Annotated in this window: 51 protein-coding genes (2 of these 51 cut by a window edge); 32 read left to right on the forward strand and 19 right to left on the reverse strand. The window is 67.1% G+C overall.

The genetic code is table 11. The features are described from left to right. The 5 genes from recJ to C1877_RS08795 all read left to right on the forward strand — a co-directional run. Positions 1 to 1,774, forward strand: partial view of a single-stranded-DNA-specific exonuclease RecJ gene (gene recJ / locus C1877_RS08775; RefSeq protein ID WP_114569065.1) — the 3' portion only. Its footprint begins 1,601 nt before the window's first position; the window shows 1,774 of its 3,375 coding nt (coding positions 1,602-3,375); its start codon lies off the left edge, out of view; the stop codon is at positions 1,772 to 1,774. A gap of 24 nt (positions 1,775 to 1,798) precedes the next feature. Then, entirely contained in the window at positions 1,799 to 4,204 is a 2,406-nt protein-coding gene (locus C1877_RS08780) for a RelA/SpoT family protein (protein ID WP_114568967.1), read from the forward strand. Between the two features lie 14 nt (positions 4,205 to 4,218). Beyond that, positions 4,219 to 4,878 carry an MBL fold metallo-hydrolase gene (locus tag C1877_RS08785; protein ID WP_114568968.1) on the forward strand — a complete coding sequence of 220 codons (660 nt, stop codon included), beginning with the start codon at positions 4,219 to 4,221 and terminating at the stop codon, positions 4,876 to 4,878. A 535-nt stretch (positions 4,879 to 5,413) separates the two neighbouring features. Further along, a complete protein-coding gene (locus C1877_RS08790) occupies positions 5,414 to 6,382 on the forward strand; it encodes a hypothetical protein (protein ID WP_114568969.1) in 969 nt (322 codons plus the stop codon). 87 nt (positions 6,383 to 6,469) lie between these two features. Then, positions 6,470 to 6,802, forward strand: a complete 333-nt coding sequence (locus C1877_RS08795) for a hypothetical protein (protein ID WP_114568970.1) — start codon at positions 6,470 to 6,472, stop codon at positions 6,800 to 6,802. Here the strand turns inward: C1877_RS08795 and C1877_RS08800 are convergent. After that, the gene (locus C1877_RS08800; RefSeq protein WP_114568971.1) at positions 6,793 to 7,935 is read right to left on the reverse strand and encodes an MFS transporter; all 1,143 of its coding nucleotides are present in this window, start codon (positions 7,933 to 7,935) and stop codon (positions 6,793 to 6,795) included. The genes C1877_RS08795 and C1877_RS08800 overlap by 10 nt on opposite strands. A gap of 291 nt (positions 7,936 to 8,226) precedes the next feature. Here C1877_RS08800 and C1877_RS08805 point away from each other — a divergent pair, with 291 nt between their 5' ends. Continuing rightward, on the forward strand, positions 8,227 to 9,279 hold the full coding sequence (locus C1877_RS08805; protein ID WP_041239058.1) for an inorganic phosphate transporter: 1,053 nt from the start codon (positions 8,227 to 8,229) through the stop codon (positions 9,277 to 9,279). Between the two features lie 12 nt (positions 9,280 to 9,291). After that, positions 9,292 to 9,921, forward strand: a complete 630-nt coding sequence (locus tag C1877_RS08810) for a DUF47 domain-containing protein (RefSeq protein WP_015539036.1) — start codon at positions 9,292 to 9,294, stop codon at positions 9,919 to 9,921. 315 nt (positions 9,922 to 10,236) lie between these two features. Here C1877_RS08810 and C1877_RS08815 read toward each other — a convergent pair whose 3' ends face one another. Next, complete coding sequence (locus C1877_RS08815; protein ID WP_114568972.1) at positions 10,237 to 11,205, reverse strand: trimeric intracellular cation channel family protein; 969 nt, start codon at positions 11,203 to 11,205, stop codon at positions 10,237 to 10,239. Between the two features lie 6 nt (positions 11,206 to 11,211). Then, positions 11,212 to 12,261, reverse strand: a complete 1,050-nt coding sequence (locus tag C1877_RS08820) for a zinc dependent phospholipase C family protein (RefSeq protein ID WP_227155564.1) — start codon at positions 12,259 to 12,261, stop codon at positions 11,212 to 11,214. Positions 12,262 to 12,430: 169 nt separating this feature from the next. Here C1877_RS08820 and C1877_RS08825 point away from each other — a divergent pair, with 169 nt between their 5' ends. Further along, positions 12,431 to 13,657: an MFS transporter gene (locus tag C1877_RS08825; protein ID WP_114568973.1), complete on the forward strand. Its 1,227-nt coding sequence runs from the start codon at positions 12,431 to 12,433 to the stop codon at positions 13,655 to 13,657. A 266-nt stretch (positions 13,658 to 13,923) separates the two neighbouring features. Beyond that, complete coding sequence (locus C1877_RS08830) at positions 13,924 to 14,109, forward strand: hypothetical protein (RefSeq protein WP_015539034.1); 186 nt, start codon at positions 13,924 to 13,926, stop codon at positions 14,107 to 14,109. Positions 14,110 to 14,291: 182 nt separating this feature from the next. Here C1877_RS08830 and C1877_RS15745 read toward each other — a convergent pair whose 3' ends face one another. Further along, positions 14,292 to 14,933: a hypothetical protein gene (locus C1877_RS15745; protein WP_244909834.1), complete on the reverse strand. Its 642-nt coding sequence runs from the start codon at positions 14,931 to 14,933 to the stop codon at positions 14,292 to 14,294. Between the two features lie 151 nt (positions 14,934 to 15,084). Here C1877_RS15745 and C1877_RS15750 point away from each other — a divergent pair, with 151 nt between their 5' ends. From C1877_RS15750 to C1877_RS08860, 6 genes are all read left to right on the forward strand, one after another. Further along, positions 15,085 to 15,471 (forward strand): helix-turn-helix domain-containing protein, encoded by a 387-nt coding sequence (locus tag C1877_RS15750; protein WP_244909835.1) that lies wholly within the window; start codon positions 15,085 to 15,087, stop codon positions 15,469 to 15,471. A gap of 169 nt (positions 15,472 to 15,640) precedes the next feature. After that, on the forward strand, positions 15,641 to 16,921 hold the full coding sequence (locus C1877_RS08840) for an aspartate kinase (protein WP_114568974.1): 1,281 nt from the start codon (positions 15,641 to 15,643) through the stop codon (positions 16,919 to 16,921). A gap of 189 nt (positions 16,922 to 17,110) precedes the next feature. Next, the gene (locus C1877_RS08845; RefSeq protein ID WP_114568975.1) at positions 17,111 to 18,166 is read left to right on the forward strand and encodes an aspartate-semialdehyde dehydrogenase; all 1,056 of its coding nucleotides are present in this window, start codon (positions 17,111 to 17,113) and stop codon (positions 18,164 to 18,166) included. A 95-nt stretch (positions 18,167 to 18,261) separates the two neighbouring features. Then, positions 18,262 to 19,626: an ABC transporter substrate-binding protein gene (locus tag C1877_RS08850; RefSeq protein ID WP_244909836.1), complete on the forward strand. Its 1,365-nt coding sequence runs from the start codon at positions 18,262 to 18,264 to the stop codon at positions 19,624 to 19,626. After that, positions 19,626 to 20,735 (forward strand): PDC sensor domain-containing protein, encoded by a 1,110-nt coding sequence (locus tag C1877_RS08855; RefSeq protein ID WP_114568976.1) that lies wholly within the window; start codon positions 19,626 to 19,628, stop codon positions 20,733 to 20,735. Before C1877_RS08850 ends, C1877_RS08855 begins: the two co-directional genes overlap by 1 nt. Next, the gene (locus C1877_RS08860; protein ID WP_181813826.1) at positions 20,650 to 21,876 is read left to right on the forward strand and encodes a putative bifunctional diguanylate cyclase/phosphodiesterase; all 1,227 of its coding nucleotides are present in this window, start codon (positions 20,650 to 20,652) and stop codon (positions 21,874 to 21,876) included. The genes C1877_RS08855 and C1877_RS08860 overlap by 86 nt, the downstream gene beginning before the upstream one ends. Before the next feature lie 43 nt (positions 21,877 to 21,919). Here C1877_RS08860 and C1877_RS08865 read toward each other — a convergent pair whose 3' ends face one another. The 3 genes from C1877_RS08865 to C1877_RS15930 all read right to left on the reverse strand — a co-directional run bounded on the left by C1877_RS08865 (position 21,920) and on the right by C1877_RS15930 (position 25,746). Further along, entirely contained in the window at positions 21,920 to 22,636 is a 717-nt protein-coding gene (locus C1877_RS08865) for a response regulator (RefSeq protein WP_015539029.1), read from the reverse strand. Further along, positions 22,633 to 25,488: a sensor histidine kinase gene (locus C1877_RS08870; protein ID WP_114568978.1), complete on the reverse strand. Its 2,856-nt coding sequence runs from the start codon at positions 25,486 to 25,488 to the stop codon at positions 22,633 to 22,635. The genes C1877_RS08865 and C1877_RS08870 overlap by 4 nt, the downstream gene beginning before the upstream one ends. Before the next feature lie 129 nt (positions 25,489 to 25,617). Next, a complete protein-coding gene (locus C1877_RS15930) occupies positions 25,618 to 25,746 on the reverse strand; it encodes a hypothetical protein (protein WP_261798093.1) in 129 nt (42 codons plus the stop codon). Between the two features lie 150 nt (positions 25,747 to 25,896). Here C1877_RS15930 and C1877_RS08875 point away from each other — a divergent pair, with 150 nt between their 5' ends. Continuing rightward, a complete protein-coding gene (locus tag C1877_RS08875) occupies positions 25,897 to 26,634 on the forward strand; it encodes a TlyA family RNA methyltransferase (protein WP_114569067.1) in 738 nt (245 codons plus the stop codon). A gap of 152 nt (positions 26,635 to 26,786) precedes the next feature. Continuing rightward, on the forward strand, positions 26,787 to 27,152 hold the full coding sequence (locus tag C1877_RS08880; RefSeq protein WP_015539027.1) for a YccF domain-containing protein: 366 nt from the start codon (positions 26,787 to 26,789) through the stop codon (positions 27,150 to 27,152). A gap of 11 nt (positions 27,153 to 27,163) precedes the next feature. Here the strand turns inward: C1877_RS08880 and C1877_RS16060 are convergent, their stop codons facing one another. The 3 genes from C1877_RS16060 to C1877_RS08895 all read right to left on the reverse strand — a co-directional run bounded on the left by C1877_RS16060 (position 27,164) and on the right by C1877_RS08895 (position 30,276). After that, positions 27,164 to 27,586: a hypothetical protein gene (locus C1877_RS16060; RefSeq protein WP_147274539.1), complete on the reverse strand. Its 423-nt coding sequence runs from the start codon at positions 27,584 to 27,586 to the stop codon at positions 27,164 to 27,166. Positions 27,587 to 27,672: 86 nt separating this feature from the next. Then, the gene (locus C1877_RS08890) at positions 27,673 to 29,037 is read right to left on the reverse strand and encodes a PFL family protein (protein WP_015539026.1); all 1,365 of its coding nucleotides are present in this window, start codon (positions 29,035 to 29,037) and stop codon (positions 27,673 to 27,675) included. A 267-nt stretch (positions 29,038 to 29,304) separates the two neighbouring features. Continuing rightward, positions 29,305 to 30,276 (reverse strand): biotin--[acetyl-CoA-carboxylase] ligase, encoded by a 972-nt coding sequence (locus tag C1877_RS08895; protein WP_227155549.1) that lies wholly within the window; start codon positions 30,274 to 30,276, stop codon positions 29,305 to 29,307. 621 nt (positions 30,277 to 30,897) lie between these two features. On the opposite strand from C1877_RS08895, the gene C1877_RS08900 reads away from it, so the two are divergent. The 3 genes from C1877_RS08900 (at position 30,898) to C1877_RS08910 (ending at position 36,940) form a co-directional block, all read left to right on the forward strand. Next, the gene (locus C1877_RS08900; protein ID WP_181813829.1) at positions 30,898 to 31,533 is read left to right on the forward strand and encodes a TetR/AcrR family transcriptional regulator; all 636 of its coding nucleotides are present in this window, start codon (positions 30,898 to 30,900) and stop codon (positions 31,531 to 31,533) included. A gap of 33 nt (positions 31,534 to 31,566) precedes the next feature. Continuing rightward, the gene (locus C1877_RS08905) at positions 31,567 to 36,324 is read left to right on the forward strand and encodes a 2-hydroxyacyl-CoA dehydratase (protein WP_244909837.1); all 4,758 of its coding nucleotides are present in this window, start codon (positions 31,567 to 31,569) and stop codon (positions 36,322 to 36,324) included. 115 nt (positions 36,325 to 36,439) lie between these two features. Beyond that, positions 36,440 to 36,940 (forward strand): LytR C-terminal domain-containing protein, encoded by a 501-nt coding sequence (locus C1877_RS08910; RefSeq protein WP_015539023.1) that lies wholly within the window; start codon positions 36,440 to 36,442, stop codon positions 36,938 to 36,940. Here C1877_RS08910 and C1877_RS08915 read toward each other — a convergent pair. After that, positions 36,914 to 37,447: a TetR/AcrR family transcriptional regulator gene (locus tag C1877_RS08915; RefSeq protein WP_015539022.1), complete on the reverse strand. Its 534-nt coding sequence runs from the start codon at positions 37,445 to 37,447 to the stop codon at positions 36,914 to 36,916. The genes C1877_RS08910 and C1877_RS08915 overlap by 27 nt on opposite strands. Before the next feature lie 216 nt (positions 37,448 to 37,663). Between C1877_RS08915 and C1877_RS08920 the strand changes: the two genes are divergently transcribed. From C1877_RS08920 to C1877_RS08935, 4 genes are all read left to right on the forward strand, one after another. Beyond that, positions 37,664 to 38,425 (forward strand): EFR1 family ferrodoxin, encoded by a 762-nt coding sequence (locus C1877_RS08920; protein WP_015539021.1) that lies wholly within the window; start codon positions 37,664 to 37,666, stop codon positions 38,423 to 38,425. A 26-nt stretch (positions 38,426 to 38,451) separates the two neighbouring features. Next, positions 38,452 to 39,228, forward strand: a complete 777-nt coding sequence (locus C1877_RS08925; RefSeq protein WP_114568981.1) for a nitroreductase family protein — start codon at positions 38,452 to 38,454, stop codon at positions 39,226 to 39,228. 493 nt (positions 39,229 to 39,721) lie between these two features. Next, positions 39,722 to 40,144: a helix-turn-helix domain-containing protein gene (locus tag C1877_RS08930; protein WP_015539020.1), complete on the forward strand. Its 423-nt coding sequence runs from the start codon at positions 39,722 to 39,724 to the stop codon at positions 40,142 to 40,144. 69 nt (positions 40,145 to 40,213) lie between these two features. Further along, a complete protein-coding gene (locus C1877_RS08935; RefSeq protein WP_041239043.1) occupies positions 40,214 to 41,290 on the forward strand; it encodes an alpha/beta fold hydrolase in 1,077 nt (358 codons plus the stop codon). Positions 41,291 to 41,332: 42 nt separating this feature from the next. On the opposite strand, the gene C1877_RS08940 is transcribed toward C1877_RS08935, so the two are convergent. From C1877_RS08940 to C1877_RS08965, 6 genes are all read right to left on the reverse strand, one after another. Further along, positions 41,333 to 41,788, reverse strand: a complete 456-nt coding sequence (locus tag C1877_RS08940) for a hypothetical protein (protein WP_015539018.1) — start codon at positions 41,786 to 41,788, stop codon at positions 41,333 to 41,335. Then, positions 41,775 to 43,319: a chemotaxis protein CheA gene (locus tag C1877_RS08945; protein WP_244909845.1), complete on the reverse strand. Its 1,545-nt coding sequence runs from the start codon at positions 43,317 to 43,319 to the stop codon at positions 41,775 to 41,777. The genes C1877_RS08940 and C1877_RS08945 overlap by 14 nt, the downstream gene beginning before the upstream one ends. Positions 43,320 to 43,351: 32 nt before the next feature. After that, on the reverse strand, positions 43,352 to 43,957 hold the full coding sequence (locus C1877_RS08950; protein WP_244909838.1) for a GGDEF domain-containing protein: 606 nt from the start codon (positions 43,955 to 43,957) through the stop codon (positions 43,352 to 43,354). Between the two features lie 20 nt (positions 43,958 to 43,977). Beyond that, a complete protein-coding gene (locus tag C1877_RS08955) occupies positions 43,978 to 45,543 on the reverse strand; it encodes a methyl-accepting chemotaxis protein (protein WP_231847560.1) in 1,566 nt (521 codons plus the stop codon). Positions 45,544 to 45,551: 8 nt separating this feature from the next. Beyond that, entirely contained in the window at positions 45,552 to 46,370 is an 819-nt protein-coding gene (locus tag C1877_RS08960) for a CheR family methyltransferase (RefSeq protein WP_041239041.1), read from the reverse strand. Between the two features lie 148 nt (positions 46,371 to 46,518). After that, complete coding sequence (locus C1877_RS08965) at positions 46,519 to 48,018, reverse strand: aldehyde dehydrogenase family protein (protein ID WP_114568983.1); 1,500 nt, start codon at positions 48,016 to 48,018, stop codon at positions 46,519 to 46,521. Between the two features lie 466 nt (positions 48,019 to 48,484). On the opposite strand from C1877_RS08965, the gene C1877_RS15935 reads away from it, so the two are divergent. From C1877_RS15935 to C1877_RS08975, 3 genes are read left to right on the forward strand one after another with little or no spacing between them, the layout of a single operon-like run. After that, positions 48,485 to 48,610 carry a hypothetical protein gene (locus C1877_RS15935; protein ID WP_015539015.1) on the forward strand — a complete coding sequence of 42 codons (126 nt, stop codon included), beginning with the start codon at positions 48,485 to 48,487 and terminating at the stop codon, positions 48,608 to 48,610. An 18-nt stretch (positions 48,611 to 48,628) separates the two neighbouring features. Beyond that, positions 48,629 to 49,483 (forward strand): 16S rRNA (cytidine(1402)-2'-O)-methyltransferase, encoded by an 855-nt coding sequence (rsmI, locus tag C1877_RS08970; RefSeq protein WP_114568984.1) that lies wholly within the window; start codon positions 48,629 to 48,631, stop codon positions 49,481 to 49,483. A 5-nt stretch (positions 49,484 to 49,488) separates the two neighbouring features. Next, positions 49,489 to 50,100, forward strand: coding sequence for a M48 family metallopeptidase (locus C1877_RS08975; protein WP_244909839.1), 612 nt, complete (start codon positions 49,489 to 49,491; stop codon positions 50,098 to 50,100). On the opposite strand, the gene C1877_RS08980 is transcribed toward C1877_RS08975, so the two are convergent. Continuing rightward, the gene (locus tag C1877_RS08980; protein ID WP_114568986.1) at positions 50,097 to 51,473 is read right to left on the reverse strand and encodes a lipase family protein; all 1,377 of its coding nucleotides are present in this window, start codon (positions 51,471 to 51,473) and stop codon (positions 50,097 to 50,099) included. The genes C1877_RS08975 and C1877_RS08980 overlap by 4 nt on opposite strands. 185 nt (positions 51,474 to 51,658) lie before the next feature. Next, a complete protein-coding gene (locus C1877_RS08985; protein ID WP_114568987.1) occupies positions 51,659 to 52,504 on the reverse strand; it encodes an alpha/beta hydrolase in 846 nt (281 codons plus the stop codon). 202 nt (positions 52,505 to 52,706) lie between these two features. Between C1877_RS08985 and C1877_RS08990 the strand changes: the two genes are divergently transcribed. The 5 genes from C1877_RS08990 to metG all read left to right on the forward strand — a co-directional run. Then, a complete protein-coding gene (locus C1877_RS08990) occupies positions 52,707 to 53,021 on the forward strand; it encodes a DUF6442 family protein (RefSeq protein ID WP_015539012.1) in 315 nt (104 codons plus the stop codon). An 8-nt stretch (positions 53,022 to 53,029) separates the two neighbouring features. Continuing rightward, entirely contained in the window at positions 53,030 to 53,281 is a 252-nt protein-coding gene (locus tag C1877_RS08995; RefSeq protein ID WP_114568988.1) for a helix-turn-helix transcriptional regulator, read from the forward strand. 89 nt (positions 53,282 to 53,370) lie between these two features. After that, the gene (locus tag C1877_RS09000) at positions 53,371 to 53,763 is read left to right on the forward strand and encodes a toxin (RefSeq protein WP_114568989.1); all 393 of its coding nucleotides are present in this window, start codon (positions 53,371 to 53,373) and stop codon (positions 53,761 to 53,763) included. Between the two features lie 4 nt (positions 53,764 to 53,767). Then, on the forward strand, positions 53,768 to 54,781 hold the full coding sequence (locus C1877_RS09005; RefSeq protein WP_261798095.1) for a type II TA system antitoxin MqsA family protein: 1,014 nt from the start codon (positions 53,768 to 53,770) through the stop codon (positions 54,779 to 54,781). Between the two features lie 273 nt (positions 54,782 to 55,054). Then, positions 55,055 to 56,608, forward strand: the 5' portion of a protein-coding gene (metG, locus tag C1877_RS09010; RefSeq protein WP_114568990.1) for a methionine--tRNA ligase. Its footprint extends 42 nt past the window's final position; 1,554 of the gene's 1,596 nt are visible here — the first part of the coding sequence; its start codon is at positions 55,055 to 55,057; the stop codon falls past the right edge of the window.

A 56,608-nucleotide genomic window follows, 5' to 3' on the forward strand; every position in this document is an offset into this window, starting at 1 on the left:
GGTCAACGCCGCGTTCGAGGTGCAGATAGACGAATGGCGCGGCCGCCGCTCGGTGAAGGCCATGCTGCAGTCGCTCGCCCCCGCGCGCACGTGCTGTGCGCTCGAGGCGTGCCTCGACCCGGTGGAGCGCTCGTTCGTGGCCGACCTGTACGCCACGAGCGATGCGGAGCTCTGCGCCGACGTGGCCCACAACCCCGAGGACATCGAGGCCTACGAGGCGGCCCGCGCCGCGCGGCGCGCCGAGTGGGAGCGCCGTGCGCACGAGGACCCGGCGGGCCTCGAGGCCGACATCGTGCGGGCCATCATCGGGGACGGCTCACTCCATGCGTCGCAGCGCACCGTGCTCGACTGCCTGGACGCGGGCCGCTCGGTGCTGGCCGTCATGGCCACGGGACGCGGCAAGTCGCTCCTGTTCCAGGTGCATGCTGCCGAGCGCGCCCTGCGCGAGGGCACGGCCAGCCTGTTCGTGTACCCGCTGCGCGCGCTGATCGCCGACCAGGCGTTCCACCTGAACGAGGCGCTGGAGCCCTTCGGCATCGCCGTGGCGGTGCTCACGGGCGAGAGCACGCCCGAAGAGCGCCGCCAGACGTTCGCAGGGCTTGCGGACGGCTCGGTGGACATCGTGCTCACCACGCCCGAGTTCCTGGGCTACCACGCCGGGGAGTTCGCGCGCCCGGGCCGCGTGGGCTTCGTGGTGGTGGACGAGGCGCACCACATCGGCCTGGCCCGCGCGGGACAGCGCCCCGCCTATGCCGCCATCGGGCAGGCCGTGGAGCAGCTGGCCGCCGGCGCCCGCACGGCGGGCCGCCCTGCGCCCACGGTGCTCGCGCTCACCGCCACGGCCGACGACGGCATAGCCGACGCTATCCGAGGCGCCCTGCCGCTCGACGAGCTCGTGCTCGACGAGACGGAACGCGCGAACTTGGGCGTGGACGACCGGCGCAACCTGAAGAACCGCGACGACTACCTGGCGAACCTCGTGGCCGGCGGCGAGAAGACGGTCGTGTACGTGAACTCGCGCGAGCAGTCGGTGGCCGTGGCGCGCACGCTGCGCAAGCGCGTGCCGCAGATGGCGCCGCTCATCGGCTTCTACAACGCGGGCCTCACGCGTGCCGAGCGCGCGCGGGTGGAGCAGCTGTTCCGCACCGACGCGCTCAAGGTGCTCGTGGCCACGTCCGCCTTCGGCGAGGGCGTGAACATACCGAACATCCGGCACGTGGTGCTGTACCACCTGCCGTACAACGAGGTGGAGTTCAACCAGATGAGCGGCCGTGCCGGCCGCGACGGCGCCGCCGCGCAGGTGCACCTGCTGTTCGGTCGCGGCGATGCGTGCGTGAACGAGCAGGTGCTGCGCGACATGACGCCCGACCACGACTGCCTGGCCCAGGTGTACCGCCGCCTGCGCGCGCTGCAGCGCGATCACGGCGACGGGTTCTTCACGCTGGGCAACGTGGATTTGGCCAAGCTCGCCAGCGAGGGCGGGCACGCCGTGAGCTCCCAGTCGGCGGCATGCGGCGTGGCCGTGTTCCGCGAGCTGGGGCTCATCGAAACGCACACGGCCTACGCGTCGGGCGAGATCACCCGCTCCATCCGTGTGGTGGACACCGCAAGCAAGGTGGAGCTCACCGACAGCGTGCGCTACCGCGAGGGCTTGGGCGAGCGCGCTATATTCAGCGCGTTTCGCGACTGGGCGATGGGCACCGACGCAGCGAGCCTGCACGTGCGTGTCTCGCGCCCCATCCTGCCGGGCTCCGCGCCGCGCGGAACGCGCTAGGACGAGGAAAGGAGGCGCACCGTTATGGGCAAAGCCGATCACAAGCGCGAAGAGCTGCTGGGGGAGCCGCTCGAACAGGCGTCGCACAAGCAGACGGTCGAGGACGACCTCTTGGGCCGCCCCCACGTGGCCCAGAAGGCGTTCGCCTCCGAAGGTCGCGCCGACGCGCGCAACCCGCACCGCACGGAGACGCCCGAGGAGCGCTTCGCCGAGCTGCAGCGGCTCACGTCCGCCTACCTCTCCGAGCCCGACCAAGCGCTGCTCGCCAAGGCGTTCCAGTTCGCCAGCGAGGCGCACGAGGGCCAGTGCCGCAAGAGCGGCGAGCCGTTCGTGGCGCACCCCGTGGAGGTGGCCATCATCCTGGCGGACCTGCGCATGGACGTGGAAACACTCTGCGCGGCGCTCTTGCACGACACCGTCGAGGACACGTGCGTCACCACCGAGCAGGTGGCCGTCGAGTTCAACGAGCAGGTGGCCCAGCTGGTGGAGGGCGTGACGAAGATCACGCGCATCGAGGTGGAGAGCCTCTCCGACGAGCAGGCCGCCACCATCCGCAAGATGTTCGTGGCCATGAGCAAGGACATCCGCGTCATCGTCATCAAGCTGGCCGACCGCCTGCACAACATGCGCACCCTGGGCGCCCTGCGCGAGGACCGCCGCATCTTCAAGGCGCGCGAGACGCTGGAGATCTACGCGCCCATCGCGCACCGCCTCGGCATCAACAACATCAAGTGGGAGCTCGAGGACCTGTCGTTCTACTACCTGGAACCGAACAAGTACAAGCAGGTCAGCCGCATGGTCACGGAGAGCCGCGCCGAGCGCGAGGGGTATCTCGACCAGATCATCGGCATCCTGCACGACGAGATGGAGAAGGTGGGCATCACCGCCCAGATCATGGGCCGGCCGAAGCACCTCTACTCCATCTACCAGAAGATGACGCAGAAGGGCAAGGGCTTCTCCGAGATCTACGACCTCATTGCCGTGCGCATCATCGTGCCGTCGGTGAAGGACTGCTACTTGGCGCTCGGCGCGGTGCACACGCTCTGGCACCCGATGCCCGGACGCTTCAAAGACTACATCGCCATGCCGAAGTACAACATGTACCAGAGCCTGCACACCACCGTCATCGGCCCGGCGGGGCGCCCCCTCGAGGTGCAGATCCGCACCGAGGACATGCATCGCCAGAGCGAGTACGGCGTGGCCGCGCACTGGCGCTACAAGGAGAAGGGCGGCAAGAGCGGCGACGCCATCGACCAGCAGCTGGCGTGGCTCCGCCAGATGGTGGACTGGCAGGACGAGACGCAGGACTCGCGCGAGTTCCTGAAGGACCTGAAAGTGGACCTGGCGCCGTCCGAGGTGTTCGTGTTCACGCCGAAGGGCGAGGCCATGAGCCTGCGCGCCGGCTCCACGCCGGTAGACTTCGCCTACGCCATCCACACCGAGGTGGGCAACCACTGCGTGGGCGCGAAGGTGAACGGCGCCATCGTGCCGCTCACCTACGAGCTGCAGCTGGGCGACCGCGTGGAGATCCTCACGCAGAAGAGCGCGAGCCCCTCGCGCGACTGGCTGAACCTGGTGAAGACGCCCAGCGCCCGCAGCAAGATCCGCTCGTACTTCAGCAAGGTGAGCCGCGGCGACGACTTGCAGAACGGCCGCGACAAGCTCACGCGCGAAATGCGCAAGCACGGCCTGGGTATCTCCAGCGCGCAGTCCATGCGCGCGGTGAAGTCGGTGTCGGAGCATCTGGGCTACAACGACCCGGACGACATGCTCGTGAACATCGGCACCGGCAAGGAGAGCGCCCAGCACGTGGCGAACCGCCTGCTCAAGATACTGGTAGACAAGGGCAACGAAGCGGCCGAGACGGTGGGCCTGGGTGCGGGCGACATGTCCACCGGCAAGCTGCCGCCCATGCTCACCAGCGTGAAGCGCCCGAAGAAGCACGAGGCGCACAGCTCCAACGGCGTGGTGGTGAAGGGCATCGACGACGTGCTCGTGCGCCTGTCGCGCTGCTGCAACCCGGTGCCGGGCGACGACATCTTGGGCTTTGTCACGCGCGGGCGCGGCGTGTCGGTGCACCGCGCCGACTGCCCGAACGCGCAGGACCTCATGACGGAACCCGAGCGCATCATCGAGGTGTCGTGGGAGAACGAGCCGTCGAAGAGCACGTCGTACCAGATCGAGGTGTTCGTGGAGGCGCTCGACCGCATGAACCTGCTGCGCGACGTGGCCGTCGTGCTCTCCGAGGTGGGCGCGAACGTGCTGTCGTCGTCCACGACTTCGCACCGCGACGGCATGGCCGAGATGCGCTTTTTGTTCCAAGTGTCGGACATCAAGCACATCGACCTCATCCTTAGCAAGCTGAGGGGCATCGAGGGCGTGTTCGACGCGCGCCGCATGCTCCCCGGCGAGAGCGGCAAGAAGAAATAGGGAAGGAACACCCCATGGCTAACCAGGCAAAAGGAACGTGCGTGTCGGTGGAGTACCTCGTGCTCGGCATGCTGGAGAACAACGTGTACCTCATATCGGACGGCGAGTCCACCATGGTGGTGGACCCCTCCTGCAAGGCGGATGCTATCTTGGAGGCGCTCGGCGGCCGCAAGGTGGACGCCATCGTGCTCACGCACCGGCATTTCGACCATGTGGGCGCGGCGCGCGCGCTGCGCGAGAAGACGGGCGCGCTCGTCATCGCCTCGGCCATCGACGCCCCGGTGATCTCGGGCGACGAGGAGCTGCCGCGGGACGACCGTCCCTTCGAGACATGCCCGGTCGACCGTACCGTGAAGGATGGCGACAAGGTCCAGGTAGGCGGTATGACGTGGAAGGTCATCGCGACGCCCGGCCACACGAAGGGGGGCATCTGCCTGTACCTCGACCCGGAGCGCACCGCGAACCCGGCCGCCGCGCCCGTGCTCGTGTCGGGCGACACGCTGTTCTGCGGCACGGTTGGCCGCACCGACTTCATCGGCGGCAGCATGGACGATATGCGCCGCTCTTTGAAGCGCCTGGCCCAGCTCCCCGACGACACCGTCGTCCTTCCCGGCCACAACGCCCTCACCACCATCGGCGCCGAGCGCGGCCGTGTGTTCAAACTGTACGCGTAGCTCTTTCTTGCGTCCCGAGGGGCGGTTTCTCTCGGAGAGCCCTCCTTCCAGCACGATTCGAGGCGTGCGGCAGAAGGGGCGGGACGAAATCGGAGGCTATGGCATGGTTTCGACGGGGAACCCCTGGGACGTCTTTTCGCCACCAGGGGTTTCTCGGTTTGCACCGGCGGAAGCTCGTCCAAACATGCCATAGGCTCTGGTTTAGTCCATGACCATATTAGTCACAATAAAAAGCCGTTTGCAAATATTGCAGACTTGGCGCTGGGGACGACCGCCGTGCAGCCTTGTTGCAGCCTTGGTGGAGGGCGATGCGGCCCAAGCGCGTCCCTGGCGCATCCCTGGCACGAACCTTGCGCGAATCTTGCGCGGCAGCCGTGCGTGACCGGCGTGCCAGCCGCACGGATATTGCACGGATCTTGCGGGAATCTAGCACGGATCAAGCCGAGATTCCATACGGAAAGAAAATGTATAGTGCCAGATCAAAGTAGCTTTTTACCCCTTCCAAAAGAGGCGAGGGCATGGTAGGCTGCGCCTCATGGGAATCTTGCTTTCGGGCATATCGGCTTGGGAATACTGGTGCTACGCGGCCCATGCGCGCTGCATGCCCCGACCCTCGGCCCGCTGCGCTCGGGAACAGTCCCACGGCAAGCCGAGCGCCAAAGAGGTGCATGCGCTCGGGGAGTGCTTTCCTTTCCTGTCCGCCCCGCTGCATCTGCTCGCGCCGAACCCTCGACTCCGTTGGCGCTGCAAGGGCGTGATGTCCCACGTGGAACCGAGCAAGCTGGGCCAGCAAGGCGTTTACCGGATAGGGGAGGGGCAGTACGTCGTGTCGCCTGCGGAGGTTTTCCTGCAACTGGCCACGGTTCTGCCGTTTCCCAATCTGCTCGAGGTTGGCTTCGAGCTCTGCGGCAGGTACGCGCGGCCGATCGGCGGCTACCTTGAGCTTGGCAGACGCGATCCTCTGGCGAGCGCAGCAGGTCTCGACCGTTTTCTTGAGAGGATGGCGGGTGTGCCGGGGGCGAGCACGGCAAGGCGGGCTGTGTGCTTCATACTCGACGGGTCGTGGTCTCCCATGGAGACCTCCTCGGTCCTGTACCTGTGCCTGCCGTTCCGGCTGGGGGGATACGGGCTACCGGCTCCTCTCATGAATGCCGTCGTTCCCGTGCCCGACAAAGATCGCGCCCATGTGGGGAAGAGCTTCTACCGATGCGACCTTTACTGGCCGGAGGCACGTTTCGCCATCGAGTACGACAGCAACCTGCATCACACGGGGGCCGGGCGCATCGCCGAGGACGCCAGTCGCCGCACGGACTTGGCCTACCTGGGGGTTGAAGTTGCGACGTTGACCCAGGGGCAAGTGCGCGACCGGCGCGAGCTTGACCGAATCGCCCTTCTTCTGGCCAAGCGGTTGGGAAAGCGCCTGCGCATGGAGCGGGTCAACCCCTCGGGCGCACAAGACTACCTGCGCACCTGCCTTTTGGATTCTGCCCGCAAAGGGGCTTAATTCGCACGGGTGTCGAGCAATGGGCGCCGTGCGTTTCTTCTTCCCTTTGAATTATATGTCGAAAGGTAATGGACGAAAAGCGAGGCTATGGTCTTCTGCTTTGCCGAAAACCTCTTGAGCGTAATATGCGACCAGGGGTTTTGCCAGCTCTTCTCGAAACTCGATCGCAAAATCATGCCACAAACCCCGATCTCGTCCAAGGGTGCGCTTCCCGAGCCTTGCCGCACCCGCTATTCGCCCCGCCACCGCCTGCACCGCCGCATCCGCTACTTGTCCCGCCTTGTCTGCGCCGCCGCATCCGCGCTGCACGATGCGGACGCACTGCACGCCGTATCCGCGCTGCACGCTGCGGACGTGCTGTGCGCGCCTGCTTCATCCCATCGGCGCCGACGCGGTCGCGTGTTCGCGCGCTACCGGTAGGCCCGCCCCATCCAGGCCGCCACACCTAGGCACGCGATGCAGAACGCCGCGAACAGGGCCAGCCCCGGCACGTTCGAGCCGAAGGCGGCCGTGCTCGCGGACAGCACGAGCGGGGGGAAGAAGCCGCCTAGGCCGCCCCACATGGACACCAGACCGTTCACCGGGCCGACCTGTCCCAGGAAGTACGTGGGCACCAGCTTGAACACCACGCCGTTGCCGATGCCGCATGCCGCGCTGATCAGATAGATGCCCGCCAGGTACACGGGCAAGCCGGGTGCCAGCGCCAGCACCGCGGCGCCCACCGCAAGCGCGGCGAACACGCCCGCCAGGAGCCGCAGGCAGTCCAGCCGGTCGGCCAGCCAGCCGCCCAAGACGCGCACGGCTGCGGCCGCCACGATGAACGCGCTGGTGAACAGGCCCGCCGTCACGCCGTCCAACCCGTAGTGCGTCGCAAGAAAGTTCGGCAGGTACACGGTCAACGCCACGAAGGCGCCGAATGTCACGAAGTAGAACAGCGACAAGGCCCACAGGCGGCCGTCGCGCCACACGGCCTTGACCTGGGCCACGATGGGTGTCTTTACGCGCGGCTCCGTACGGTCGCCCAGCACGAGGTTCACCGCTATGGCCGCCACGAGCAGCACCAGGTACAGCTTCACGGCCACGCGCCAGTCCCAGGCCGCCGCCGCGAGGGGCGCGAGCCACGTGGTAAGCGCCGTGCCCATGTTACCGAACCCGTACACGCCGTTCACGAAGCCGTGACGCTCGCGCGGGTAGTACTTCGGCAGCGACGTCACGCCAACGGAGAACACGGAGCCGCCTATGCCCAGGAACACCCCGCCGGTGATGAGCGCCTCGTACGTGGTGGCCTCGCTGATGAGCCACACGGGGAGGAGCAGGCAGGCGAAGCTGGCTAGGAACACCGTGCGCGCACCCAGCCGGTTCGTCAGGTAGCCCAACGGCACGCGCAGCACCGAGCCCAGGATCACGGGGACGGCCGTGACGAGCGCCACCCGATCAGGCGGGATGGCGATGTCCTGCAAGATGTACGGCAGCAGCGACGATAGGATCACCCACACCATGAAGCCCACGATGAGGTCGCCCGTCTGCAGCGGCAGCTGTATGCTCTTCTTCATGCGTTTGCTCCCCTCGAGCAAAGATGTCCCCCTCGTGCCGCCGGAGGCATCGGCCTCCCTGTGCGGCCCCCGCCCTCAATCCATAGTGACATGCTTATATATTAGCAGTCGGTGCACGCAGCCCTTTGCCGAATGCCCGGTATTTTCTTTTCGTATGGGCCCCTTTACGCGAATTTTACCAAACGGTACGTCCGCCGACGTAAAAAGCAGGGTCGTTCCCTAGCTCTTTGTCAGATTTGCGTTAAACTGATGAGCTGCTGGCCTTTTTGCTGTTTTGTCGAGAGGGAACCCGTGACCATAGAGTGGGCTACGTTCATCGCCGAGCTCGCCTCCAACCCGGTGCTGGTGGCCGTGACGCTGCTCAATATCGGCGTCATCGTCGTCAACGGCGCCACCGACGCTCCGAACGCCATCGCAACGGTTGTCTCGACGCGGGCCATGAAGCCGAAGTTCGCCATCCTCATGGCGGCGGTCTGCAACTTTCTGGGCCTGCTGCTCGTGTCACTCGTCACGTCCGCCGTCGCTCACACTATCTTCAACATGGTGGATTTCGGCGGCAACTCCCAGCAGGCGCTCATCGCGCTCACGGCTGCCATGATCGCCATTATCGTGTGGGGCGCGGCCGCCTGGTGGTTCGGCATCCCCACGAGCCAGTCGCACTCGCTCATCGCCGGCCTCACGGGCGCGGCCATCGCGCTGCAGGGCGGCTTCGGCGCCATCAACGGCGGCGAGTGGATGAAGGTGGTGTACGGCATCCTGCTGTCCACGCTGCTGGGGTTCTTCCTGGGCTGGGCCAACTCCAAGATCGTCGGCCGCGTGTGCCGCAACATGGATCGCAAGCGCACGACGAAGGTGTTCCGCTGGGCCCAGGTGGCCTCGGGTGCGGGCGTGGCATTCATGCACGGAGCCCAGGACGGCCAGAAGTTCATGAGCATCTTCGTGTTGGCCATCACCCTGGCCACAGGCGTGGGCCAGGCCGACCAGATGGTCCTGCCTATCTGGCTCATGTTCTTCTGCGCTTTGAACATGGGCATCGGCACGGCCGTGGGAGGCGAGCGCATCATCAAGAGCGTCGGCCTCGACATGGTGAAGCTGGAGCCGTTCCAAGGGTTCGCGGCCAGCGCTGCCACGTTCTTCTGCCTTATGCTGTCCACGTTCGCCGGCCTGCCGGTTTCCACGACGCACACGAACACCACGGCCATCATGGGCGTGGGCGCCGCCAAGCGCAAGAGCGCCGTGAAATGGGGCATCGCCGTCGACATGGTGAAGACATGGGTGCTCACGTTCCCCGGATGCGGCCTGCTCGGGTTCGCATTCGCCCATTTGTTCCTGTTCTTCTCGTAAAAGGAGAGTTCAATGTCCAAGAAGCACAAGTTCGACTACTTCGACGCCTTTGAAAAGCAGTCCGCGATGGCGGTGAAAGAGGCCGAGCTGCTCATCGAGGCCATCGAGAACTTCACCGAGGCCGAAGACCTGCGCGGCATTATGGACCGCGCGCACCAGATCGAGCACGAGGGCGACGAGGTCAACCACGCCATCTTCAAGACGGTGGCCACCGATTTCATCACGCCCATCGAGCGCGAGGACATCATCGAGCTGTCGCAGTACCTCGACAATATCATCGACTACATCGAGGACGTCATGCAGCGTTTCTACATGTACGACGTCCACTTCATGCATCACGATGCGGAAGAGTTCGCCTGCCTTATCAAGAAGAGCTGCGTGGCGCTCGACAAGGCCATGGTGGACTTCCGCAACTTCAAGAAGTCGAAGACGTTCAAGCAGCTCATCGTGGACGTGAACACCTACGAGGAGGAGGCCGACCGCCTGTACCTCAAGGTCATCCGCAAGCTGCACACCGAGGACAACGACAACCCCATGCGCGTGCTGGTGTGGTCGCAGATCTTCGACCGCATGGAGAAGTGCTGCGACGCCTGCGAGCACGTGGCCGACACCATGAGCACCATCCTGCTGAAGAACGTATAGCGTTCCGCGGGCCTGCCGGCCCGCGGAACCTGCCGACGCTGCGGAGCCCCCTGGCACCCGATCTTGCCGCGATCGCGGAGGTTCGCGTACCGCAGTACGCTTCACCTCCGCGATCCCGCCAATCTCGGGCACCAGGGGGCTTCTCGCTGACTTACTACGCCAACCTGCGCGGCTGTTATGCGCCCTCCGGGCGCATGGGCGGGTCGCTTCGCTCCCGCCCGCCAACCTGGGCGGTTGTTCTCGCGCTTCGCGCGAGGCGCAGGTCGCTTCGCTCCTGCGCGGAGGCTCCTCGGCTGCCGCTTCCTTCGCCGTCCCTTACGAGCGCGGCTCGAACGGGTCGCGGGGCTCGTCGTCCTCGCCGCCCATGATGCGGCGCAGCTCCTCGCGGTCCACGTGGATGCGGTCGCTCGGGTCGCTGGGCGCGGCGTCGGCCGGGGCGGCCTGCGGGGTTGCGGGCGCGTCGGGCTGCGCGGCCGCCTCGGAGCCGCGCTTCTCCACGGGCGGCAGGGGGGACGTTCCGCCGGGCACGCGCCATAGCCAGCGCAGGCGCTCGTAGGCGCGGCGCCGCTCGCGCTCGCGCTCCACCTTGCCCTTGGGCGGGCGCACGCGCCGCGCCACCGATTTCACCGGGCGGGCCACGGCGCTCGTCACCACGTCCGTGTAGTCCTTGGGCGGCGTGGTCTTCCAGCCGAAGAACAGCGACGCGTAGCGCAGCCCCAGCACGATGGCCACGCAGGCGTAGGGCGCGTACTGGTCCAGCACGTGGTTCTGCGCCATGAGCGCGTACACCGTGGAGCCGATGAGCGCCGCCGAGCCGTACATGGCGCCGGCTTGGAACGCCTCGGGCTCGCGGTTCATGAACACGTCGCGCAGGATGCCGCCGCCCACGGCGGTCACGGTGCCCAGGATGATGGAGGGCACCACGTCGAGCCCGGCCGACAGCCCCTTGCCCACGCTGATCACGGCCCATAGCGCCACCGACAGGTTGTCCAGCAGCGCCACCACCGGGTCCAGGTAGGTGGCCAGCTTGCCGAAGTAGAACACGATGACGCCTGCGCCCGCGCAGGCCAGCAGCAGCTCGGGTTTCTGGAACGCGTAGATGCCGTAGTTCTGCATGAGCAGATCGCGCATGATGCCGCCCGCCAGGCCGGCGGTGAGCGCGATGCACACCACGCCGAAGATGTCGTAGCGCGCCCGCACGGCGCTCATGGCGCCCGACAGGCCGCCTGTCAGCGCGGCGGCCAGCTCCAGCCAGAACGGGATGGTGAGGACGACTTCCAGCATGGTGCGCTAGGCGCCGCTCGGGGCGGGGGAGCTGGCGTCGGAGGCGCCTGCCGGGACGTCGTCGCCGGCGGCACCGTGCCCCGCCGCGGGCGGCGCGCCGTCCTCCACCGACACGAGCGTGGCCACCACGGGCCGGCCCGAGAAGTCCAGCTCGCCGGTCAGGGAGCGGGCGGCCTCCAGGTCGAAGCCGTCGCGTTCGAAGGCGGCGATGTTCTCCTCGGCCCTCTCGAGCGCCTGCCCGTACAGGTCCCAGAAGCTCGCCGTGCTCGCCTCGCCGGTGTACGGGTTCTCCCAGGCCTCGTGGGCGCGGTTGTCGTAGGCGCTCTCGGTGAGCGCCACGGGGCGGTGGCTCATGGACTGGTAGAACGAGTACGGGCGCACCAGCTGCTCGATGCGCCCGAGGGCGGCGCGCTTGGCGCCGGTCTTGGAGTAGAACAGCCGCTGCACGCGGCGGAAGCCGCGCACCGACCGCGCGAACAGGTCGCGCGGGACGATGCGCCCGTACACCGTGAGCGCCACGTAGGAGAACATCTTCGACACCACGCCGAGCACGAAGTCGCTGGCTTGCAGTATCTCGCGCCACGGCTGGAACGTGGCCACCGTCTCGCCGCGCTTCTCGAACAGCACGAGCTCGTCCAGCTCGCTCTCGATGACGGCGTGCACCTCGTGGGCGTCGTCGCGCGAGAGGCCCGGCTCGCCGGCGTCGGTGAGCCGGTACTCGTGGAAGAATACGAGCGGGTGCAGGGTGGAGTCCAGCGTGTAGTGGCACAGGAAGCCGAACGCGTAGGCGCGGCCGACGGGCAGCTCGTCCTCGTCGAGGATGCCGAGCGAATCCTTGAACGCCTTGACGAGCTCGCTCGGCTTCTCGCTGTGCATGACGTTGCCCAGTCGGTTGTGCTCGCGCAGGCGCGGGTCGGTTACCGCGTAGAACAGGGGGTCGGGGCCCTGGTTGCCCAGCAGGAACGCCTCGGCCTCGTCGCGGGTCCCGCCGATATCGCGGAAGAGCCGGTCGTAGACGTCTTGGCCGAAGAAGTCGTGCGTGATGAGTGCGGGCATGGCGCGGTACCCCGTTTCTGACGTGAAATTTACCCGTGTCGCTTAGCGGTATCATATACAATGAGGCGGTGCTTGTTAACCGTCGGTTTCCCAGTTGTGAAGAACGTTTCCGGCTGAACGGCGGTGCGCGAGGCGCGCGGGGGCGCGCGAGACGAGAGGAAGGCGCACCATGGCGCGAGCGAAGTTGACGAGGCAGGAACGCAGCTGGGTTCTGTACGACGTGGGGAACTCGGCCTTCGTGCTGCTGGCCACGGCGCTCATCCCGGTGTACTTCGCCTCCATCGCCGAGGAGGGCTCTTCGGTGGTGGTGGCGTGGGGCTACGCCGAGACGGTGGCCTCGCTTGTGCTGGCGCTGCTCATGCCCGTCCTGGGCAGCCTCGCCGACCTCAAGGGCAACAAGAAGAAGTTCTTCATCGGCACGGTGGGCACCGGCGCCATCGCGCTGGCGGCCCTCGGCATACCCACGGCGGCCATGGCGTTCCTCGTGCTGTACGTGGTCGCATCCATCATGCTGAACGGCTCCATGGTGTTCTACGACGCGTTCCTCGTGGACGCCACCGACGACGAGCGCTACGACGAGGTGTCGTCGCAGGGCTACGCGTGGGGCTGCATCGGCTCGTGCGTGCCGTTCATCGCGTGCCTGGCCGTGGTGCTGGGCGGGCCTTCCATCGGCATCCCCATGGACGTGGGCATGAAGATCGCGTTTTTGATCACGGCCGTGTGGTGGGTGGCGTTCAGCATCCCGCTCATCCGCGACGTGCACCAGACCCACTACAAGGAGCGTGCCGAGCACCTGATCCGCGACACGTTCGGCGGCCTGTGGAAGACGGTGAAGCGCATCTTCAAGGACAAGCGGCTGCGCTACTTCATGCTGGCGTTCTTCTGCTATATCGATGGCGTGCATACCATCATCAAGATGTCCACCAGCTATGGCACCGACCTGGGGATCGACGCGACGCAGCTCGTGCTGGCGCTGCTGGTGACGCAGTTCGTGGCGTTCCCGTCGGCCATCGCCTACGGGCGCCTGTCCACGAGGTTCGGCACGAAGCGCATGCTGCCCGTGGCCGTGTTCGCGTACTTCTGCATCACGCTGTTCGCGGCGTTCTTCCTGCGCGAGGCGCTTGAGTTCTGGATCCTCGCCATCTGCGTGGGGCTGTTCCAAGGCGGCATCCAGGCGCTGTCGCGCAGCGAGTTCGGCAAGCTCATCCCCAAGGAGCACGCCAACGAGTACTACGGTTTCTTCGACATCTTCGGCAAGTACGCCGCCGTCATGGGCACGTTCCTGGTCAGCGTGTTCACGCAGCTCACCGGCAACTCGTCCATGGGCGTGCTGTCCATCGCCGTGCTGCTCGTGGTGGGCTTCGTGCTTTTGTGGCGGATGCCGGAACGGGAATAGGGCGCGGGAAGGGGCACGCCGGTAGGCAGGGTGCGGGCGCGCTGTCGCCCGGCAGGGACGGGGCGCAGCTGCCGCCGGTCGGCAGTGTCGGGACGCGCCTGTCGTCAGTCGGCGGGTTCCGATGCCGTCAACCGGGAAGCGGGGGCTTCCCTTGTTTTGTTCAGTAGCACAAAACGGGGGCTTGCGATTGTCTCGCTTGTCCAAAAGCGGGCAGGGGCGTGCAGGATATCCTCTTGGTACGAGAATTCGACCGAGAGGAGCATCCCATGTTGGAGAAGTTGGACGAGCAGGCCACGTCGGCCCTGCTCTCGCTGGATTCCGGTGACTTGGCGTACTGCCTGAAGCTGACGAAGCGCTTCGAGCAAATGGGCGTAAGCCCCCAGCATGCCAGCAACGCACTCTGCACGCTGGTGGAAAACGGCAACCTGGAGGACCTTTACCAGGCTGGATAGGCAATGCTTTCCCCGGTTAAGCGCAGGTCGGCCTGTAGAATGCCGGCCAGCAACGGTGCCCGCTGGCGCAGGGGCGGCGCGCGGTCCCGCTGCCGTCGGGGTGCCTCGCCCCGCCCGTAGGACGGCGCACCCCGACGGCAGCGACGCATTTGGTGTAGTATGGGCCCATCGTCGAGAGGGGTTCAGGTGTGATAACCGTTGCAGACATCATCGCGTTGCCGGCGTTCGAGCGCATTGAGCTGGCGGCTCCGTGCGCGGGAGCAGGTGCGCGCGAGGTGCGCAACGTGGGTATCCTTGATCTCGCACCCGACGAGCAGGCGTATGCCGATTACCTGCCAGGCGAGTTCATCGCGTCGAACCTCGGTTTCGCGCGCGACGACGCGGCGCTTGCCGAGGCATCGCTCTTGGCGCTCATAAGGAGAAACGTGGCGGCGGTGGCCGTGAAGAACGTGTACCACCCTCATTTGAGCGAAGCGGTGCGCTCGGCCAGCACGGCGCTGGGCGTGCCGCTGTACCTCTACGAAGGCGCCTACCACGAGGTGCTGGCCTATCAAGCGCTCGACCTCATTCGCCGCGACGGCGAGGAGTCGGACAAGGGGCGCATGGTGGATGCGCTTCTGGCAGCTCATGACAGCCAGGGCACCCGCACGAGGCTCTACCAGCTCACCGGGGCCATGGGCGCCACGCTGCAGTGCCTCGCCGTGGCGCCGCGAAATGCCGACGAGTGCTCGCTGTACGCTGCGCTCGATGCGCTTGCGGGGGTGCTGCGCGCGTTCAAGGCCGATTGGGCCAGCGTGGACACGGTGTTCGCCTGCCGCTACCACGACCTCCTGCTCGCATTCGTGTCCTATGCGCAGCCTCCCGCCTCCGTCCGCGCGGCCTCCGAGGCCGACTTGGTGGCGCGCATACAGCGCATCGGTCCTCTGCGGCTCGGGGTGGGGGGAGGAGGGCCCGCTGTCGGACGGCGACCTGAGCGTGCGCGAGGCCCTGGCTGCGCTCAAGACCGCGCGCACCGAGGGCGACGCCGTGGCGTGCTGGGCCGACCTGCACCACGACGCCTTCCGTGCCGCGGCGGCCGCCAGCCGCCTGTTCGGCCGCACCGCCGCCTTTCATCGCGCCCTGCTGGAAGAATACGATGCGGAAAACGACGCCGAACTGGCCCCTACTGCCGAAGCCCTCGCCCGCGCCTACGGCGACGTGCGCGCAGCCGCCGAGGCGCTGCACCAGCATCCCAACACTGTGCGCTACCGCCTGCGCAGGGCGAAGGCGGTGCTCGGCATGCCCGACGCCCCGGACCGCGAGTTCGCCTTCCTGCTGGGCCTCGTCTTCCTCGACCGCACGAATCCGCTGCTCGGGAGCTGACGTCCGGCGTGTCGAGGCGGGAGCGAGCGGAGGCCCGCCGAGTCGCCGTCGCCGCGCCCGTTTCGCTTTCCCCGTGAAAAAACGCCTGCTCGCGGGTGTTCGGCGCGCGTGGGGGCCGGCTCTTTGGTATAGTGGAGAGCCAACTGGGCCAATGACGAGAAAGAACGCCATGTCGCTAATCGTAGCAAAATTCGGGGGAACCTCCGTTGCCTCGCCCGAGCGCATCCAGATGGTGGCGAAGAAGGTCATCGCGAAGAAACAGGCCGGCCACGACGTGGTGGCCGTGGTGTCCGCCATGGGCAAGACCACCGACGAGCTGGTGGGCCTCGCCCGCGCGCTGAACCAGGACCCGCCCGCCCGCGAGATGGACCGGCTGCTGTCCACCGGCGAGCAGGTGTCCATGACGCTTCTGGCCATGGCCATCGAGGCGCGCGGTTACAAGTCCATGAGCTTCACGGGTCGTCAGGCCGGCATCGAGACGGACGGCATGCATGCGAAGGCCAAGATCGTGAAGGTGCACAACGAGCGCATCATGGAGGCCATCGCCGCCGGCGCCATCCCCGTGGTGGCCGGCTTCCAGGGCATCGACGCGAACGGGGACATCACCACGCTCGGCCGCGGCGGCTCCGACACGACGGCCGTGGCCGTGGCCTGGGGCATCGGCGCGGATGTGTGCGAGATCTACTCAGACGTGGACGGCGTGTACACGGCCGACCCGCGCGTGTGCCCGCGCGCCAAGAAGCTCGACGCCGTGTCCTACGACGACATGCTGGAGCTGTCCGGCTCGGGCGCGGGTGTGCTGCAGATGCGCGCCGTGGAGTTCGCGCGCAAGTACGACGTGGTCATCCATTCCCGCTCGGCGTTCTCCGAGGCCGAGGGCACCTATATCAAGGAGGAAACCGACATGATGGAAGAAGCCGTCATCACCGGCATCGCGCACGACACGTCCGAGGTGAAGGTGACCATCCGCGGCGTGCCCGACATGACGGGCGTGGCGGCGAAGGTGTTCAGCGCGCTGGCGGGCAACAACGTGCGCGTGGACATGATCATCCAGAACATCTCCGAGGACGGCTTCACGGATATCAGCTTCACGTGCGCCGGCGCCGACCTGGCCCTCGCGCGCGAGACCATCGAGCGTATCCTGCCCGACATCAACGCCCGCGAGTTCGACGTGGACGCCGACATCGCCAAGGTGAGCCTCGTGGGCACGGGCATGAAGTCGTCGCCCGGCGTGGCGGCGCGCGCGTTCACGACGCTGGGGGAGAACCAGATCAACATCCTGGCCATCTCCACGTCGCCCATCCGCCTGTCCGTGGTGGTGGACGGCTCGCAGGCCGTCGAGGCCGTGCGCTGCCTGCATACCGCATTCGACCTGGACAGCGACAGCGTGTTCGAGGAGACGCAGCTCTCCGCCGAGGAGATCGCCGCGAAGATGAACAAGGGACGTTAAGGTTCCGCCGTTCTGCCGAACGGCGGAACGGCTCGACGCTGCGAGGGGCCGGTGCACGCCGCCTTCGCGCGATCCCGGAGGCTCGCGTACCCAAGGTACGCTTCGCCTCCGCGATCCCACGAATTCGGCGCACCCCGGCCCCTCTCGCTGACTGACTAACGCCAACCTGGGGAAAGGGAGAAACGACCTATGACATGGACGAAGGAGATGCCGGCTCATCCGGTGGTGGCCATTGCGGGCGCCACGGGGGCGGTGGGCAGCGAGTTCCTGAAGGTGCTGCACGACGTGGACTTCCCGGCGAGCGAGGTGCGGGCGCTCGCATCGGCGCGCTCGGCGGGCAGGAAGCTGCCCTTCGCGGGCTGCGGGCAGGTGCCGGCGGGCGAGCTCGTGGTGCAGGAGATGACGCCCGAGTCGTTCGAGGGCGTGGACATCGCGCTCTTCAGCTGCGGCGCGAGCGTGTCGAAGGAGCTGCGCGCGGCCGTGACGGCTGCCGGCGCGGTGATGATCGACAACTCCAGCGCGTTCCGCATGGACGAGGACGTGCCGCTGGTGGTGCCCGAGGTGAACCCGGACGACGTGGCCTGGCACAACGGCGTGATCGCGAACCCGAACTGCTCCACCATCCAGATGGTGGTGGCGCTGAAGCCGCTCTACGACCTGTCGCCCATCACGCGCGTGGTGGTGTCCACCTACCAGGCGGCCAGCGGCGGCGGCGCGCCGGCCATGGCCGAGCTCTACGACCAGACCAAGGAGTTCTTGGACGGCAAGGCCGATGACGAGCTCACGGTGAGCGCGTTCCAGCACCGCATCGCGTTCAACTGCATCCCGCACATCGACGTGTTCCTTGACGACGATTCCACGAAGGAAGAGTGGAAGATGGTCGTGGAGACGAAGAAGATCATGGGCGACCAGGGCATCAAGGTGGCCGCCACCTGCGTGCGCGTGCCCGTGCTGCGCTGCCACGCCGAATCGGTGAACGTGGAGTTCGCCGGCGACGTGAGCGTGGAGGCCGCGCGCGCCGCGCTTGCGGCGACCGACGGCATCACGGTCATGGACGACTGCGCCACGAACACCTACCCCATGCCGGGCCTTCTCGCCGGCACGGACGACACCTACGTCGGCCGCCTGCGCAAGGACGACACGGTGGAGCACGGCCTGGCCCTGTGGGTGGTTGCCGACCAGATCCGCAAGGGTGCGGCGCTCAACGCCGTCCAGATTGCGCAGCTCTTGGTTCCGACGGCCTAAGGGTTCCGTCGGCCTGACGGCCGGCGGAACTTGCCGGCGCAGCCGCCGAAGGCAGCGCTTGAGGAGGGGGCGGCTCTTGGACGAAGGACGGGGTTTTGGAAGACGGGCAGCGCATGCATGAGGAAGCTCGCGTTTCCGACGGGGCGTGCGTCCGCGTGCCCTTGGCATCGCGCGCCCTCACGCGCCGCGGCTTCTTGGCGGCATCGGCGCTCGGCTTGGCGGCCGCGCTCGCGCCGTCCCTTCCCGGCTGCTCCACCAGCAAGAACGTTGTCGTGGACACCACGGGCGACGAGGCGGTCGACACGCGGCTCACGTTCTTCGGCTTCAAGTACGAGTCCATCAACGTGGTGGCCATCGAGGATATCCTGCGGGCGTACATGGACGAGCACCCGAACGTCTCGGTGTCCTACGAGGGTATCAAGAGCCTGCCGTACTACGAGGCGCTGGTCAAGCGTCTCGATTCGGGCAATGGCGACGACGTGTTCATGATCGACCACGACACGGCCCTGTCGTTCGAGAAGAAGGGCTATCTGGCCGATTTGGCCGACCTGCCCACCATCTCCACGTTCAGCAGGCTCGCGCTGGACCAGATGGAGGCGGGCGGTGCCATCCTGTACGTGCCCACGTCCATCTCGGCGTTCGGCTTGTACTGCAACACCGATCTGCTGGCCGCACACGGCATCGAGGCGCCGCGCACGCTGGCGGAGTTCGAGCGCGCCTGCGACGCGTTCCTTGCCGACGGCGTCACGCCGCTCGTTACGAACAACGACATCTCGCTCAAGACGCTCGCCATCGCACGGGGCATGGCGGAGGTGTACGCCGCCGACAACGTGCGCGAGCGCGTTGCCGCCCTGAGCGCCGATCCCGATGCGTTGGCCGTCCAGCTGCGCCCCGGCTTGGAGCTGGTGGAGCGCATCGTGGAGCGCGGCTACGTGGACGCTGGCACGGCCCTGGATACGGAGAAGACCTCTGACGACCTGGACCAGTTCGCCACTGGCCGCTACCCGTTCATGCTCACGGGCGCCTGGGCCTCGGTGCGCGTGCACGACATGGCGCCGGACCTGGCGTACGAGGTGCACCCCTATCCGGTCCTCGAAGACCGGCCCGTGCTCGTGGTCAACGTCGACACGCGGGTAAGCGTGAACGCGAACAGCGCCCATGTCGAAGAGGCCAAGGAGTTCGCGGCCTTCCTCACCCAGCCGTCCGCCATCGAGCGCTTCGCGAACAGCCAGTGCTCGTTCAGCCCGCTGGAGGGCAACGCCGCCCCCGACGACGCCCCGCTGCAGCCGCTGGCCGGCGCGTTCGCTGCGGGCGCGGTCGTGGGCGCGGACGACAACATCCTCCTGCCCGTCTGGGGCGCGCTGCGTCAGAGCGTGGTTTCCCTGCTCGGGGGCGCGACGGCCGCCCAAGCCGAGGACCAGCTGCGCAGCCTGCTGGCCGAGGGGGCGGATGCATCCTGATGAAGTCGCGGAAGACGCTCATCTCGATCCTCGTGACGCTGGTCTCCGTGGCCGTGATCGCCGGCACGGTGCTGTTCGCGCGTTTCGTGCAGGATTCGCTGTGGGAGAAGTCCGTGACCGACGTGCTGGAGGTGACGGAGCAGGGCCAGCATGCCCTGGACACGTACTTCGGGAAAGATCTCGACACGCTCGACCTGTTCGCATCGGAGCTGTCGCTGCAGCATCCCGACGACGAGGCGCGTATGGCGGAGAAGCTGGCGCTGTTCGGCGCGGGCAACGACGGCACGGTGTACGTGTGCGCGAATCTCGTCACGGGCGCCGTGTACCGTACAGACAACGACAGCGCGGCGAACCTCACTGCCGAGCAGCTCGTCCTTGCGGAGACGGCTGGCGAGAGAGGGGTCATGGAGCCGTTTCTGGACGAGCGCACGGGCAGCAACATGATCGGCGTCTACGAGCGCTTCGCGTTCTCCGACGGCACGCCGGGCATCGTGCGCAAAGCCCGGCCGCTCAACGACATGGAGGCGCGGTTCTCTCTGTCGTTCTACAACGGCAGCGGCTTCTCATACGTTGTGAACACCGAAGGCGACGTGGTCATGCGCTCGCAGCACCGCAACAGCAACCGCACGTTCTCGAACATCTACGACATCGTGGGCTACGAGGGCAACGACGAGGCGGACGTCGAGTCGTTCCGGGCCGCGCTCGAGCAGAACGCGCGTGGCGTGGCGCTGTTCTCGTACCATGGAGACGACTACGTGTTCTGTTACACGCCGCTCGCCGGCACGGACGGCTGGGATGTGGTGTCCATCATTCCCAACGACGTGGTTATGGAGCAGGCGAACGCCATCATCAACGCCACGTTGCTGCTGTGCCTCGTCATCATCGCGGGTTTGGGCATCGTGCTGGCGGTGTACTGGCGGGGCAGCCGCGCACATCGGCGCGAGATCGAGCGTATGGCGTTCTACGACGACCTGACCGGGCTGTACAGTGCCGCCAAGTTTGCGCTCGAGGGCGATGAGCGGCTTGCGGAGCTCGGCCGCGGCGGCTCGGGCGGCGGTGTGCGTCGACATCGACAACTTCAAGCTCATCAACGACGTCGACGGCTATGAGCGCGGCGACGAGGTGCTGCGGGAACTCGCCGCCATCCTGTGCGACGAGGCGGGCAGGGACGGCATTGCGGCGCGCCTTTCGGCCGACAACTTCCTATTGCTGCTTCCGTACGCGCGCTGCGAGGAAGCGCTGGACGCGTGCAGGCGCGTGGCCGAGCGCGCGCGGGGCATCGTGGGCAACGGCAAGCCGCTCTCGCTGCACATCGGCCTGTGCTGTTCGGAGGACGCGCCCGATGCGCGCGACGTCAACGAGCTCATGGACCGCGCGCGCATCGCCCAGAACGAGTCGCGCAAGCGCGGCATCACGCCATGCGCCTACAGCAAGCCCATGCGCGACGCCCTGCTGCGCCGAGCCGATTTGGAGCGGTCGATGGAAGGGGCGCTCGCGCAGGGCGAGTTCTTCCACCTCGTGCAGCCGAAGTACGACGTGGCGGGCACGTGCGTGCTGGGCGGCGAGGCGCTCGTGCGCTGGAGGCGTCCCGACGAGGGCATCGTGGGACCCGACGAGTTCATCCCGCTGTTCGAGCAGAACGGGTTCATCCTGCGGCTCGACGAGTTCGTGTTCGAGAGCGTGTGCCGCGACCTGCGCGCCCGCCTGGACGCCGGGCTGCCCGTGGTGCCCATCTCGGTGAACGTGTCGCGGCTGCATCTGCATCGGCCCGATTTCCTGCCCACCTACGTGCGCATCAAGGACGAGTACGGCATTCCCGACGGGCTGTGCGAGCTGGAGCTCACGGAGAGCATCGTCATAGAGGACCTGCACGGCGTGTTCGGCATCATGGAGGGCATGCGCCGCGCTGGCTTCCGCTGCGCCATCGACGATTTCGGCTCGGGGCAATCGTCGCTCAACGTGCTGAAGGACCTGCCCGCCGACGTGCTGAAGCTCGACCGCGAGTTCCTGCTGGAGAGCTCGCTTCCCGGCACGGAGGAGACGGTGGTGCGCTTCGTCATCACCATGGCTCGGGAGCTGCGCATGGAAACCGTCATGGAGGGCGTGGAGACGCCCAAGCAGCTGGCGTTCCTCCGCACGACCGAGTGCGACATGGTGCAGGGCTTCGTGTTCTCACGCCCCGTGCCGCCCGAGGAGTTCTACCGGCTGCTGGAAACGGGGGCGCCGGACGAGGGCGCGTTCCGAGACTGACCGCCGACAAGCTCCTCCCTGTGCTTCGACAGGTGAAAGGTGCTCACTTCCGCAGCATGCGGTAGCCGATGCCCACGTGGGTCTGGAGGTAGGCGGGGTGGGCCGGGTCGCGCTCGATCTTCTTGCGCAGGGTGGCCATGAACACGCGCAGCGACGGCAGGTCGCTGGCCAGGGCGTTCCCCCACACCTCTTTGAGGATGGCGTTGTGCGTGAGCACCTTGCCGGTGTTGCGGGCCAGAAGCGCCAGCAGCTTGTACTCGATGGGGGTGAGGTGCACTTCCTCGCCGGCCAGGGTCACGGTGCGGGCCGCGTAGTCGATGCGCAGGTCGCCGTTCTCGTAGACGGGGCCGTCGCGGTCGGTGCCGGAATCGGCCGCCAGGCGCCGCGTGGCCACGCGCAGGCGCGCCAGCAGCTCCTCCACCGAGAACGGCTTGATGAGGTAGTCGTCGGCGCCGGCATCCAGCGCGGCCACCTTGTCGGCGTCCTCGGTGCGCGCGGACACCACGATGATAGGGGTGTGCGACCACGTGCGCACCTGGCGGATGAGGTCGATGCCGTCGGCATCGGGCAGCCCCAGGTCCAGGATGATGACATCGGGGTTCTTCGTGGTGGCCTCCAGCAGCGCGGCCCCTCCCGTGCCGGCTTCGAGCAGGCGGTAGCCCTGCACCTTGAGTGCCGTGGCGATAAGGCTCTTCACGGCGTTGTCATCCTCCACGATGAGGACGGTGAAGGCGCCGTGGCCCTCGGCTGCGTCGGTCATGCGCCCCCTCCTTCGTCGTATGCTCCTGCGGCGACGGCTGCCGCCCGCTGCTCGGCCTCTGCATGGTCCGCCTCGTATTCTACCGCAGGAAGCGTGAACGTGATGACGGTGCCCGGCCGGTCGGGGGAGGTGCGCTCCTTTTCGGGGAGCGCGTCCACGGCGATGGTGCCGCCGTGGATCTCCACGATGGACTTGCACAGCGCGAGCCCCAGGCCCATGCCGCGCCGCGCGTCGCTGCCCACGTTCTTCCCCTTGTAGAACATCGTGAATATCTCGGTGCGGTCGGCCGGCGCGATACCGGGTCCGTCGTCGGCGACGGATACCGCCACGAGCCCCATGGAGCCAGGCTGCTGCCCGCGTTCCGCGCGCCGGGCGGACACGGTGATGCGCGAGCCTTCCGGCGTGTACGTCACCGCGTTGTTCACCAGGTTGATGATGACCTGCATGATAAGGCGCCCGTCCATCTGGGCCATGAGCAGCGGATCGTCCACCTCCACGCGCACATCGTGCAGCGCGGCCTTGCGGTTCAGGTGGTGGAACGCCTCGCGTATCACGTCCTCCACGAGCTCCGGCTCGGTCTTGAGCGTCATGGTGCCGTTGTCCAGCCGGGTGACCACCAGCAGGTTCTCCACGAGGTTCACCAGCCACAGCGCGTCCTCGTAGATGTCGGTGTAGATGGCGCGCTTCTTGTCGTCCGTGAGCACGTCGGCGCTCGACAGCAGGATAGACGCGTCGCCGGATATGCTGGTGAGCGGCGTGCGCAGGTCATGCGAGATGCTGCGCAGCAGGTTCGCGCGCAGGCTCTCCTGCTCGGCTTTCAGGCGGATGCGATGCGCGTCCTCTGCCGACCGCTCGCGCTCCACGGCCTGGCCGCATTCGTCCAGCATGACCAGCAGCAGGTTCTTCTCGAACGCGTCCAGGTCCTCGTCGGCCAGCACGATGCCGGCCACGCCCACCACGGTATCCTTGCCGCGTATGGGCAGGTAGAGGCAGCGTGTGTTCATGAGCGTGCCCGTTCCCTTGCCGGCGCGCTTGTTGTTGCCGGCCACCCAGGCGGCCACGGCGCGCTCGTCGTCGCCCACGAGCGACGTCATGGTCACGTCCTCGTCGGGGTTGCCCGAGGCGAAGGGGATGGGGTCGAGCAGCCGGCCGCTGGGAGATACCTGGTAGATGACCACGGTGGTGCGCAGCAGCTTGATGACCTGCTCGGCCGTGGTGGACAGGATGCTGTCCACGCCGTTCGCCTCCTGCAGGCGATGCTCGGTTTCCAGCAGCACCTCGGTGCGGTAGGCCTTGCGGGCGTTCATCTGCGCCTCGTGGCGCATGCGGATGGTCAGCGACGACACCACCATGGACGTGACGAACAGGAACGCGAACGTGAACGGGTAGTTCAGCCCGTATGCCGTCAGTGTGAAGCGCGGCATTTGGAAGAAGTAGTTGAACAGGACCACGGCAAGCGGCGAGACCAAGATGCTGTAGAAGAAGCTGTCGGCCTTGAGCGAGCCAAGCAGCACCGCCATCAGGTAGACGGCAAGGACCGTGCTGCTGGCGAGCCCTGCCTCGTGCAGCAGGAGCCCGAGCGTCGTGGCGCCTACGAGAGCCAGGAAGGCGGCGGCGAAGTCGGTGCGCGTGGGCTTGAAGCGCGCGGTCAGGGGCCGGCTGGACGTGGGACGGGCCTCGTGCCGGTCGGCGATGACCACGACGTCGGCCGTGCAGGACAGCTTCGCCAAACGGCTTCCCACGGACTCGCGCGGGGGCAGGAAGGGCAGCGTGCGCTTGCGGCTGTTCTCGGACGAGCCGATGACGATTTTCGAGATGGTGCCCGAGAGCGCGTACTGGGCTATCTGGAGCGCCAGGTCGTCGCCGTAGACGGTCACCACATGCGCCCCCAGCTCCTCGGCCAGCTCCACGTTCGCGTGCAGCGCGCGGGCGTCTTCCTTGGAGGGCTTCTGATCGTCGACGGGCTCCACTACCAGCGCCGTGAGCGTGCCGTGGTAGGCGGCGGCCAGGCGCGCCGCGGCGCGGATGACGGTGGCATTGCCGGCGGAAGGGCTCACGTGCACGAGCACGTCGTCGCCGGCGTCGCCCGCAGCGCGCCCCAGGCCGCGCTCGAGGTTGCGGTTCAGGCGGTCGGCCGTGCGGCGCAGGGCCAGCTCGCGCAGGTAGGCGAGGTTCTTCTTGGAGAAGAAGTTCGCGAGCGCCGTCTCGGCGCGCTCGGCGCCGTAGATCTTGCCGCCCTCCAGACGCTCCACGAGGTCGTCGGGATCAAGGTCCACCAGCTCCACCGACGAGGCGTAGTCGAAGATGCGGTCGGGGATGCGCTCCTGCACCACCACCTCGGTGGTGGCGGACACCTTGTCGTTCAGGCTTTCCAGGTGCTGCACGTTCACGGTGGTGAAAACGTCGATGCCCGCGTGCAGCAGCTCTTCCACGTCGCGGTAGCGTTTGGCGTGGCGGCTGCCGGGGGCGTTCGTGTGGGCCAGCTCGTCCACGAGGATGAGGCCGGGCTTGCGCGCGAGGGCCGCGTCCACGTCGAACTCGCGCAGCGTGATGCCCTTGTACGGGATCTCGCGTACGGGCAGCTGCTCCAGGCCGTCCAGCAGCGCGAGCGTGTCGGGGCGCGTATGGGGCTCGATGTAGCCCACCACCACGTCGCGGCCGTGCTCCTTCGCCGCGTGGGCCGCCTCGAGCATGGCGTAGGTCTTGCCCACGCCGGCCGCGTAGCCGAAGAATATCTTGAGGCGGCCGCGCCGCTCGTTATCGCCGCGCGCGCAGGCGCCCGCGTCTGCTGCGATGGCCCGCAGCAGGTTGTCGGGGTTGGGCCGGATCGGCTCTGTCGAAGATGTCTCCATAGCGGGCCCATCATACGCCTGCGCCCATGAGCGCGGCGTTAAGGTCATGGTTCTGGCATTAAGAAAGCATGAAGATCGTGCGGTAGCGCGCTGCGGGCGGCGCGCTGCTCCGCTGCAGGGCGCCGCCCGCTACCAGGGAAGCCTGATGCGACAGGCGCGGCCGGCACGCTCGACCAGCAGCAGGAACGAGACGAACGCTCCCGCTCCCGCAAGCGCTGCAATGCCCAGCAGCGCGAAGAGCAGGTCCAATGCCGACATGGCGAACTCCTTTCCCCGGTGCGCCTCTCAAGCTTAGCCAAGGGCGCGTTAAGACGCGCTGAAGAAGCCGGCGCCAGCGGTTAAGATCGCGTTAAGGCGCGCTGCGCGGCAGTGCGCGACGGGGCTGCCGCATGCGCTATACTGGTGCCCATGAAGAAGACGAGACTCGATACGCTGCTTGTTGAGCAGGGCTATTTTCCCGATGCGGATGCCGCGCTGCGCGCCGTGCTGGCGCACGAGGTGAAGGTGGACGACGTGTACGCCACGAGCGCCGCCCTGAAGGTGGCGCCCGATGCCGAGATCAGGGTGCGCGGGCGGCGTCGGTTCGTGTCGCGGGGCGGGCACAAGCTGCAGGGCGCGCTCGACGCGTACGGGCAGGACGTGTCCGGCCTGCGCTGCATCGACATAGGCTCGTCCACCGGCGGCTTCACCGACTGCCTGCTGCAGGCCGGGGCGGCCAGCGTGGCCTGCGTCGACGTGAACTACGGCCAGCTGGCGTGGCGGCTTCGGCAGGATGGGCGCGTGGCCGTGTTCGAGCGCACGAACATCAAGCTGGCCGACCCCGCCGCGCTCGGTGCGCCGTTCGACGTGCTCGTGGCCGACTTGAGCTTCATCGGCCTGGCGCAGCTCGCGCCCGTGTTCGCGCGACTCTCCCGGGAGGGAAGCGTGTTCCTGGGGCTGGTGAAGCCGCAGTTCGAGTCGCGCCCCGGCGAGGCGGAGGGCGGCGTGGTGCGCGACGAGACCGTGCGCGGGCGCGTGGTCGAGGAGGTGCGCGCGGCCCTCGAGGACGCGGGCTTCCGCACGACCGGCGTAGTGGAGTCGCCCATCACCGGCCCCGAGGGCAACGTGGAGTACCTTGTGCGCGCCGTGTACGGGGAAAGCGCCTGACCGGCGCACCCCGCACCCCGCACCCCGCACCCCGCACCCCGCACCCCGCACCCCGCACCTCTCGTGTTCATTGCTTATGATGCGGTAACGGTTTCCCCTTCGGGCGCCTTGGTGTGCCATACTCGCTGGGCGACAGGGGGAAAGGACGAGACATGAGCGTTATCGGCAACATACTGTGGTTCATCTTCGCGGGGCTTTGGCAGGGCGTGAGCTGGGTTCTCGTCGGCGCGCTGTGGTGCATCACCATCGTGGGCATCCCGGTGGGCACGCAGTGCTTCAAGATGGCCGGCCTCGCGTTCTTCCCGTTCGGCAAGGAGGTCGAGTACGGCGGCGGAGCCGGCTCCGCCATCCTCAACGTGCTCTGGTTCATATTCGGCGGCGTCTTCCTTGCCCTCGAGGCCCTGCTCAACGGCGTACTGTTGTGCATCACCGTCATCGGCATCCCCTTCGGCCTCCAGTGCTTCAAGCAGGCGAAGCTCGCGCTGCTGCCCTTCGGCGCCGTCGTCCGCGGGAAGTAGGAGCCCTTCCCCTATAAAAAATCACCGATATCTTCTTTCTGCTCACCAGCGGTCCTGAAAGAATAGCGGTTGAGGATGCGAAGCTGGCTCTGCGCCGTTTGAGAAAGCACGTCCATATATGCTCGCTCAACGAAGCCGACGTTGATGCTGTGCTCGATTCGACTTGGGGCGATTTCGAGGATGCGTGCGTATGTCAATCTGCCCTCAAGCTGAAGGCAGATGCCATCGTCACGCGCAATCAGAAAGACTTCGAGAAATCGTCCATCAGGGTATTCGATTGCGAGGAGTTCTTTGATCACCTTGCGGAGGATAAGGGCCTTGCCTACGAAGAGATAGCGTTTTAACGAGACTTGGTCTTGGCTGCTGGTCAAAAGAGCTGCCGCATCGTATTCCGAGGAAGCGATGCGAGGCGCTCCGCCCGGGGCGTCGAACAAGTTGCAATCGAGTGTGCGATAGAGCGGGATGAATAACGGAGGCGGCCCATGGCCGCCTCCGAGAGATAGCGCGCGGTGGCTCGCCCCTAGTTCTTCAGCGAGTTGAGCGGGGCGGGCATGCGGCCGCCGCGGTGGGCGAACACGCTGCCGGCATATTGGTTGACCGGCATGACCGGCGCGTAGCCCAAAAGGCCGCCGAAGTCGAGGCGGTCGCCCACGGTCTTGCCGATGGCGGGGATGAGGCGCACGGCGGTGGTCTTGCAGTTGATCATGCCGATGGCGCACTCGTCGGCGATGATGCCGAAGATGGTCTCCACGGACGTGTCGCCCGGCACGGCTATCATGTCGAGGCCCACCGAGCACACGCAGGTCATGGCCTCAAGCTTTTCGAGCGACAGCGCGCCGTCCTCGGCCGCGCGGATCATGCCGGCGTCCTCGGACACGGGGATGAACGCGCCGGACAGGCCGCCGACGCTCGAAGAGGCCATGACGCCGCCCTTCTTCACCGCGTCGTTGAGCATGGCGAGCGCCGCCGTGGTGCCGGGGCCGCCGCACTGGCCCACGCCGATAGCCTCCAGGATCTCGGCCACCGAGTCGCCCTCGGCGGGCGTCGGTGCGAGCGACAGGTCCAAAATGCCCTGCTGCACGCCCAGGCGCTTGCTGGCCTCGCGGGCCATGAGCTCGCCGGCGCGCGTGATCTTGAACGCGGTGGCCTTGATGGCCTCGGCCACGCTCGTGAGGTCGGCGTCCTTGGGCAGGTCGGCCAGCACGGCGCGTACCACGCCGGGGCCCGACACGCCCACGTTCACCACGGCGTCGGCCTCGCCCGAGCCGTGGAACGCGCCGGCCATGAAGGGGTTGTCCTCCACGGCGTTGCAGAACACCACGAGCTTGCCCGCGCCGATGCACTGGCGGTCGGCCGTGGCCTCGGCCGTGGCCTTCACGATGCCGGCCATCTTGAGCACGGCGTCCATGTTGATGCCGGCGCGCGTGGAGCCCACGTTCACGCTCGAGCACACGTTGTCGGTGACGGAGAGCGCGTGCGGGATGGAGTCCATGAGCTTGTGGTCGGCGGCCGACGCGCCCTTGTGCACGAGCGCGGAGAAGCCGCCCACGAAGTCGACGCCCACCTCCTTGCCGGCGCGGTCCATGGCCACGGCGATGGGGGTGAGGTCGGCCGCGTCGGTGGCGGCGCAGATCTCGGCGATGGGCGTGACGGAGATGCGCTTGTTCACGATGGGGATGCCGTACTCGCGCTCCAGCTGCTCGGCCGTGGGCACGAGCTGCTCGGCGGCCGTGGTCATGCGGTCGTACACCTTGCGCGCCATGACGTCGATGTCGGCGTCCGTGCAACCTCGCAGGTTCAGCCCCAGCGTGATGGTGCGGATATCGAGGTGCTGCTTGCTCACCATGGCAAGCGTTTCGGCGATTTCGGCAGGCGTGATCTGCATGGCCCCGTCTTTCTCTCTGGCGTGCTCGGAATGCGTGCCGAACCAGTCTAGCAAACCGCGCGTGCGGCGGCGGCACCGTTCGTTCGATTCCGAGGTTTCTTCTCACGAGGAATGCGAAAAAAAGAACGGATGTTTCACGTGAAACATCGCGGCGAGATCGCAGGAGCCGGTGATGGGACGGCGAAGGCGCAACAGGTGCGCGACGGGCTTGACGCGAGAGGGAAGGCGGGCGCAGATGCGAAAAGAGGAAGGCCGGGCGGAAGGAGGCTAGGCGGGGCCGGTGCTCACCTCGCCGTGGGGCAGTTCGCGGCGCGTCTTGTCGGGCAGCTCCACCACCAGCTTGAAGTCCTCGGTCAGGTCGACGGCCCGGGCGCGCACGCGCGAGCCGTTGCGCGTCACGACGATGGGCTGACCCAGCAGGAAGCACCGGCGGCGGTACTCGTCGTAGAACGAGCGGTCGGGCAGGTTCTCGTAAAGGCTCCAGAAGCGCGCCAGCATCTCGGCGGCCAGCCGGCTGCGCAGCACGCCGACGGCCTCGTCGCACACGGCGCCGGCCACGTCGGCTATCTCGCTGGGGAAGCCGGTGGCGGGCACCCGCACGTTCACGCCCATGCCGAGCACGGCGTGCTCGAAACGCCCCGATTCCATGTCAACCACGCCCTCGGTGAGGATGCCCGCCACCTTGCGGCCCCGGCAGAAGATATCGTTCACCCACTTGATGAGGGCCTCCTCGCCGGTGACGGCCTCGATGGCCTGCGCACAGGATACGGCGGCCGCGCAGGTGAGGTACTGCGCGGCGTCGGCCTGCAGCCGAGGGCGCAACACCACGCTCAAGTACACGCCCGCGCCAGCGGGGGAGTAGAACGTTTTGCCCAGCCGCCCCCGTCCGGCGGTCTGCTCCTCGGCCACCACGACCGCGCCCTCGGGTGCGCCCTCGAGCGCCCGGCGCCGCGCCTCGGCGTTCGTGGAGTCCACGCGCTTGCGCACCGTTATGCCGAACGGGTGCCCGTCGGGGAGGAACCGCTCGATGCTGGCCGGCGACAGCAGGTCGTTCTCCTGCGCCAGGCGATACCCCCGGTTCGTGGCGGCATCGATGACGTACCCTTCCGCCCGCAGCGCCTCCACGGCCTTCCACACTGCGTTGCGGGTCACTCCCAGCTCCTCTGCCAGCCGCGCTCCCGACACCTGCCGGTCCCGTTGGTCCTCCAGCATCCGCAGCACTTGATCCTTGGTCCCCATCGCGCGCCTCCCTCGTCCGTCGACCTTCCATCCTAGGGGAGCGGTTCCCTCACTGTCAACGTACATGATAAGGAAAGGTGACAATCGAGTTCGCGTGCGGCCTCGCTTCGATGAGATAGCGATCGAAAATTTGAGCGGTCAGACGCCTGGTAATGAAAACAACCAAAAATAGAACGAATGTTTCACGTGAAACAACGAAGGAAGTGGAGAACGGCAGCAGGCGGGAGGTCGTCGGCAGGTCAGGAGATCGCCGGCAGCAGGCGGGAAGTCGTCGGCAGGGCGGGCGCTTGCGCTCCTTGCAATGAAAAATTCGCGCAAGGATTCCGTATGCGCTTTTGCGAAATGCGGTTGGGGTTTCCGGTTGCGGTCGGGTTTGGGTGGGGAAAGTCCGGGAATCGGGGAGTGGCGTTGAAATTCTGCGGTTATCCTCGTACAATAGGCGTTATTGAACAAGTTGTCTATTATTGGTCGAAATGTTCAAAAGCGTATAATTTGCCTGTTCGACCAGTGTGTATCGGTTGGAACGAAGGGGGTCGCATGACGACGGCTGTTGCGGGGAAAATGGCGCGGGGTGCCGCGGAAGCTGCGTTGCCGGTTGTGGTCGCATCCGCCCCTGCCGCGATGGAGTCGGGCGAGGGCGCCCGCTCCGCTCCCCCATGCTGCGAGGATCGTCGCATCACGCGTTCGAAGCGCGCCCTGCGCGACGCGCTCATCGAGCTCATGGAGGAACGCGGCTTCGACGGCTTCACGGTGAACGACCTGTGCGTCCGGGCTGACTTGAACCGCGGGACGTTCTACAACCATTACCACGACAAGGAGGCGCTGCTCGCCGCGTTCGAGGGCGAGATCATGCACGACCTGGAGCGCTTCCAGGCGCAGATGCAGGAGCTGACGATGCCCTACCTGTGGGCGCACAAGGCGAAGAAGCGCCCGCTGCCCTTCCTCGTGGAGCTGTTCGACTACCTGCGCGAGCAGGGCGATTTCCTCCACGCGGTGCTCGGCCCCGGCGGCGACGTGCGCTTCGGCCCGCGCCTGCGCGACTCCGTCTGCATGAACCTCGTGCAGTCCATTCTGCACGAGCGCTACCGCAACGACCCCGCGCCGTTCGTCGGCTACTACGTGGCGTTCTTCGCGTCGGCGTACCTGGGCGTGATCGAGCGATGGATAGAGGCGGGCATGCAGGAGAGCTCGGAGGAGATGGCGTTGATCGCCATGCGACTGTTCTTCATCAAGCCGGGCGAATCGATCAAACTGTAGCGCCTCGAAGCGCATGCCGAGGAGGCGGACTCTATGAAGGAACCTACGAAGGAGAGCGTCATGGCGAACGAGTCCATGAACACCAACGAGAAGCAGGCAGGGTGCGCGGAGGCCCGGGCGGAAGCCGGCCAGGGGCCGGCAGGCGGCGTCGGCGCTGAAGGCGGACCGGCTGCGGAGCCGGCCCCCCTGCATATCGGCATCGACGTGGGCTCCACCACGGTCAAGCTGGCCATCCTCGACATGGCGAACGACGTGAAGTTCTCCGTCTACCGCCGCCACCATGCCGACGTGCGCGCCACCATCGTGGAGGTGCTCTCGGAGGCCGCGGCCGACTTCGGCGACAAGCGCATGACCATCGCCATCACGGGCTCGGGCGGCTTGCTTCTCGCCCAGTGGCTGGGCATCGAGTTCGTGCAGGAGGTCATCGCCAGCAAGACGGCGGTCGAGACCTTCATCCCCGCAACCGACGTGGCCATCGAGCTGGGCGGCGAGGACGCGAAGATCATCTACTTCGACCAGGGTATCGAGCAGCGCATGAACGGCACGTGCGCCGGCGGCACGGGCGCGTTCATCGACCAGATGGCCGCGCTCCTGAACACCGATGCAGGCGGCCTGAACGTGCTGGCGCAGGGCGCGACCACGCTCTATCCCATCGCCAGCCGCTGCGGCGTGTTCGCGAAGACCGACGTGCAGCCCCTCATCAACGAGGGCGCGCGCAAGGAGGACATCGCGGCGTCCATCTTCCAATCAGTAGTGACGCAGACCATCAGCGGCCTGGCGTGCGGCCGCCCCATCCGCGGCCACGTGGCGTTCCTCGGCGGCCCCTTGCAGTACCTCCCCGAGCTGCGCAAGCGCTTCTACGAGACGCTCGAGCTGGACGACGAGCACATCATCGTGCCCGACAACGCCCATCTGTTCGTGGCCAGCGGCTGCGCCATCGCGGGCGCGGCCAGCGAGACGACGCGCGCCGAGCTCCTGGGCGACGTGCTCGAGCGCCTGAAGAACCTCGGCGACATCCAGGGCTCCGAGGTGGTGCGCCTGCCCCCGTTGTTCGCCAACGAGGACGAGCTCGCGCAGTTCAAAGCCCGCCACGACGGCGAACGCGTGCGCCGCGGCGAGCTCATGGACTACGAGGGCACGGCCTACCTGGGCATCGACGCCGGCTCCACCACGTTCAAGGCGGCGCTCATCGGCGAGGACGGCGCGCTTCTGTGGTCGCACTATGCCAGCAACAAGGGCGACGTGCTGGGCTGCGCCCGCACGGCGCTCACGAACCTGTACAACGCCATGCCGGTGAACGCCGACACCGGCGAGCCGCTCGTGCGCATCGGCCACGCCACGGTGACGGGTTACGGCGAGCACCTGCTGCTTGAGGCGCTGCGCGTGGACTCCGGCGAGATCGAGACGGTGGCCCACCTGCGCGGCGCGCAGGAGATGCTGCCGGGCGTGGAGTTCATCCTGGACATCGGCGGCCAGGACATGAAGTGCCTGCGCGTGAAGGACGGCGTGATCGACCACATCATGCTCAACGAGGCGTGCAGCTCGGGCTGCGGCAGCTTCATCGAGAGCTTCGCCACGGGGCTCAAGCTCGACGTGGCCGAGTTCGCGCAGACGGCCGTGAGCGCCGAGCGCCCCGTCGACCTGGGAAGCCGCTGCACCGTGTTCATGAACAGCCGCGTGAAGCAGGCGCAGAAGGAAGGCGCCACCGTGGGCGACATCGCCGCGGGCCTGGCCATCTCCGTCATCAAGAACGCGCTGTTCAAGGTCATCAAGATCCGCGACCCGCACGACGTGGGAACGAAGGTCATCGTGCAGGGCGGCACGTTCCTGAACGACGCCGTGCTGCGCGCGTTCGAGCAGCTGTCCGAGGTCAACGCCGTGCGCCCCGACATCGCCGGCAACATGGGCGCGTTCGGCGCAGCCCTCTTGGCGCGCGACCGCTACCATGCGACCGTGGCGCTCGAGGCCCGCAGGGCCGAGGCCGGCGCCGCGTGGAGCTCCGACAGCGAGGAGCTGGACACATCAGTCCCGATCAGGTCAACCCTCCTCTCCCTCGAGCAGCTGGCGGCCCTCTCCCCAACGCACAAGACCGTGCGCTGCAAGGCGTGCGAGAACCACTGCCTGCTCACCGTCAACGACTTCGGCGTGGACGAGGCCACGGGCAAACACCGTCGCTTCATCACGGGAAACCGCTGCGAGAAGGGCGCGGGCACGTTCGACGAGAGCAAGGCCGCGGTGCCGAACCTCTACGAGTACAAGAGCCAGCGCCTGTTCGGCTACGAGCCGCTTGCGCCCAGCGCCGCCCCGCGCGGCAGCGTGGGCATCCCGCGCGCGCTCAACCAGTACGAGAACTACCCGTTCTGGTTCACGTTCTTCACGAACCTCGGCTTCCGCGTGGTGCTGTCCGACCCGTCCACGAAGAAGACGTACGAGGCGGGCATCGAGTCCATGCCGTCCGAGAGCGTGTGCTATCCGGCGAAGCTCTCGCACGGCCACATCATGAACCTGCTGGACAAGCATCCCGACTTCATCTGGTTCCCGTGCAGCAAGTGGGAGCGCCAGGAGGACGAGGGCGCGGGCAACCACTTCAACTGCCCCATCGTGGCCAGCTACCCCGAGGCGCTGCGCCTCAACATCGACGAGCTGCGCACCTCCGACGTGCAGCTGCTCACGCCGTGGCTGCCCTACGACCAGAAGGAGCACCTCAAGAAGCGTCTGTTCGTGGAGCTGGTGGAGGCGCATCCCGAGCTCATGGGCAAGGCGGGCGCGCCCACGCAGGCCGAAATCGACGCCGCCGTGGACGCGGCGTGGGCCGAGGACGAGGCGTTCAAGCGCGACATCCGCGCGAAGGGCGAGGAGACGCTCGCCTGGATGGAGGCCACGGGCACGCACGGTATCGTGCTGGCCGGCCGCCCCTACCACAACGACCCGGAGATCAACCACGCCATTCCCGAGCTTCTGACCAGCTTCGGACTGGCGGTGCTCACCGAGGACTCCATCGCGCACCTCGGCACGCTCGAGCGCCCCATCCGCCTCGTGGACCAGTGGATGTACCATACGCGTCTGTACGCGGCGGCGAAGGTGGCCACCGAGCGGCGCGACCTCGACCTCGTGCAGCTGAACAGCTTCGGCTGCGGCCTCGACGCGCTCACCACCGACCAGGTGCAGGAGATCCTCGAGCGCGCGGGCAAGGTGTACACCGTGCTCAAGATCGACGAGGTGTCCAACCTGGGCGCGGCGCGCATCCGCGTGCGCTCGCTCTTGGCGGCGCTCAAGGACCAGGCCGACGAGCAGGCCGACGCCGAGCGCATGCCGCGCGGCTGCCCGGCCGCGAGCTTCGACCCCGAGAAGCTCGCCGCCACGCCCGAGACGTTCACCCAGAAGGCGGCGCCCGAGGTCATCGAGCGCTTCAAGCAGCGCGAGGGCGCCACCACCGAGTTCCCGCGCGCGGTGTTCACCGAGGAGATGAAGGAGGCCGGCTACACCATCCTGTGCCCGCAGATGGCGCCCATCCACTTCGAGCTGCTGGTGAAGGTCTTCCACCGCAACGGCTACAACCTGGAGCTTCTGCCGTCGGTGGACCACGGCGCGGTGGATGCGGGCCTCAAGTACGTGAACAACGACATCTGCTACCCGTCCATCCTGGTCACGGGCCAGATTATGGAGGCCGTGATGAGCGGCCGTTACGACACCGACAAGCTGGCCGTCATCATCACGCAGACGGGCGGCGGCTGCCGCGCCACCAACTACATCTCGCTCATCCGCAAGGCGCTCGCGGCCGTGGGCCTGCCGCATATCCCCGTGATCGCGCTGTCGTTCAAGGACCTCGGCGAGAGCAACCCGGGCTTCAAGGTGACGCCGAGCATGCTCCTGCAGGCCGCGTACTCCATCTTCTACGGCGACCTGCTCATGATGGCGCTGTACCGTACGCGTCCCTACGAGGCGGAGCCGGGCAGCGCGAACCGCCTGTTCGACCACTGGATGGGCGCGTGCCAGGACCAGCTCATGCGCGGGCTCAAGCGCCGCGAGTTCAAGGACACGGTGCGCCGCATCGTGGAGGACTTCGACACGTTGCCGCTGGTCGGCGAGGGCACGAAGCCGCGCGTGGGCGTGGTGGGCGAGATCCTGGTGAAGTTCCATCCCACGGCGAACAACCAGATCGTGGACGTCATCGAGCGCGAGGGCTGCGAGGCCGTGGTGCCCGGGCTTGCGGAGTTCTTCCTGTTCGGCATTGCGGGCGGCATCTTCCAGAAAGACCCGCTCGGGCGTTCGGCGAAGGGCGCGGTGGGCAGCCGTATTGGAATCTGGGCTATCGGGAAGCTGCGCGCCCCCGTCACGAAGGCGCTGACGGCCTCGAGCCGCTTCGAGCCGCCGGCCGACATCTACGAGCTGGCCGGGTACGCGAGCGAGATCCTGTCGCTGTGCAACTCGATGGGCGAGGGCTGGCTGCTCACGGCCGAGATGGTGGAGCTTGTGCGCACAGGCGCGCCGAACGTGGTGTGCACGCAGCCGTTCGCGTGCCTGCCGAACCACGTGGTGGGCAAGGCCGTCATCAAGGAGCTGCGCCGCCGCTACCCCGAGAGCAACATCGTGGCCGTTGACTACGATCCGGGTGCCTCGGAGGTGAACCAGCTCAACCGCATCAAGCTGATGATCAGCGTGGCGAAGGCGAACCTGGCCGAGAAGGAGGCCGAGGCGAAGGAGGCGCGCGACCGGTTCGTGGACGCGGCCCGCCCGCATGCAACCCAAGAGGACGCCGGCGAGCTGGAGATCGAGACCGAGAAAGCGTAACACCGACGGGCCTCCGCCGAAACGCGGCGGCCCGTTCGCCGAATTCGGGGGGGGGGGCTTCATGCATCCAATCCTGTATACTCGGGAGAAAGGCTTCGCGAGGAAGGCGGCGCGTATGCAGAGGATCAAAGCGTTGGCGGCCATGGCGGCATGTGCATGCCTGTGCGCGGCGCTTTTCGGATGTGCGGCGAAGGAGCCTGCGGCCCAGGAGGCGGATCAGGACTGGCAGGCGGCGGCCGAGCTGCATCCCGACTTCAAGGAGCCCGCGCCTGCCCAGGCCCCGCTCCGCCAGGGAAAAGACGAGATCACCGTGCTCGTGCTGAACGGCTGCGGCATCGAAGGGGCCGCCCAGGAGGCGGCCGAGAAGGTTCGCGCGCTCGGTTTCAAGAACGTGACCACGGACAACGCGACGCAGTGGAATCACCCTCAAAGCAGGGTTTCGTACCATCATGAGGAGCATCGCGCAGAAGTGGACGAGGTCGCGTCGTTGTTCGACTCGCTTCCGCCCTTCGACCCCTATTGTTACGAAGATGCTTGGAGCGGCGGCTGGAGCATGGATTACGACATCCTCGTCATGATCGGAGATCCGTCAGTCGCCGGCAACCCCATCAGCTAGCCTCATGAACGCGTCGGCCATGGCCTCGGGCGATTCCCGCGTGCCGCTCTCCAGCCAGCAGAGCAGCACGTTGTAGAACGCGCCGGCGTAGAAGTACACCTCGTAGCGGTCGGGCGAGCTTAAGGGCATGTCGCCCCAGCAGGCTATCTCGCAGTCGGTGATGAGGTCGAGCAGCGACGTGGCGGCCTTCGCGCGGTGGAAAGCCAGCACGAGCGGTGCGTTCTCCTGGTAGAAGCGGAACTTGTACTCCACGAGCGCGCGGTCGCGGAAGCCCTCGCGGCCCTCTGGCTTTCCTGCGTGGTAGCGCTCGGTGACCTGGCGGATGCCGTAGTCCACGAGCTCCTCCACCGAGGCGAAGTTGCGGTAGAACGACGCGCGCGCGACGCCAGCGGCTTCCACGAGCTCGGTGACGGTCACCTTCGACCAGTCCTTGCGGCCGGCGAACTCCACGAGCGCCGCCAGAAGCCGATCCTTCACCTGCTGGTTAGCGACCTTGCGCTTGTCCATGAGACAGATCCTCCCGTATTGTCCCGCGTTCGCGGTTGACGGCGGTGCACAACCTGATACAAAATGTATCACATAAAACAACAAAGGGCAACGGCTCTTCCCGATGCGCCTTGTCGCCCGTAAAGCACGGTTTTGAAGCGAGAACCGTGTTTTTCGGGCGACGACGGAGCTTTGAGGAGGCGCAGTGCAGGGGGCCGGACTAAGAAGGAGCACGCCATGATCCTGTATTTCAGCGGCACGGGCAACAGCCGATGGGCGGCCCGGCAGCTCGCGGAACACCTCGGCGACGGCGACATCGTGTCCGTCAACGACGCTTTGCGGCAGGGTTCCGTGCCCGCGCTGCGCTCGGAGCGCCCGTTCGTGGTGGTGGCGCCCACCTACGCCTGGCGCCTGCCGCGCGTGGTGGACGCATGGCTGCGCGACGCGCGCCTCGAGGGCTCTCGCGATGTCTACTTCGTTCTGACCTGCGGCGGAAGCGTGGGCAACGCTGCCAAGCACGCGCGGGCGCTCTGCCGCGACAAGGGCCTGCGCTACCGCGGCCTGGCCGAGGTGGTGATGCCGGAGAACTACGTGGCGCTCTACGACGTCCCCGACGAGGAGACCTGCAAGCGCCTGCTCGACGCCGCACGCTCCCAGTTGGAAGGGCTCGCCGCGCGCATCGCAGCGGGGGAGCCGCTGCCGGAGGCTCGCCCGACCGCGAAGGACCGCTTCCGCAGCGGCCCGGTGAACGCGGCGTTCTATCCTGCGCTCGTGCACGACAAGGCGTTCGTCGCGACGGACGCGTGCACGTCGTGCGGCCTGTGCGCCGCGCGCTGCCCGCTGAACAACATCGCGCTCGAAGGGGGCCGGCCCGTGTGGAAGGGCACGTGCACGCATTGCATGGCCTGTATCGGCGGCTGCCCGGCGGAGGCCATCGAGTACGGCGAGAAGTCGAAGGGACGCCGCCGCTACTACCTGAAGGAGGGCGCGAGGGCATAACCGCCCGTGCCGAGGAGGGGAGTTCCATGCGTTTCCATCACGAGATAGCGATAGACCCTGCACGCTGCATCGGCTGCGGCCGGTGCGTCGACGACTGCCCGGCCGCCAACCTGGTCGTGGCGGATGGGAAGGCCGCGCCGCTCACGCAGGGGTGCATCATGTGCGCGCACTGCGTGGCCGTCTGCCCGACGAACGCGGTTACCATCAGCGGCTTCGACGAGGAGCCGCGCCCGCTCGACGGCGCGGAGGCGCTCGAGCCCGCCCGCCTGCTCGCCGCCCTCGGCGCCCGCCGCAGCATGCGGCGCTTCGCCGACCGGCCCGTGGCCGACGAGGCGCTGGCCGATATCGTGGAGGCCGGCCGCCTCACGCCCACGGGCGGCAACGCCCAGGATGTCTCCTTCATCGTGCTGTGCGAGCGCCTCGAGCGCTGCGAGGAGCTGGCGGTGCGCCTGTTCCGGCGCGTCCTGCCCTTCGCGCGCCTCGTGGACGCGACGGCCCGCCGCACCGAGATCGACGACCGCTTCTTCTTCAAAGGTGCGCCGGCCGTCGTCGTGGTGGTGGCGAAAGACCAGGTGAACGGTGCGCTCGCCGCCTCCAACATGGAGCTCGCGGCCCAGGCGCACGGGCTGGGTGTGCTCTACAGCGGGTTCTTCGCGATGGCGGCGCGGCTCTCGCCCGCACTGCGCCGCGAGCTCGGCCTCGCGCGCGGCCAGAAGGCGGTCACCGCGCTCGTTGTGGGGCATTCCGCCGTGAACTATCGCCGCACCGCCCCGAAGGAGCCCGCGGACGTGCGCTTCCTGTGAGGGCGCGAGCAGGTTGCCAACCTGGGCGAGCGCGGCGGGTCGAGGTATCCTCTGCCCGGCGCCGGCCGCAGCGTTTTCTGCTATCGCCGCGCGGGGTCCTTCGGCTTCGCGCTCTGCTCATGATGGTGCCGGCGGCGGATGCGCGGAGCCGTGGACAAAATGCTTGAGTTTTCTTTATTCCAAATAAAGAATAATGTGACTCTATCAGGGATTACGCAAAACGTGAATTCCCAGCAGGCTGATTTTCACCTGAAATCTAATGATTACCCGCCCTTTTTGTCCATGACGTTGCCAATCATATATACACCGGATGGAAAAATGCCTTCGGGGAGGAGGGCGGGAAGAGGAGGAGGACGGGAAGAGGAGGAGGACGGTAGGAGGAGGCTCTGCCCTTGCAACCCTTTCGCGACAAACAGCGCGCGATCTGTCATCATCGATTGGTAGATCAGGGCTGTTCGACGGCTTACCATGAAGGGCGAGGAGTATGAGAAGCATGATTGGTTCGAACATTCAGAGCAGGCGCAGGGCAATCGGCCTCACGCAGGAGCAACTGGCCGCGGCGCTGGCCGTGGCTCGGCAGACGGTGGCTAAATGGGAGGCGGGCGACTCCGTGCCCGACCTCGCAAACGCCGGTGCGCTGGCCGAGGCGCTCGACGTGTCGCTCGACGCGCTCGTGGGCTACGACCCGCAGGGCACGATGCTGCCTATGCCGCCGCGCGGCAAGCACTTGTTCGGCACCGTCACGGTGGGGGAGCGCGGGCAGATCGTCATCCCGAAGCAGGCGCGCGAGCTGTTCGGTATCGAGGCCGGCGACGCACTGCTCGTGCTTGGTGACGAGGAGCAGGGCCTCGCCATCTTGAAGGCAGACGAGTTCATGGACCGCGTGTCGAAGCTTCGCAGCATGATCGACCGATAATACCCGTCGCCTCGCAGACGGCGGGGGAGGGGGAGGGGCGCCATGGCGCGCGTTGGGAAGAAGGCAGGTATGATCGCAGGCATTGCCATCGCGGCGCTGGCGCTGGCGGCGGGCATCGCGCTCGCCGTGTACGTGGACAACAACCGCCACGGCGAGGAGCGCGACCTGGCGCGAGCCCATGCCGCCGGCTTCGAGGAGAAGCAGGTGCAGGTGAGCATCGCCATTGCCGGCGATGCGACCCTCAACTACGCCGAGGGCCCCGACAACGGCCCGGCGCTCGTGCTCGTGCACGGTCAGGGCATGCAGTGGGAGGACTACGCGCGCGTGCTTCCCGACCTGGCAAAACGCTACCACGTGTTCGCCGTCGACTGCTTCGGGCACGGCGAGTCCAGCCACGACCCCGCACTCTATTCGTGCGAGGCCATCGGGCAGGCGGTCAAGGCCTTCGCCGCGCAGGAGGTGGGCGGCGCGTACCTCGTTTCGGGACACTCGTCGGGCGGCATCGTGGCCGCGTGGCTCGCCGCCAACGATGTCGAGCACGTGACGGCTTGCGTGCTGGAGGACCCGCCCTTCTTCCGCGTGACGCCCGAGGAAATGCAGGCGCCTCCGGGCTGCTTCGTGTGGAAGGACGCCTTCGAAGTTATCCATGCGTACCTCAACCAGGAAGACGCGGTCGATCCAGCCGTATACTACGCGCAGCACAGCTACCTGTTCGGCCTGTTCGGCGGCTTGCAGCCGAAAATCGCTGCGTGGACGGCGGCCGAGCGTGCGGCCGCTCCCGACGCCCACCTCACGCTGGCCTGGGTACCGCACGACTGGGTGCGCGGCCTTTACTACTACGACGACTTCGACGTGCGGTTCGGCGAGACGTTCTACGACGGCACGTGGTTCGACGGCGTCGACCAGGCCGACCTGCTCTCCCGCATAACATGCCCGACCGTCTACCTGAAGGCGCAGACCAGCTACGGCGAGGACGGCACCCTGTTCGCCGCCAACTCGGACGAAGACGCCGCGCGCGTGCAGCAGCTCATCGCGTGCTGCGAGACGACCGTCATCGAGTCGGGCCACGACATCCACTACGAGCACCCGGACGCATTCGCGAAGGCCGTGAACGAGGCAGCCGGAAAGAGCAGTGGGCGGCGGTAGCGCCGTGGTTTCGGCCGACCTGCAACAGCCGCCGCGCCGACGCTAACGGCCGGCGGCGAGCAGCATATCTACGATGGCGTCCACGTCGAGCACCGGCAGGGTCTCATGGTCGAAGCCTTGCGGGCAGCGCGTCTTGAGCGGTGCGTGCTTCGTCTCGTCAAGGTTCACCACGTACGGCGTGCCGACGAACCGCAGCCCCAGCAGGTTGTCGCCGCTCCGCACGATCACGATGTGGGACGATTCCCCATCGCCGGGCGTTTCGGCATCGAGCACGGGCACAAGCTCGTAGCTGCGCGGCAGAACGCCGCTGAACTCGGGGGGAAGGAAGGCCAGAGACCTCATCTCGCCGGCCGACACCACCTCTTCGATAGAGGTGAACGCGATGGCCATGTTTCCGCTCTCCGAGGGAATGACGAGCGCGTTCGAGCGGTGGACATCCTGCTGGTTTCCGCTGATAAGCTTCTCTATCCACCGTAGCCGCTGGTCACGCACGCGCATGGGAGCCCTCCTTCTTCAGAATCGCGTTCAGCAGATGGCGGATGCTCACCACGGCGCAGGGCGCGCCGTCCTTGAGGAGGGCGTAGCCGAAGCAACCCGCCTTGGGCAGGGGGCCGTGGTCGAGCAGCGGGGGCAGTTGGCTCACGGAGATGTTCTCGTAGCCGTTCACAGCGTCCACGGCAAGGCAGCGCTGCTCTCCCAACGCTTCCAGGAACAGGGCGAACACAGGATTCTCCGCCTCGAGCGGCGAGCCCGAATCCGGCCCGTTCAACAACTCCGTGCGCTTGCCGTCCTCGCCCGTGTAAAAGGAGGGGCGTGCTGGCGGACGGCTTCCCGAGGGGCCTTCCTGCGCGGCCTTCTCGCCCCGCTCGATCCGCTCGGGGCGATACGCTTCGAAGCGCCCTATCTGCTGGGCGGGCAGCGCGAAGCGCATCGCGCCGGTGCGCACGAGCGCCGCCTCCATGATGGTGAACGGCACGGGGAAGTGGAGCGCTATCTCCAGCGTGCCGTGGTCGGTATTGCGCACCTCGCCGCGCCCGCCCACGTGCTGCAGGAGAGATCCTATCTCGTTGAACTGGGAAAACAAGCTTGAAACAGGGCCTTCCGCCGCAGCGACGAAGCCGGGCAGCAGCAGGAGGGCGCCCATCTCCTCCTCGGTGTAGGTTTCGAGCGGCCGCGTCAGCAGCCCGCGCTTCACCGCCTGCCGGGCGATGCCGCGGGAATCGAACGGCTTCCCGTCGTGCTCTATCCGGCACACCACTTCCGAGCCGTCGCTTTCCAGGCGCAGGCGCAGCAGGGCACGCGCGGGTTTGCCCGCCGCCACACGGTGCTCGGGCTGCTCGATGCCGTCGCGCAGGCAGAACCGCAGGACGCGCTTGATGATCTCCTCCATCGACGCCAGCACCGACCGGTCGAGCGCCATATGGCCGTCGACGATATCGAGGTCGGCGAGCACGCCGAAACGGCCGCTGTAGTCGGCGATGAACGTTCGCAGCGACGGGGCCATGCGGTCGAAAGGCTCGATGCGAGAGCGTGCCACCGCGGTGCGCAGCTCGTCCACCACCTGGGTGTGCGAGAATACGATGCTGCTCAACGCGCGGTCTTGCGGCTGGCCCTCGGCGTGCGTGCGCAGCTTGCGGTGCACTTCCTCGAACCGCGCGAGCAGGTTCGTCAGCTCGTCGCCGCGCCTGTCCAGCCCGTTTTCGTCGGCGAAGGTGGAGGGCAGCGCGAAGGCGGAGTCCTCCATCGCGTCGGCCTCGATCCCCGCCTTCTCGTAAGAGGGAATGGTGTCCGGGTCTTCGACAAGGGAGCAGTGGTCAACGAAAAACGACCTCTTGATGGTCAGCAGCACCTGCTCGGGGGTGGGGGAGCTGAAGCGTATGAACAGCCCGTGGTCGCGCAGGAACGCGATGGTCGACCGGTCGCTCTTGACGGTGCGCGGATGGCAGGAAAGGTTGTCGCACAGCGGCAGGATGCGGCGCATCACGAGCGACGCGCGGGTATTCTCGAGCCCGCAATTGGGCTTGAGCATGACCTGCACCGTGAGTTCCTTGCTCGCCGGCCTCATCTCTGCTCGCCCGCCGTGTCGGGCTGCGCGAACGTGCAGCGGTTCTTGCCGGTTTCCTTGCCGCGATACAGCGCGCGGTCCACGCGCACGAAGTTCTCGGCGAACGTGAGGCTTGGATCGTAAGCGCTCAAGCCGAACGTGAGCGTGCAGGAGAACTCGCCCGTCCCGTCGTCTATACGGTACGCGGCAACCTCTTCGCGCATGCGGTTGCACAGGCGCAGCGCCTCGTGGTCGGGCGTCGAGAACAGCACGACGAGCAGCTTCTCGCCGCCCCAGCGGATGACGGGGTGGTTGCCGGCCAGATCGTCGAGGATGTCGGCGATGCAGACGATGGCGATGTCGCCCGACTGGTGGCCGCGCGCGTCGTTGATGGTCTTGAAGTCGTCGATGTCGCAGAGGGCGAGCACGATGTTCGTCTCGTTGCTGTCCTCCCGAATCCTCTCCTCGAGGTAGTCGGTGAGGTAGTGGCGGCTGAACAGGCCGGTAAGCTGGTCGCGAAAGGCCAGGCTGCGCATGGTGTCCAGCTGTTCCCGCAGCGCGGCGTTGGCTGCGCGCAGGCTCAGGAACTCGGCGCGCTCCGGTTCTGCGAAAAAGCTCGGCAAGGGTTTGACGGCCTGGCCGGTCACCGTGCACCGCCGTCTGAACCGCCGGCGGGCTTCTCAAGCACGAACCGATCGATGAGGTGCTTGAGGCTGCGGGCCTGCTCGGCCAGCTCCTCGCCGATGACGGCGCTCTCCTCCGAAGCTGCCGAGTTCTCTTGCACCACGTCGGACAGGCTGTCCATGCTCTCCTGGATCTGCGACACGGCCTCCAGCTGCTGCGTGGACGCCTGCGCGATGGCCGACATCATCTCCTTGACGCCCTCGGTCGCGGCCACGGCGCCCTCCATGCTCGTGGAGGTTACCCTGATGAGCGCGCTGCCGTTCTCCACGCTCGCAGTGGCGCGCGCAGCCAGCTCGTCGGCGGCGCGCGATGCCTCGCTCACCTGGTTGGCCAAACGCCGAATCTCCTCGGCCACGATGGCGAACCCGCGTCCCGCCTCGCCCGCGCGCGCCGCCTCCACGGAGGCGTTGAGCGCGAGGATGTTCGTCTGGAACGAGATGTCCTCGATGGTGTTAGCCAGCTGCGAGATGTTGCGGGTGCTGACCTTGATGTCGGCGATGACCTCGACGGCTTGGGATATCTGGGTGTTGCTGTGCTCGACGGCGGACAGCACGTCGGCGGTGTTCTCGTTGGCTATGAGAACGCTTTCGTTGTTCTCTTCCACCACCTGGGTGATGTCCTGCACGCTGGTGGCCAGCTCCTCGATGTTCATGGCCTGCTCGGCCGACCCCTGCGCGATCGTCTGGGAGCCGTCGGACATCTGCGACGACGAGCGCTCCACCTGGTCGGCCGTCGCCTTCATCTGCTCCACCATGAGGCGTAGCGCCGCCACCGTCTTGTTCATGGAGGCTGCGAGCTCACCCAGCTCGTTGCGGGAGCTCGGGATGACGTGCACCGTGAGGTCGCTCTCCGCCACGCGCTTCGCCATACCCTCGATCTCGCCCACCGGCACGGCGATGGCGCGGGTGATGCGGCGCCAGAGAACGATGACGAGGCCGATCGTGAGAAGGCCGAGCAGTATGATGATGATCGAGGTTGCGATCTCTACGTAGGTGGTTTCTTGGGAGTACTCGTGCGCATCCTGCTCGGCAGCATCGATGATGCCATCGGCCAGGACCAGCGTGACGTCCTTCTGAGGCAGGTAGTCCTGCTCGTAAACCGTGTTGGCCTGTTCCGTGTTGCCTGAGCGCAGCTCGTCGACCACTTCGTCGCGTGCAGAAAGAAGGGCTTCGCTTGCCAAGGCGAATTGGTCGAGCACCTTCGCGTCGCTCTTGAAGTTCGCCGCGATGACGTTGTACTCGGCCTCGCGCTCGATGGCCAGCTGGTTGATAGTGTCGACCAGCCGCTCCCTTTCAAGGGAGTCCTCCGTCACGAGGCACTGCTTGAGTTGGTTCGATATCTGCTCGACGGTGCTGCGCAGCGACAGGGCGCTCTTGGAAACCCGGTAGGGCTGCTCGTAGAACTCGGTGGTCATCGCCGAGTTCTGGTGGACGCCGAAAACCGCCACGCAGATGGAGACGACGAACAGCACGATGATGCTGACGTAGGACATCATGAGGATGCGGCCGATGCTTGCGTTTTTCAAGGATGGCTTCATGGGATGATCGCTTCCGGTTGCTTTTGGTATACGGAATCTCTTCGATAGACGAACTTGGTCCGGCTGCGGATGATCTCCGCGTGGCCGAGGATGAGGTAGCCTGAAACGGCAAGGTGGCGATACAGGCTGTCGAGCACCTGCTCCCGCGTGCGACCGTCGAAGTAGATGATGACGTTGCGGCACATGATAAGGTCGTAGCGGCGCTGGAGGGCATCGGGGTCGTTGAGGTTCGCCTGGGCGAACGTCACGCGGCGCCTGATGGCGTCGGTCACGGTGTAATTGCCGCCGTCGTTCGTGAAATAAGACGACAGCCAGCGGGGCGGGACCTTCTCCACGTGGGCGAACTGGTACGTCGCGCGCCGCGCCTTCTCGATGGCCGCCTTGGAGATGTCGATGCCCGTGATGCGCACGGGGGGCAGGTCGCGCCCGCGGCGGTAATCCTCCACGATCATGGATGCGGTGTAGCACTCTTCGCCGGTGGAGCAGCCGGCGCACAGGATGTTCCAGGTGCGGTTTGGCTTTGAACGCTCCAGCTCGGGAAACGCCGTGGTGCGCAGGAAGTCGAACTGCCTGCGCTCGCGCAGGAAGTAGGTGTAGTGGGTGGTGACGAGATCCACGAAGCGCGCGGTGGCCTCGGGGTCGGTCTCCGCCTCCACCTTGTCGAGGTATGCCGAGAACGAGGAAAACCCAAGACGCTCTCGCTCGCGCGAAAGTCGGCAATCGAGCAGCACCCGCTTTGATCGCATGTTCAGCCCGAAGGTACGGGACAGGTGCGTGCAAACTCGATCGAACTCTTTGTCGGTTAAGTGGTCCAAGTGCCATTCCGTTGGGTAGATGCGTGTCCATACAGCTTAGCATGCGATGCAAAGGGGTGCTAGGATTAACCAACGGCAATGGCGAAATAATGTCCGGAATAGAGGAAAAGCCCGGTCACCCTGCAAGGTGGCCGGGCCGGGGGATTGATCAGAACGGGTAGGGGTGCGGCGTGTGCTGGACGCTCGTCCAGTGGGTGCGCGTCATCTCCTCCAAGATCCAGCGGCCGTTGAAGCGGCCGAGGCCGGAGTTCTTCTCGCCGCCGAAGGGCACGTGCTGCTCGTCGGCCACGGTCATGTCGTTCACGTGGGTCATGCCGGCGTCGATCTTGAGGGCGAACGCGGCAGCGCGCTCCACGTCGCGGCCGACGACGGCGGACGATAGGCCGTAATCGCTCATGTTGGCGAAACGGAGCGCCTCGTCCTCGCCGTGCGCCGCGATGATGGGGGCCAGCGGGCCGAAGCTTTCCTGCAGGGCGATGTCCCAGCTGGGATCCACCTCGCCGAACACGACGGGCGGCATGACGAGGCCGTCGGGCTCGCCGTCCAGCAGCACGCGGGCGCCCTGGTCCTTGGCGCGCTGCACCTTCTTCATCAGGCCCGCGAGCTGCGACTGGTTGATGATGGGGCCGATATCGGTGGCCGGGTCGAGCGGGTCGCCGCACACGAGTTTGCGCGCACGGTCGACGAAGCGCTCGGTGAACTCGTCGACAAGGGAGGCGTCCACGATGATGCGGTTCGTGCTCATGCAGATCTGCCCCTGGTGCAAAAAGCGCCCGATGATGGCGATGTCCACGGCGAGGCCCAGGTCGGCGTCGTCAAGCACCACGAGCGGGCAGTTGCCGCCCAGCTCCAGCGCCACGCGCTTGAGGCGCATGCCGCCGGCCGTCTTCGCGCCGATGCCGCGCCCCACGTCGGTCGATCCGGTGAACGAGATGAGCTTGGGGACGGGGTGCTCCACGAAGTAATCGCCGATCTCGCTTCCGCGTCCCGCCAGCACCGACAGCAGCCCCTCCGGCAGGCCGGCCTCCTCGTAGATCTTGGCGAGCAGCAGGCCGCCGGTGACGGGCGTGTCGCTGGCGGGCTTGAGCACCACGGCGTTGCCGCAGGCCAATGCCGTGGCAACCGAGCGGTTCGACAGGTTCATGGGGAAGTTCCACGGGCTGATGACGCCCACCACGCCCAGCGGTTGGCGGTAGACGCGGTTCTCCTTGTGCGGCGTGTCGGACGGGAATATCTCGCCGTGCATGCGATAGGGGAAGCTTGCGGCCTCCTCGGTGATATTGCGCGCGGCGCCCACCTCGAATTCGGCCTTCGCGCGGATGCTGCCCGACTCGCGCTGCACCCAGCCCACGAGCTCATCGTGGCGCGCGTCGAAGAGCTCCACGGCGCGGCGCAGCACGGCGGCGCGCTCGGCCGGAGCGGCCGCGGCCCACTCGCGTTGGGCGCGCTCGGCGGCGGTGTAGGCCTCGTCCACGTCGGCGCGGTTCGCCAGCACGTGGGCGGACAGGACCTCCTGGTTGTAGGGGTTGACGTCCTGCGCGGTCTCGCCGCTTGCGCCGTCGCGCCAGGCTCCGGCGATGAAGAGCCGGTCGAGGCCGTCGTAGGGGCGGGGGGATGCGGAGGGCGGGGTGTTCGCTGAGGGTGCCATGGCGGTCTCCTGTTCTCGGAGCGCGGCGGGATCGGGTGGCGCCGTCGCGCACGGGCCAATCCGCTCAGTATAGGAGCCTGCGAGCAGGAGGCATCCGTCTGCGGTGAACGGTTGACTGGCGGAAAACCGGTGATCACCGGTGGGAGAATCTGCGCTTGCGTGGTTGCAGGGCCCGGCGAGCGGGTTGTGGCGAGCGGGGTGCGGCGTATCGGCTGTTGCCGCAGGGAACTGGGGAGGGCGAGACGGCGCGCAGGCGTGCGCGATCGCGCGGCGAGCGGGACGTGCGGGCGGCATCGGCCGCACGCCGTCGTTCGGGGCGCGATCGCGCGCCCGTGGTCGTGATGGTTTGGCGGACGTGGCCGCAGGGCGGCGGACACGTGCTGGGCGCGCGGGCCGAAGTGTGCGATTATGAGAGCAAACAGCGGCACGGCTGCGCGGTAGGCGCGGCGGGAAAGGAGCGGACGGCATGGGATGCATGGGGAGCTTGGCCTGCACGGGGGACGGCCCGCTGCCGTTCATCGTGGTGGGCGTGGCGGTTGTGGCGGCGGCGGTGCTGATAGCGGCGTTCGTGCTCATGCGGCGCAACCGCTAGCGGGGGCGGGGAGCAGCTATGGACGGGAAGCTGGTCATCTGCCCCACGCCGCTCGGGAACCTGGGCGACATGACCGAGCGCGCGCTGGCGGCGCTGCGCGCGGCCGACGTCGTGTGCGCCGAGGACACGCGCGTGACGGGGCGGCTGTTGGCGGCGTACGGCATCGAGAAGCGGCTGGAGCGCTTGGACGAGGCGCTCATCGGCGAGCGCGCGGCGTCGCTCGTGCGGCGCGTGCTGGACGGCGAGGTCATCGCGTACTGCTCGGACGCGGGCATGCCGGGCGTGTCGGACCCGGGCCTGCGCCTCGTGCGCGCGGCCCGGGAGGCGGGCGCGTCGGTCGAGGTGCTGCCGGGCCCCACGGCTGCCGCCACGGCCTACGTGGCCAGCGGCTGCGACAACCCCCGCTTCTACTTCGGCGGCTTCTTCCCGCGCAAGGATGCCGAGCGCGCCGCGCTGCTGGACGGCCTGCGCGCGCTCGATGCGGCGCTCGTGTTCTACGAGAGCCCGAACCGCCTTGCCTCCGCGCTCGCCGCGCTGGCGGCCGCCTTGCCGCAGCGCGAGGCGGCCGTGTGCCGCGAGCTCACGAAGCTGCACGAGGAAGTGGTGCGCGGGCCGCTGCCCGAGGTGCGCGACGAGTTTGCGGAACGGGCGGGCGCAGGCGGGCGCGGCGTGAAGGGCGAGATCGTCATCGTGGTGGACGGCCCGAACGCCGCCGAGGGTGCGGCTGCGGCCGAGGGCGCGCAGCAGGCCGCCGCTGCGCGCGCCGCCGAGCTGAAGGCGGCGGGCGCCCGCAACAAGGACATCGCCCGCGCGCTGGCCGACGAGTTCGGCATCGCGCGCAACGTGGCGTACGACCTGGCCCTCAAGGCGTGAGCGGCATGGCGGGGCGCGGTGCGGGCCGCACGGGGCGGCCGACGGCGAGGCGCCGGGGAGGGGCTGCGGCGCCGACGACGATGACCCTCGAGGTGGACGGGCTGCCCGTGCGGCTCGTGCGCAAGCGCATCAAGAACGTGAACCTGCGCGTGAAGGCCGACGGCCAGGTGGAGGTGTCGGCCCCGCTGTACGCCGCCGACGCGTTCGTGGCGTCGTTCGTGCGCGAGAAGCGCCCCTGGATCGAGGCGAAGCGCACCGAGATGGCCGCCTCGCCGCGGGCGAAGGCCGCGGCGGCATCGCCCGAGGAGGTGGCCGCATGGCGCGCCGTGGTGGAGGCGTGCGTGCCGCCGCTCGTGGCCGCGTGGGAGCCCATCATGGGCGTGAAGGCGGGGCGGCTCGCCTACCGCAACATGACCAGCCGCTGGGGCAGCTGCCAGCCCGCCACCGGGCGCATCTGCATCAACGTCCGCTTGGCGCTCTACCCGCCCGAGTGCCTGGAGTACGTGGTGGTGCACGAGCTGTGCCACCTGCGGGAGCGCGGCCACGGCCAGCGCTTCAAGGACCTCATGGACACCTATATGCCCGATTGGCGCGAGCGCCGCGCGAAGCTGCGCTAAGCCCGCTGCGTGAACGTGAGCGCCCGCGCGTCGACCGCCTGCATCCAGGCGATGTACGTGTCGGGGCAGTGCGATGTGAACGCCAGCCCCAAGTCCACCTCCAGCAGCTCCCGCACGGCCGTGAAGATGCCGAAGGGATTCAGCAGGCTCTCCACCGTGGGAAGGCTCTGAGCCGCCTGGGCGTCGAACGAGTCGAGCCGTTCCAGCGCGTCGGGGCTGTAGGAGTCCAGCAGCCCCGTGTTCGCCTGGTACGCCTGCTGCATGAGGGCGAGCGACGACGCGAAGCGGGTGCTGGCGTAGCCCGGCAGCTCCACGGTGGTGCCGTAGCGCCCATAGCCCCAGGCGGGGAGCGGCAGCTGCGGCACGAGGTCCGAGGGGTTCACGATGTTGAAGATTCCCGCGTACGCGCTGTCGCCGCGCTCTGCCGACTTCGTGGGGCACGGCGCGGCGAACGTGTAGGCGTAGACGGCGTCGGCCGCCGCCAAGGCTTGGGGCCCGTCCGCCCGGTCGACGAGGTCGGCGGCCAGCAGGTTGGCGATGGCCCCGCCGCGGCTGTGGCCGGTTATGAGGATGCGCGTGCGCGCCGGGTCTGCGCCGATCTCGTCCAAGTAGCGCTCGAGCGCCTGTGCCACCTCCTGCTCGGCCGTCTTGAACCCGCGGTGGTCGGCGTCGGGCGATGCCGCGTCCGGCAGGTTGAAGTTGCTGACCCATTCCGCGCCGTAGCTTCCGCGTATGCCCACGAACACGAGGGTCTCGGCCGCGCTGCCCGCCTCAGGGCCGCCTAAGGAGGAGCCTCCGGCAGCGGCGTCGCCGGCGGCGGCGTCGCCGTGGCGTGCGGTATCGAGCCGGCGGTTGGCGAACGTGTAGGCGGCCACGTCGTGCGAGCCGCTGACGAGTGCGGCCAGCTGGTCGAGCACGGCGCTGTGCAGCTCGTAGGAGTCGGTGCGCACCTGGGAGAACCCGAGCGCGCTCAGGGCCTGCTCGGCGTAGGGGATGCGGTCGCCGCTGCCGGAGTAGAAGTGCGATTCCGCGTTGCATACGGCGCTGAGCACCGCGCAGTTCGTGGCGATGCCGTGATGGTAGCGGCGGGAGTCGCCGGCGAACCAGGCATCGTCCAGCTCGACGCTCGTGGACGTGCGGTCCGACGGGTTGCCCGGATCGCGTGCGGCCACGGCCTCGCTGCAGTAGTCCACCATGATCGGGCCGTCCGGCACGTCCGCCGCCGCGAAGGCCGGCATCTCCGCATGGGCGGCGGGCAGCAGGCCCACCGCGCCGCCCACGAAGTAAGCTTGGACGACGAACAGGCCGACCAGCGCCAGCGCGGTGAGCGATGCGTTGATGACGGATGCGATAGGGCGGCGCGGCCTCGCCATGGGGTTCCTTCGGACGGTCGGCTCGGGTACGTTCGAATCAGTATAGGAACGGGCGTCGGAACGGCATCTAACCGTTGACAAAGCGAAACAAAGCTGAAGCTTGCGTGCCGAAGGCGTGGAGGCCGAGTGCTGTTCGCCGTGACGCTCGGGAGGGGGAGCACTCTGCGGGCGGGGAGGGACGCCGCTTAGGCGGCTGCGGGCAGTGCGGCCGGTGCCTGACGGCGCGCCTTGACGTACGCGTCGATGGCGGCGGCAGTCTGCCCCTGCTGCTCTTCGGCCGATATGGTGGCCGAACCGTCTCCCTCCTGGGGGCCGTAGGCGCCGAAGCCCGCGTGGTTGCCGCCGACGATCTCGATCGTCCGCGCACCCTCGGGCATGAGGGCGGCGCTGTCGGCGAGCTTTCCGCGGTTGAGCACTTGGTCCTCCGAGCCGTACACGACGAGGGTGCCCAGGTCGCTGGCCGAGAGGTCGCTCGCGGTGTACGCTCCCAGCAGCACGAGGCCCGCGAGCGCACCGTCATCGGCGTGGTCGGCCGCGTACTGCGCCGCCATGGAGCCGCCGAGCGAGTGCCCGCCGACCCACCACTCGCTCACCTGGGGAAACGCCTCGCGCACCTCATCGGCCGCGTTGATGCCGAAGAACGCGAAGTTGAAGGGCATCTCCACGGCCACGGCCAGGTAGCCGCGCGCGGCCAAATCGCGCATGAGCGGGGCGTAGGCGGTGTACTCGACCTTCGCGCCCGGGTAGAACACCAGGCCCGTCTCGGCCGCAGGGTCGCCGAACGCCACGTAATGCGCGCCTTGGGCCACCGGGAGCTGCGAGGTGGACACGAGGTTCTCGTGAGCGGCGTCCTCGTCGCGGTAGTAGTCGCTCGCGTACACGAGGAACGCTGCTGCCGCCACCACCGCCGCCACGACGAGCGCCACGAGCGCGATGGCCACCCGCCGCGGCCAGCGCCGGCGGGGCGCGGCGGCGGCTCCGGTTCCCGTTTCGGCCTCCCGGCCCGCGAAGTTGTTCTCATGATGTTCCATGCCCTCGATGATAGCAGGTTCTCGCCGCGCGTGCCTCTTTGGGTTCGCCTTCGTGCCATGCCGTCGACGTACCGCACCCCTTGCGTTTCTCAAGCGTGCCAAGTATACTTGTCACATTGACAAGAAAACTTGTCAGTAGAGCGAACGAATGTTTCACGTGAAACATTCGGATGGTCGGATCAGAGGGCTCCGGAGGTGCGGCATGAACAAAGAGGAGATCTTGGCGAAGAGCCGCGAGGACAATCGCGGTGCCGATGAACGGTTTCGCATTCTGAACCAGCGCCAAAGCGTGGTCATGGTCGGCGCCATGCTGGCCATGTGGCTGCTTCTGTTTCTTTGGAACGTGTTCCGCGGCTTGGACACCAGTCAGGGCGGCGCCATCATGCTCTCCGGCGTGGCCGCTATGGGCTTCTGGCAGTTTTACCAGTTCAGAATGAAGTTCAGTTTCGTCTGCGGCCTCTTGGCCGCGTTCGGGGCCGTGACGTTCGCGATCAAGTACCTCTTGGGAACGATGTAGGGCCGGCCATGATGAAGCTTCCCTCCCTCGGGATCGACGATGTCCACGGCAACGACGGCGAGCTTGAGCTCAAGAACCGCCTGAAGGCGGTCCGTGCCGAAGCGGGCCTGTCGCAAACCGACCTCGCGCGCCTCGTGGGCGTGTCGCGCCAGACCATCTCCGCCATCGAAACGGGCCTGTTCAACCCCACCGCGAAGCTGGCGCTCGTCCTGTGCATCGCGCTCGACAAGAAGTTCGAGGACCTGTTCTACTTCGATTAACCGCATCAATTGAGGTGATTCTTCTGGACATCTACTTGCTTATCATGTAGGGTAGTCACATCAATTGAGGTGATTTTAAGCGAGGGTCGATGTCGGGCAAGGTAGCCGAAAGATGGAAGATCGAAGCCGTGCTGGCTTTGGTGCGGGCTGTGGCTTACGAGCGATTCGTCATCGCCGGATTGGGGAACCCGCAAGGAAAGAAGAGGCGGTTCATGCAGCTTGTCGGATTCAACGGCCGGCAGGTACATGAGACCGTTTGCGGTTTGCGCGTTTCCAATTACTCCGCCGGTCCTCTTTCCGACGACAAAGGACGCCCTCATGACGTGTGGGTGTTCGGCGCTTATGTACCTATGTACGAGGTATACGTTAAGCTGGCGGCTTTCTTCTCGTCGGGATGCATGCAAGCGGTGTGCGTCTCGTTCCACGAAGCCGAGCATCGATTGTCCTATCCGTACCGAAGGGAGGGGCCCGAACTTGGCTGAAACCGTGAGAACCATCTGTGATGCCTGCTACAACGAGGTCGATGCCCCGGTGATTGCGGTTCGGGAGACGGTCGATGTCAGGGGCGTCCCTATAACCGACAAGTTTTGGTACCCTGTTTGCCCCTTGTGCGGCAACCGTATCGGTCATGCGGCAACCATGGATCGCAACTTCGAGAAGATGTATGCGGCCTACCGCGAGGCCCGAGACGTTCCGCAGCCCGACGAGATCGTGGCCTTGCGGCGGCGCTACGGGTTCTCGCAGCGCGTTCTCGCGGCCATCCTCGGCATCGGGGTGGCCAGCGTGCAGCGCTACGAGGGCGGCGCCCTCCCCTCGGAGTCGCATGCCGAGCTGCTCCGCCAGGCGCGCGACCCCCAGGTGCTGCGCGAGCGTCTGCGCAGCGGCGCGCCGCGCCTGGGGGAGCGGGACCGAGAGCGCGCGCTGCGGGCCGTCGAGCAGCAGGCGGCCAGCAGGATAGACTATGCCGTGGTGCGTCTCGACCTGCTGGATTGCCTGCCGCGCACGGCCTCGCCGGAAACGGGCTTGCGCGTATTCGATGCCGACCGCCTGCGGGAGGCGGTGGTCTACCTCGCGGCGCAGGTGGGGAACCTGTTCGTGACGAAGCTGAACAAGGTGTTGTTCTATCTGGACTTCTCGGCCTTCCGCGACGAGGGCGTCGGCTTCACCGGGCTGCGCTACGCCCGCGCCGACTACGGCCCGGTCCCCGACCAGTACGACCTCGTCATGGTCGCGCTCGTGGACGGCACGACGCTCGCGTACCACGAGCAGGGCGACGGGCGCATCATCGTCGCGCGCCGCGGCGCCGACCTCTCCGCCTTCGCCCCTGGGGAGGTCGCCCGCCTCGACGCCGTGGCCGCCTTCGCGAACAGCTTCGCCACCACTGCGGAGCTGTCCTCGTACTCGCACGGGGAGCGCGCCTGGCTCGAAACCCCCTCGGACAAGGTGATCGGCTACGACTTCGCCCGCGACCTGCGCATGCCCATGCTGCCGCCCACTTAAGGCGCCCTTGCGCAGGGTGCTCCCTCTCCATTCGTCCCCTGGTGGCAGCAGCCGAACGCCGCGATGCTGCTGCGTCGTCCGCCGTTGGCATGCGACGGCTGGCTGCAGCCGTGCTCCCGTGCCCCGTGTATCGGCGTTCTCGTTTCATGTGCTCGGGGCGAGATCCGGTCCTTCGCGCGGGACCCACGTGCTAGAATAGATCGGTTGTTGCGCTTGTCCATGCGGCCGACCGGGCACCATTCGCCCTGCGGTCCCGATACGTAAGGAAGCACCATGTCAAAGGGAACCTACTCGTTCACCACTCCCATCTACTACGTCAACGCTGCCCCGCACCTCGGCACGGCCTACACCACCATCGCGGCCGACACCGTGGCGCGCTACCAGCGCATGAACGGCTACGACGTCGCGTTCGTCACGGGCATGGACGAGCACGGCCAGAAGGTGGCCGACACGGCCGCCGCCAAGGGCATGACCCCGCAGGACTGGTGCGACTCCATGGAGCCCGCGTTCCGCGACGCGTGGGACATGCTGGGCATCACCTACACCGACTTCGTGCGCACCACCGAGCCGCGCCACGCGAAGAGCGTGCAGAAGTTCTGGCAGGAGCTCTACGACAAGGGCTGGTGCTACAAGGGCAGCTACGAGGGCTGGTACTGCGTGCACGAGGAGACGTACTACGCCGAGAGCGACCTCGAGAAGAACGACGAGGGGCAGCTCGTGTGCCCCGACTGCAAGCGCCCCGTGCAGAAGGCGGGCGGCGAGGAGAACTGGTTCTTCAAGCTGTCCGAGTTCGGCGACAAGCTGCTCGCGTTCTACGAGGAGAACCCCGACTTCATCCGCCCCGAGACGCGCAAGAACGAGATCGTGTCGTTCGTGAAGAGCGGCCTGAAGGACCTCTCCATCTCGCGCAGCACCTTCGACTGGGGCGTGCCGCTGCCGTTCGACGAGGGCCACGTGGCCTACGTGTGGGCCGACGCGCTGCTGGCGTACCTCACGGGCATCGGCTACGGCGACGAGGGCGAGCGCGCCGGCGAGTTCGATGCCCGCTGGCCCATGCAGTACCACTTCGTGGGCAAGGACATCACGCGCTTCCACTGCGTCATCTGGCCGGCCATGCTCATGGCGGCCGGGATGCCCATCACCCACACCGTGTTTGGCCACGGCTTCCTGCTCACCAAGGGCGAGAAGATGTCGAAGTCGAAGGGCAACGCCCTCAAGCCGGCGGACCTCTGCCGCGTGTTCGGCGTGGACGCGTACCGTTATTACTTCATGAGCGACGTGCAGTTCGGCGCCGACGGCTCCATCTCCCTGGAGCGCATGGTGCAGGTGTACAACGCCGACCTGGCCAACACCTGGGGCAACCTCTGCAGCCGCGTGTTCAACATGACGAAGAAGTATTTCGACGGCCAGGTACCCGAGGTGCCGGTGTCCGCCGCCGCGCTCGTGGAGGCCAACCCGCTGCGTGAGATAACCGAAGAGCTGTACGCCGAGTACGACCGTGCCCTGGGCGACGTGGACTTCACGGCCGCGGCCGCCGCGGTGCAGAAGCTCGCGGGCCGCGTGAACCTCTACGTGGAGGAGAGCGCCCCGTGGAACCTCGCGAAGAACGAGGAGACCGCCGATGAGCTGGCGGCCGTCATCTACAACGCGCTCGAGGCCATCCGCATCATCGCGCTGTATATGGCGCCGTTCATGCCGAACACGTCGGCCGAGGTCTTCCGCCGCCTGTCGCTCGGCGACATCGCAGCGGTGGACGACATCGAGGCCGCCACGGCCTGGGGCCAGCTGCCCGCCGGCAACGCGGTGGAGATCGGCGACCCGCTGTTC

Origin of the sequence: Gordonibacter pamelaeae (assembly GCF_003340385.1) — a bacterium.
Lineage (GTDB): Bacteria > Actinomycetota > Coriobacteriia > Coriobacteriales > Eggerthellaceae > Gordonibacter > Gordonibacter pamelaeae.

Excerpts from the sequence above, each read along its gene's own strand:
- C1877_RS15930 (WP_261798093.1), bottom strand. The coding sequence starts at position 25,746 with ATGTCGGCATTGGACCTGCTCTTCGCGCTGCTGGGCATTGCAGCGCTT.
- C1877_RS08985 (WP_114568987.1), bottom strand. The coding sequence starts at position 52,504 with ATGGAACATCATGAGAACAACTTCGCGGGCCGGGAGGCCGAAACGGGA.
- C1877_RS08925 (WP_114568981.1), top strand. The coding sequence starts at position 38,452 with ATGCGTTTCCATCACGAGATAGCGATAGACCCTGCACGCTGCATCGGC.
- C1877_RS08785 (WP_114568968.1), top strand. The coding sequence starts at position 4,219 with ATGGCTAACCAGGCAAAAGGAACGTGCGTGTCGGTGGAGTACCTCGTG.
- C1877_RS08895 (WP_227155549.1), bottom strand. The coding sequence starts at position 30,276 with ATGGGGACCAAGGATCAAGTGCTGCGGATGCTGGAGGACCAACGGGAC.
- C1877_RS08930 (WP_015539020.1), top strand. The coding sequence starts at position 39,722 with ATGATTGGTTCGAACATTCAGAGCAGGCGCAGGGCAATCGGCCTCACG.
- C1877_RS08830 (WP_015539034.1), top strand. The coding sequence starts at position 13,924 with ATGTTGGAGAAGTTGGACGAGCAGGCCACGTCGGCCCTGCTCTCGCTG.
- C1877_RS08840 (WP_114568974.1), top strand. The coding sequence starts at position 15,641 with ATGTCGCTAATCGTAGCAAAATTCGGGGGAACCTCCGTTGCCTCGCCC.
- C1877_RS08995 (WP_114568988.1), top strand. The coding sequence starts at position 53,030 with ATGATGAAGCTTCCCTCCCTCGGGATCGACGATGTCCACGGCAACGAC.
- C1877_RS08940 (WP_015539018.1), bottom strand. The coding sequence starts at position 41,788 with ATGCGCGTGCGTGACCAGCGGCTACGGTGGATAGAGAAGCTTATCAGC.
- C1877_RS15935 (WP_015539015.1), top strand. The coding sequence starts at position 48,485 with ATGGGATGCATGGGGAGCTTGGCCTGCACGGGGGACGGCCCGCTGCCG.
- C1877_RS08845 (WP_114568975.1), top strand. The coding sequence starts at position 17,111 with ATGACATGGACGAAGGAGATGCCGGCTCATCCGGTGGTGGCCATTGCG.
- C1877_RS08815 (WP_114568972.1), bottom strand. The coding sequence starts at position 11,205 with ATGCTGGAAGTCGTCCTCACCATCCCGTTCTGGCTGGAGCTGGCCGCC.
- C1877_RS08870 (WP_114568978.1), bottom strand. The coding sequence starts at position 25,488 with ATGGAGACATCTTCGACAGAGCCGATCCGGCCCAACCCCGACAACCTG.
- C1877_RS08880 (WP_015539027.1), top strand. The coding sequence starts at position 26,787 with ATGAGCGTTATCGGCAACATACTGTGGTTCATCTTCGCGGGGCTTTGG.
- C1877_RS08920 (WP_015539021.1), top strand. The coding sequence starts at position 37,664 with ATGATCCTGTATTTCAGCGGCACGGGCAACAGCCGATGGGCGGCCCGG.
- C1877_RS08825 (WP_114568973.1), top strand. The coding sequence starts at position 12,431 with ATGGCGCGAGCGAAGTTGACGAGGCAGGAACGCAGCTGGGTTCTGTAC.
- C1877_RS08910 (WP_015539023.1), top strand. The coding sequence starts at position 36,440 with ATGCAGAGGATCAAAGCGTTGGCGGCCATGGCGGCATGTGCATGCCTG.
- C1877_RS08795 (WP_114568970.1), top strand. The coding sequence starts at position 6,470 with ATGGTCTTCTGCTTTGCCGAAAACCTCTTGAGCGTAATATGCGACCAG.
- C1877_RS08965 (WP_114568983.1), bottom strand. The coding sequence starts at position 48,018 with ATGGCACCCTCAGCGAACACCCCGCCCTCCGCATCCCCCCGCCCCTAC.
- C1877_RS08800 (WP_114568971.1), bottom strand. The coding sequence starts at position 7,935 with ATGAAGAAGAGCATACAGCTGCCGCTGCAGACGGGCGACCTCATCGTG.
- C1877_RS08790 (WP_114568969.1), top strand. The coding sequence starts at position 5,414 with ATGGGAATCTTGCTTTCGGGCATATCGGCTTGGGAATACTGGTGCTAC.
- C1877_RS08875 (WP_114569067.1), top strand. The coding sequence starts at position 25,897 with ATGAAGAAGACGAGACTCGATACGCTGCTTGTTGAGCAGGGCTATTTT.
- C1877_RS08980 (WP_114568986.1), bottom strand. The coding sequence starts at position 51,473 with ATGGCGAGGCCGCGCCGCCCTATCGCATCCGTCATCAACGCATCGCTC.
- C1877_RS08905 (WP_244909837.1), top strand. The coding sequence starts at position 31,567 with ATGAAGGAACCTACGAAGGAGAGCGTCATGGCGAACGAGTCCATGAAC.
- C1877_RS08890 (WP_015539026.1), bottom strand. The coding sequence starts at position 29,037 with ATGCAGATCACGCCTGCCGAAATCGCCGAAACGCTTGCCATGGTGAGC.
- C1877_RS09000 (WP_114568989.1), top strand. The coding sequence starts at position 53,371 with ATGTCGGGCAAGGTAGCCGAAAGATGGAAGATCGAAGCCGTGCTGGCT.
- C1877_RS08945 (WP_244909845.1), bottom strand. The coding sequence starts at position 43,319 with ATGCTCAAGCCCAATTGCGGGCTCGAGAATACCCGCGCGTCGCTCGTG.
- C1877_RS08900 (WP_181813829.1), top strand. The coding sequence starts at position 30,898 with ATGGAGTCGGGCGAGGGCGCCCGCTCCGCTCCCCCATGCTGCGAGGAT.
- C1877_RS08990 (WP_015539012.1), top strand. The coding sequence starts at position 52,707 with ATGAACAAAGAGGAGATCTTGGCGAAGAGCCGCGAGGACAATCGCGGT.
- C1877_RS08810 (WP_015539036.1), top strand. The coding sequence starts at position 9,292 with ATGTCCAAGAAGCACAAGTTCGACTACTTCGACGCCTTTGAAAAGCAG.
- rsmI (WP_114568984.1), top strand. The coding sequence starts at position 48,629 with ATGGACGGGAAGCTGGTCATCTGCCCCACGCCGCTCGGGAACCTGGGC.
- C1877_RS08780 (WP_114568967.1), top strand. The coding sequence starts at position 1,799 with ATGGGCAAAGCCGATCACAAGCGCGAAGAGCTGCTGGGGGAGCCGCTC.
- C1877_RS08855 (WP_114568976.1), top strand. The coding sequence starts at position 19,626 with ATGAAGTCGCGGAAGACGCTCATCTCGATCCTCGTGACGCTGGTCTCC.
- C1877_RS08915 (WP_015539022.1), bottom strand. The coding sequence starts at position 37,447 with ATGGACAAGCGCAAGGTCGCTAACCAGCAGGTGAAGGATCGGCTTCTG.
- C1877_RS08935 (WP_041239043.1), top strand. The coding sequence starts at position 40,214 with ATGATCGCAGGCATTGCCATCGCGGCGCTGGCGCTGGCGGCGGGCATC.
- C1877_RS08975 (WP_244909839.1), top strand. The coding sequence starts at position 49,489 with ATGGCGGGGCGCGGTGCGGGCCGCACGGGGCGGCCGACGGCGAGGCGC.
- C1877_RS08820 (WP_227155564.1), bottom strand. The coding sequence starts at position 12,261 with ATGCCCGCACTCATCACGCACGACTTCTTCGGCCAAGACGTCTACGAC.
- C1877_RS08865 (WP_015539029.1), bottom strand. The coding sequence starts at position 22,636 with ATGACCGACGCAGCCGAGGGCCACGGCGCCTTCACCGTCCTCATCGTG.